General features: G+C 62.8%; 44 protein-coding genes and 2 pseudogenes (1 of these 46 running past the window's edge). 26 read left to right on the forward strand and 20 right to left on the reverse strand.

All coding sequences use genetic code 11. The annotated features are described in order from the left end of the window. Positions 1 to 512, reverse strand: the 5' portion of a protein-coding gene (locus AB4Y98_RS08705; RefSeq protein WP_442244171.1) for an AraC family transcriptional regulator. It extends 316 nt beyond the left edge of the window; 512 of the gene's 828 nt are visible here — the first part of the coding sequence; the start codon lies at positions 510 to 512; its stop codon lies off the left edge, out of view. Between the two features lie 187 nt (positions 513 to 699). On the opposite strand from AB4Y98_RS08705, the gene AB4Y98_RS08710 reads away from it, so the two are divergent. The 3 genes from AB4Y98_RS08710 to AB4Y98_RS08720 all read left to right on the forward strand — a co-directional run bounded on the left by AB4Y98_RS08710 (position 700) and on the right by AB4Y98_RS08720 (position 4,934). Beyond that, positions 700 to 1,083: a hypothetical protein gene (locus AB4Y98_RS08710; RefSeq protein ID WP_025877440.1), complete on the forward strand. Its 384-nt coding sequence runs from the start codon at positions 700 to 702 to the stop codon at positions 1,081 to 1,083. 144 nt (positions 1,084 to 1,227) lie between these two features. Next, the gene (locus AB4Y98_RS08715) at positions 1,228 to 3,633 is read left to right on the forward strand and encodes a TonB-dependent receptor plug domain-containing protein (protein WP_442244172.1); all 2,406 of its coding nucleotides are present in this window, start codon (positions 1,228 to 1,230) and stop codon (positions 3,631 to 3,633) included. Continuing rightward, positions 3,633 to 4,934: an aminotransferase class V-fold PLP-dependent enzyme gene (locus AB4Y98_RS08720; RefSeq protein ID WP_442244173.1), complete on the forward strand. Its 1,302-nt coding sequence runs from the start codon at positions 3,633 to 3,635 to the stop codon at positions 4,932 to 4,934. The genes AB4Y98_RS08715 and AB4Y98_RS08720 overlap by 1 nt, the downstream gene beginning before the upstream one ends. A 156-nt stretch (positions 4,935 to 5,090) precedes the next feature. Here the strand turns inward: AB4Y98_RS08720 and AB4Y98_RS08725 are convergent, their stop codons facing one another. From AB4Y98_RS08725 to AB4Y98_RS08740, 4 genes are all read right to left on the reverse strand, one after another. Continuing rightward, complete coding sequence (locus AB4Y98_RS08725) at positions 5,091 to 6,620, reverse strand: aminotransferase-like domain-containing protein (protein WP_442244174.1); 1,530 nt, start codon at positions 6,618 to 6,620, stop codon at positions 5,091 to 5,093. A 9-nt stretch (positions 6,621 to 6,629) separates the two neighbouring features. Further along, entirely contained in the window at positions 6,630 to 7,232 is a 603-nt protein-coding gene (locus AB4Y98_RS08730; protein ID WP_442244175.1) for a DUF6436 domain-containing protein, read from the reverse strand. Next, entirely contained in the window at positions 7,232 to 7,492 is a 261-nt protein-coding gene (locus AB4Y98_RS08735; RefSeq protein WP_025877432.1) for a hypothetical protein, read from the reverse strand. Before AB4Y98_RS08735 ends, AB4Y98_RS08730 begins: the two co-directional genes overlap by 1 nt. Positions 7,493 to 7,563: 71 nt before the next feature. Then, complete coding sequence (locus AB4Y98_RS08740) at positions 7,564 to 8,979, reverse strand: aminotransferase-like domain-containing protein (RefSeq protein ID WP_442244176.1); 1,416 nt, start codon at positions 8,977 to 8,979, stop codon at positions 7,564 to 7,566. Positions 8,980 to 9,162: 183 nt separating this feature from the next. Between AB4Y98_RS08740 and cyoA the strand changes: the two genes are divergently transcribed. The 5 genes from cyoA to AB4Y98_RS08765 all read left to right on the forward strand — a co-directional run bounded on the left by cyoA (position 9,163) and on the right by AB4Y98_RS08765 (position 13,817). Further along, the gene (cyoA, locus tag AB4Y98_RS08745) at positions 9,163 to 10,068 is read left to right on the forward strand and encodes a ubiquinol oxidase subunit II (protein WP_223496997.1); all 906 of its coding nucleotides are present in this window, start codon (positions 9,163 to 9,165) and stop codon (positions 10,066 to 10,068) included. A gap of 5 nt (positions 10,069 to 10,073) precedes the next feature. Further along, positions 10,074 to 12,050: a cytochrome o ubiquinol oxidase subunit I gene (gene cyoB, locus AB4Y98_RS08750; protein WP_025877427.1), complete on the forward strand. Its 1,977-nt coding sequence runs from the start codon at positions 10,074 to 10,076 to the stop codon at positions 12,048 to 12,050. Continuing rightward, entirely contained in the window at positions 12,047 to 12,682 is a 636-nt protein-coding gene (gene cyoC, locus AB4Y98_RS08755) for a cytochrome o ubiquinol oxidase subunit III (protein WP_080353828.1), read from the forward strand. The genes cyoB and cyoC overlap by 4 nt, the downstream gene beginning before the upstream one ends. Before the next feature lies 1 nt (position 12,683). Next, a complete protein-coding gene (gene cyoD, locus AB4Y98_RS08760) occupies positions 12,684 to 13,016 on the forward strand; it encodes a cytochrome o ubiquinol oxidase subunit IV (RefSeq protein ID WP_025877422.1) in 333 nt (110 codons plus the stop codon). A 114-nt stretch (positions 13,017 to 13,130) separates the two neighbouring features. Continuing rightward, complete coding sequence (locus AB4Y98_RS08765) at positions 13,131 to 13,817, forward strand: SCO family protein (RefSeq protein WP_442244177.1); 687 nt, start codon at positions 13,131 to 13,133, stop codon at positions 13,815 to 13,817. A gap of 286 nt (positions 13,818 to 14,103) precedes the next feature. On the opposite strand, the gene AB4Y98_RS08770 is transcribed toward AB4Y98_RS08765, so the two are convergent. Beyond that, entirely contained in the window at positions 14,104 to 14,688 is a 585-nt protein-coding gene (locus AB4Y98_RS08770) for a S8 family serine peptidase (protein ID WP_312107515.1), read from the reverse strand. Further along, positions 14,688 to 16,454, reverse strand: coding sequence for a S8 family serine peptidase (locus tag AB4Y98_RS08775; protein ID WP_363733876.1), 1,767 nt, complete (start codon positions 16,452 to 16,454; stop codon positions 14,688 to 14,690). Before AB4Y98_RS08775 ends, AB4Y98_RS08770 begins: the two co-directional genes overlap by 1 nt. A gap of 259 nt (positions 16,455 to 16,713) precedes the next feature. On the opposite strand from AB4Y98_RS08775, the gene AB4Y98_RS08780 reads away from it, so the two are divergent. The 4 genes from AB4Y98_RS08780 (at position 16,714) to AB4Y98_RS08795 (ending at position 19,297) form a co-directional block, all read left to right on the forward strand. Further along, positions 16,714 to 17,139 carry a hypothetical protein gene (locus AB4Y98_RS08780; RefSeq protein ID WP_394196770.1) on the forward strand — a complete coding sequence of 142 codons (426 nt, stop codon included), beginning with the start codon at positions 16,714 to 16,716 and terminating at the stop codon, positions 17,137 to 17,139. After that, positions 17,136 to 17,459: a hypothetical protein gene (locus tag AB4Y98_RS08785; protein WP_363733879.1), complete on the forward strand. Its 324-nt coding sequence runs from the start codon at positions 17,136 to 17,138 to the stop codon at positions 17,457 to 17,459. The genes AB4Y98_RS08780 and AB4Y98_RS08785 overlap by 4 nt, the downstream gene beginning before the upstream one ends. A gap of 94 nt (positions 17,460 to 17,553) precedes the next feature. Beyond that, positions 17,554 to 17,994: a DUF2231 domain-containing protein gene (locus tag AB4Y98_RS08790; protein ID WP_312107508.1), complete on the forward strand. Its 441-nt coding sequence runs from the start codon at positions 17,554 to 17,556 to the stop codon at positions 17,992 to 17,994. After that, a complete protein-coding gene (locus AB4Y98_RS08795; RefSeq protein WP_059065442.1) occupies positions 17,987 to 19,297 on the forward strand; it encodes a PQQ-dependent sugar dehydrogenase in 1,311 nt (436 codons plus the stop codon). Before AB4Y98_RS08790 ends, AB4Y98_RS08795 begins: the two co-directional genes overlap by 8 nt. A gap of 50 nt (positions 19,298 to 19,347) precedes the next feature. On the opposite strand, the gene AB4Y98_RS08800 is transcribed toward AB4Y98_RS08795, so the two are convergent. Then, complete coding sequence (locus AB4Y98_RS08800; protein WP_442244178.1) at positions 19,348 to 20,010, reverse strand: exopolysaccharide biosynthesis protein; 663 nt, start codon at positions 20,008 to 20,010, stop codon at positions 19,348 to 19,350. A gap of 172 nt (positions 20,011 to 20,182) precedes the next feature. On the opposite strand from AB4Y98_RS08800, the gene yidA reads away from it, so the two are divergent. From yidA to AB4Y98_RS08815, 3 genes are all read left to right on the forward strand, one after another. Further along, complete coding sequence (yidA, locus tag AB4Y98_RS08805; protein ID WP_394196774.1) at positions 20,183 to 21,016, forward strand: sugar-phosphatase; 834 nt, start codon at positions 20,183 to 20,185, stop codon at positions 21,014 to 21,016. A 359-nt stretch (positions 21,017 to 21,375) separates the two neighbouring features. Then, positions 21,376 to 23,691, forward strand: coding sequence for a TonB-dependent receptor (locus tag AB4Y98_RS08810; RefSeq protein ID WP_442244179.1), 2,316 nt, complete (start codon positions 21,376 to 21,378; stop codon positions 23,689 to 23,691). A gap of 288 nt (positions 23,692 to 23,979) precedes the next feature. After that, positions 23,980 to 24,282, forward strand: coding sequence for a hypothetical protein (locus AB4Y98_RS08815; RefSeq protein ID WP_223496980.1), 303 nt, complete (start codon positions 23,980 to 23,982; stop codon positions 24,280 to 24,282). Here AB4Y98_RS08815 and AB4Y98_RS08820 read toward each other — a convergent pair. The 4 genes and pseudogenes from AB4Y98_RS08820 to AB4Y98_RS08835 form a co-directional block, all read right to left on the reverse strand. Further along, entirely contained in the window at positions 24,279 to 28,625 is a 4,347-nt protein-coding gene (locus AB4Y98_RS08820; protein ID WP_442244180.1) for an AAA domain-containing protein, read from the reverse strand. The genes AB4Y98_RS08815 and AB4Y98_RS08820 overlap by 4 nt on opposite strands. 36 nt (positions 28,626 to 28,661) lie before the next feature. Then, a complete protein-coding gene (locus AB4Y98_RS08825; protein WP_336022288.1) occupies positions 28,662 to 29,114 on the reverse strand; it encodes a hypothetical protein in 453 nt (150 codons plus the stop codon). A 99-nt stretch (positions 29,115 to 29,213) separates the two neighbouring features. Beyond that, a pseudogene (locus AB4Y98_RS08830) lies at positions 29,214 to 29,696 on the reverse strand (YifB family Mg chelatase-like AAA ATPase); the annotation flags it as partial. Positions 29,697 to 30,038: 342 nt separating this feature from the next. Beyond that, a complete protein-coding gene (locus tag AB4Y98_RS08835; RefSeq protein ID WP_442244181.1) occupies positions 30,039 to 31,358 on the reverse strand; it encodes a hypothetical protein in 1,320 nt (439 codons plus the stop codon). Positions 31,359 to 31,632: 274 nt separating this feature from the next. Here AB4Y98_RS08835 and AB4Y98_RS08840 point away from each other — a divergent pair, with 274 nt between their 5' ends. The 8 genes from AB4Y98_RS08840 to AB4Y98_RS08875 all read left to right on the forward strand — a co-directional run bounded on the left by AB4Y98_RS08840 (position 31,633) and on the right by AB4Y98_RS08875 (position 43,528). Next, positions 31,633 to 32,466, forward strand: a complete 834-nt coding sequence (locus AB4Y98_RS08840) for a vWA domain-containing protein (protein WP_108268039.1) — start codon at positions 31,633 to 31,635, stop codon at positions 32,464 to 32,466. Positions 32,467 to 32,468: 2 nt separating this feature from the next. Then, a complete protein-coding gene (locus tag AB4Y98_RS08845) occupies positions 32,469 to 33,191 on the forward strand; it encodes a hypothetical protein (RefSeq protein WP_442244182.1) in 723 nt (240 codons plus the stop codon). A gap of 13 nt (positions 33,192 to 33,204) precedes the next feature. Then, a complete protein-coding gene (locus tag AB4Y98_RS08850) occupies positions 33,205 to 34,845 on the forward strand; it encodes a protein kinase family protein (RefSeq protein ID WP_442244183.1) in 1,641 nt (546 codons plus the stop codon). 183 nt (positions 34,846 to 35,028) lie between these two features. Beyond that, positions 35,029 to 36,252, forward strand: a complete 1,224-nt coding sequence (locus AB4Y98_RS08855) for a DUF262 domain-containing protein (protein WP_442244184.1) — start codon at positions 35,029 to 35,031, stop codon at positions 36,250 to 36,252. Positions 36,253 to 36,428: 176 nt separating this feature from the next. Continuing rightward, positions 36,429 to 37,034 carry a hypothetical protein gene (locus tag AB4Y98_RS08860; RefSeq protein WP_442244185.1) on the forward strand — a complete coding sequence of 202 codons (606 nt, stop codon included), beginning with the start codon at positions 36,429 to 36,431 and terminating at the stop codon, positions 37,032 to 37,034. A gap of 212 nt (positions 37,035 to 37,246) precedes the next feature. Further along, entirely contained in the window at positions 37,247 to 38,230 is a 984-nt protein-coding gene (locus AB4Y98_RS08865) for a hypothetical protein (protein WP_442244186.1), read from the forward strand. A gap of 382 nt (positions 38,231 to 38,612) precedes the next feature. Then, on the forward strand, positions 38,613 to 38,948 hold the full coding sequence (locus AB4Y98_RS08870; protein ID WP_442244187.1) for a hypothetical protein: 336 nt from the start codon (positions 38,613 to 38,615) through the stop codon (positions 38,946 to 38,948). A gap of 1,025 nt (positions 38,949 to 39,973) precedes the next feature. After that, entirely contained in the window at positions 39,974 to 43,528 is a 3,555-nt protein-coding gene (locus AB4Y98_RS08875) for a hypothetical protein (RefSeq protein ID WP_442244188.1), read from the forward strand. Between the two features lie 104 nt (positions 43,529 to 43,632). Here the strand turns inward: AB4Y98_RS08875 and AB4Y98_RS08880 are convergent. Next, positions 43,633 to 44,724: pseudogene (locus AB4Y98_RS08880) on the reverse strand (YifB family Mg chelatase-like AAA ATPase); the annotation flags it as partial. A 328-nt stretch (positions 44,725 to 45,052) separates the two neighbouring features. Here AB4Y98_RS08880 and AB4Y98_RS08885 point away from each other — a divergent pair. Next, positions 45,053 to 45,781: a carbon-nitrogen hydrolase family protein gene (locus tag AB4Y98_RS08885; protein ID WP_312786171.1), complete on the forward strand. Its 729-nt coding sequence runs from the start codon at positions 45,053 to 45,055 to the stop codon at positions 45,779 to 45,781. A gap of 172 nt (positions 45,782 to 45,953) precedes the next feature. Here AB4Y98_RS08885 and AB4Y98_RS08890 read toward each other — a convergent pair whose 3' ends face one another. The 4 genes from AB4Y98_RS08890 to AB4Y98_RS08905 form a co-directional block, all read right to left on the reverse strand. Next, positions 45,954 to 46,616 (reverse strand): imm11 family protein, encoded by a 663-nt coding sequence (locus AB4Y98_RS08890; RefSeq protein WP_428701564.1) that lies wholly within the window; start codon positions 46,614 to 46,616, stop codon positions 45,954 to 45,956. Further along, positions 46,616 to 47,155 carry a cold-shock protein gene (locus tag AB4Y98_RS08895; RefSeq protein WP_312786173.1) on the reverse strand — a complete coding sequence of 180 codons (540 nt, stop codon included), beginning with the start codon at positions 47,153 to 47,155 and terminating at the stop codon, positions 46,616 to 46,618. Before AB4Y98_RS08895 ends, AB4Y98_RS08890 begins: the two co-directional genes overlap by 1 nt. Positions 47,156 to 47,201: 46 nt before the next feature. Then, positions 47,202 to 47,558: a hypothetical protein gene (locus AB4Y98_RS08900; RefSeq protein ID WP_049465266.1), complete on the reverse strand. Its 357-nt coding sequence runs from the start codon at positions 47,556 to 47,558 to the stop codon at positions 47,202 to 47,204. A gap of 658 nt (positions 47,559 to 48,216) precedes the next feature. After that, positions 48,217 to 48,384 carry a hypothetical protein gene (locus AB4Y98_RS08905; RefSeq protein ID WP_312786174.1) on the reverse strand — a complete coding sequence of 56 codons (168 nt, stop codon included), beginning with the start codon at positions 48,382 to 48,384 and terminating at the stop codon, positions 48,217 to 48,219. Between the two features lie 341 nt (positions 48,385 to 48,725). On the opposite strand from AB4Y98_RS08905, the gene AB4Y98_RS08910 reads away from it, so the two are divergent. Continuing rightward, entirely contained in the window at positions 48,726 to 53,417 is a 4,692-nt protein-coding gene (locus AB4Y98_RS08910) for an RHS repeat-associated core domain-containing protein (RefSeq protein ID WP_442244189.1), read from the forward strand. Positions 53,418 to 53,989: 572 nt separating this feature from the next. Here AB4Y98_RS08910 and AB4Y98_RS08915 read toward each other — a convergent pair. The 3 genes from AB4Y98_RS08915 to AB4Y98_RS08925 form a co-directional block, all read right to left on the reverse strand. Further along, a complete protein-coding gene (locus AB4Y98_RS08915; protein WP_442244190.1) occupies positions 53,990 to 55,147 on the reverse strand; it encodes a hypothetical protein in 1,158 nt (385 codons plus the stop codon). A gap of 307 nt (positions 55,148 to 55,454) precedes the next feature. Beyond that, positions 55,455 to 55,958, reverse strand: a complete 504-nt coding sequence (locus tag AB4Y98_RS08920; RefSeq protein WP_442244191.1) for a cold-shock protein — start codon at positions 55,956 to 55,958, stop codon at positions 55,455 to 55,457. A 47-nt stretch (positions 55,959 to 56,005) separates the two neighbouring features. Beyond that, complete coding sequence (locus tag AB4Y98_RS08925) at positions 56,006 to 56,362, reverse strand: hypothetical protein (protein ID WP_442244192.1); 357 nt, start codon at positions 56,360 to 56,362, stop codon at positions 56,006 to 56,008. A gap of 755 nt (positions 56,363 to 57,117) precedes the next feature. Between AB4Y98_RS08925 and AB4Y98_RS08930 the strand changes: the two genes are divergently transcribed. Continuing rightward, a complete protein-coding gene (locus AB4Y98_RS08930) occupies positions 57,118 to 57,558 on the forward strand; it encodes a hypothetical protein (protein WP_258266813.1) in 441 nt (146 codons plus the stop codon). The last annotated feature ends 113 nt before the right edge of the window (positions 57,559 to 57,671 follow it).

Raw genomic sequence — 57,671 nt, forward strand, 5'->3', positions numbered from 1 at the left:
AAACTGACCGGCGCCGGTGTTGGCCATTCGCGATTGAGCTGTGCCCACTGCCCGGGAATCGCACCGCCGCTGTCGCGGCTGTGGCGCATGCCGATGCCGGCCACCTGGAAGGGCGTGCAGTCGATCAGCCTGGGCGCCTCGGTGCAGGCCTGTGGCGCGTCGTCGAGGCGGATCGCGTGCACCAGTGCCAGTTCCTGCAGGCCCCGCTCGCGCACGCGCTCCGGGGTCTGCCCGAACTGCTCGCAGAAGGCACGGGTGAACGCGGCATGCGTGCTGTAACCGGCTGCCAACGCCACCTGCAGGATGTCGCCGGCCCCGTTGGCCAGCTGTTGCGCGGCGGCGGTCAGGCGGCGTCCACGCAGGTAGCGCACCACCGACGTGCCGGTGCGGGCCTGGAACAGGCGTGACAGGTGGAAGGGCGACAATCCGGCGGCTGCCGCGATGTCGGCCAGCGCCAGCGGCTTGTCGGCATGGCTTTCGATGTACCACAACGCTTTGCCGGCTGCGCTCATCGCGCTGTCCCTCGTTCGAATGCCGGGCAGCGTACCGGATCGACGGGGTGGGGCGCTTAGCAGTTCTTGCGCCGGCGGGGCTTTGCGTTTGCCGTTGCACCGGCAACAATGCGATCTTCATGGACACGATCGAGGCCAGGGACATGCCGGAAGTCACCGCTATCAACCAGACCGCGCAGATCGCCGCATGTTGATGATCATTGCGATTGCCCTGCTGCCGGCGCTGCTGCCACTGGCGCTGCTGGTGCTCATGTGGCGGCGGGCACCGCGCTGGCGCGGGGACCCCTGGCTGTACCGTGTGATGTTCTCATTGCTGGCAGCACTGCTGGCGCCCACGTTGTTGATGGCAGGCCATGGCGGCCTGCCGTGCCCCACTATCGGTGGCCTTGTGCTGGTGCTCATGGACCTTGAGTGGATCGGCCAACTGCAGGTGAACCTGATTGCCTTCGGAACCGAGGACACTGCCATCCTCTCCGCGCCTTTCCTGTTCGTTTTCGCGATCGCGCTGTTCATCCCGCTGCGGACGGCGCGGCCCGCCGTCTTCGGCTTCGACGACGACACTGCCGGATAGCACAGAGCCCGGCATGGGCGGCGGCTGCACCTCCAGCGGTCGCAACTGTCGTCTCCACGTCATCGCTGCTTCACATCCCGCCCCGAGACTGCGCGCCTTGTCCAGGTCCCACCTGGCCCTGTCGTGCCTTCCCGGAGTCCTGCCGTGCATCGTTCGAAGCTGTCGCGTTCCATCCTCCTCGCCCTTGGTCTGGTCAGCGCAGGAGGCGCGATCGCTGCAGATGCCGGAACGGCAGGCACCAGCAGCAGTGGCAACGCCGCTGCGCCCACCCAGCTCGATGCGATGCTGGTCACCGGTACCCGTGCCTCCAACCGCACCCAGTTTGAAACCCTGGCGCCGGTGGACGTGTTCACCAAGCAGGACATCCAGTCGGTCGACTCCACCGACCTGAAGGACGTGCTGGCGCAGCTGGTGCCTTCGTTCGTGGTGCAGCGCCTGCCGATGGCCGATGGCCAGGTGTTCGTGCGCCCGGCCACGCTGCGTGGCCTGTCGCCGGACCAGACGCTGGTGCTGGTCAACGGCCGCCGCTTCCATCGCAGTGCGTTGCTTGGCAACCGCGGCGCACAGGCTGCCGACCTGGCCCAGATTCCGACCAGCGCCATCAAGCGCATCGAAGTGTTGCGCGATGGGGCGTCGGCGCAGTACGGCTCGGATGCCATCGCCGGTGTCATCAACATCATCCTGGAGGACAGCCCGGGCACCGAGATCACTGCGGGCTATTCGCAGTACGCGCAGGGCGATGGCGCCTCGCGCGACTTCAGTGCGCGCACCGGCTGGGCGCTGGGTGACTACGGCAGCCTCGCCCTGTTCGCCGAATCGTCCAACTCCGATGCGACCTCACGCACGCGCCAGCGTCCCGACGCCATCGCCTTCCAGGCCGCGCATCCCGAATTGGACGTGCCCAACCCGGTGCAGCGCTGGGGGCAGCCGGAGCTGGAAAGCCGCCGCGTGGGCTTCAACCTGAAGGCCAATGCCAGCGACACCCTGGAGTTGTATGCCTTCGGCCTGTACAGCCACAGCGACGGCGTCAGCGATTTCAACTGGCGCAACCCCGATACCACCACCGGCGCGTACCGTACGACCAGCATCTTCCCGGGCTGGAACCTGCGCTCGCTGTATCCGGTGGGCTTCAGCCCGCAGTACGGCAACACCCAGAACGACCTGCAGCTGGTCGCGGGCCTGCGTGGTGAGATCACGCCCAAGCTGCGCTGGGACCTGAGCGCCTCGTATGGCCGCAATGCCATCGACTACGGCCTGGACAACTCCATCAACGCCTCGCTGGGCCCGGACAGCCCGACCTCCTTCGACCTCGGCCGGCTGACCCAGACCGAGAAGAACGCCAATGCGGACTTCAACTACGAATGGGACGTGGCTGCGCTGTCGAAACCGGTCAACGTCGCCTTCGGTGCCGAGTTCCGCCAGGAGACCTACCAGGTGCGCGCCGGCGACCCGGCCTCGTATGCGGTGGGCCGTGGCGCTGCGGCGGGCCTGGAAGCCAATTCCAACGGCGCGCCGGGCTTCTCGGCCAGCCAGGCCGGGCAGTGGAGCCAGCGCAGCAAGGCCGCCTACGTGGACATGGAAGTGCCGCTGGGCGAGCGCTGGAGCATCGGCGCGGCCGGTCGCTATGAAGACTTCTCCAGCTTCGGCAGCACGGTGGATGGCAAGCTGTCGGCACGTTTTGCGATCACCCCGGACGTGGCGCTGCGCGGCACGCTCTCCACCGGCTTCCGCGCGCCCACGCCGGCCCAGCTCAACACCACCAGCACCACCCAGGGCCTGGACACGCGCACGCTGCAGATCTTCACCAGCGGCCGCCTGTCGCCCAGCGATCCGTTGGCGCAGCTGCTGGGTGCCAAGCCGTTGACCCCGGAAGAATCGCGCACGGCCTCGCTGGGCCTGACCTGGCGCACCGCCCTGGGCCTGTCGGGGTCGGTCGATGTCTACCGGATCACGCTCAGCGACCGCTTCAGCCAGTCGGCCAGCTTCGCCATTCCGGCCGGCACGCCGAACCCGCTGGGCTATACCTCGGTGAACTACTTCACCAACGATTTCGACACCACCACCACCGGCGTGGATGTGGTCGGCAACTACCTGCGCGACCTCGGCGCAGGGCGGATGACGCTGACCCTGGCTTACAACTACAACCAGACCCGCGTCGACAACGGCAGCACCTCGGTGGCCACCAACGAGACCCAGCGCGTGCTGTTCGAAGACCGCCTGCCCGAGCACAAGGGCAGCTTCACCGGCAGCTGGGACGTCGGCGCGTGGTCATTGATGGCACGCGTGCGCTATTACGGCAAGTGGACCGACTCCACCGGCAATGCCACCGGCGATATCTACCAGCAGTTCGGTGCGATGACCTTCCTCGACCTGGCCGTGGGCTATCGCATCAACGAACACCACAGCCTGCGCATGGGTGCCGACAACGTCTTCGACCGCTATCCGGATGAAGCCACCTTCCAGGCCAGCCGTGGCCTGATCTATTCGCGCAACGCGCCGTACGACACCGACGGCGCCAACGTGTACGCGCAGTACCGGCTGACCTTCTGATGGACAGCTGCCGCCGTTCCCTGCTGCGTGCCGGCGCGCTGCTGCCGGCCGCTGCGGCGCTGTCTTCACTGCCTGCCATGGCCGCCGCGCGCTACGCTGTGCCGATGGACATTCCTGCACCTTCCACGACGCCGGATGTGCTGGCCCGTGACGAGTCGTACTGGGCCGCCGTCGCCAGCCACTTCGACATCACCGATGAAGTGAACCACCTGGAGAACGGCTACTGGGGCGCGATGGGCAAGCAGACCCTGGCCAGCTACCAGCGGCATACCGCCGAAGTGAACCGGGGCAATGCCTGGTACGGTCGCCACGCGTTCCCGGCGCAGTACATGGCCGTGCATCGGCAGGTGGCCGACATGCTTGGCGTCGGCGCCGACGAGATCGCGCTGACCCGTGGCGCCACCGAAGCGATGCTCGCGCTGATCGGCGGCTACAACCGGTTGGCCGCGGGCGACCAGGTGCTGTACGCCGACATCGACTACGACAGCATGATCAACGCGATGCGCTGGCTGCAGCAGCGTCGTGGCGTGCAGGTCGAGCGCATCGCACTGCCGGTGGTGCCCACCCATGAGCAGATCCTGCAGGCCTACGATGAGGCGTTCACGCGCCTGCCGCGCCTGAAACTGGTACTGCTGACCCAGGTCAGCCACCGCCATGGGCTGGTGCTGCCGGTGGCCGAGCTCGCCGAGCGTGCGCGGGCGCGCGGCATCGATGTGATTGTCGATGCCGCACATGGCTTTGGCCAGATCGACTACGCGGTGCCGGACCTGAAGGCCGATTTCGTTGGCATCAACCTGCACAAGTGGATCGGCGCACCGGTGGGCGTGGGCGCGATGTACGTGCGCAAAGGACGCGTGGCCGACCTGGATCCGTACATGGGCGAGACCGACGACGGCCGCGTGGGCAGTCGCGTGCACACCGGCACGGTCAACTTCGCCGCCTATCTGGCGCTGCCGGAGGCCATCGCGCTGCATCAGCGCATCGGCGCAGCGAACAAACAGGCGCGGCTGCGCTACCTGCGTGAGCGTTGGACGGTGGCGGCGCGGCAAATGGCGCATATCGAGGTGCTGTCGTCGCCGGATCCGGCGTTGGCCAGTGCATTGGCCAGCTTCCGCCTGCGTGGCCATGCCTCGGTGGAAGACAACCTGGCGCTGCAGAAACGGCTGCTGGATGAACATCGGATATTCACCACCCATCGCGATGGCCTGGACTCCGGCGCCTGCGTGCGGGTGACACCATCGGTGTTCACCCGCCCCGCGCAGATGGATGCGCTGGTGCAGGCGTTGGCCGCGCTGGGGTAGGCGCAACACCCATCCACGCATGGCGTGGATCTACTGAAATGGGGTGGCAACGATTGCAAATGTACCCACGCATGGCGTGAACGGGCGTTGCCAACCAAGGTTGGCATCTACCGGAACAGGCCCAGTAGATCCACGCCATGCGTGGATGCCCTTCCACTACCGGTCAATCGCCGGCAACGCATCGGACAACAACAACCGATCGATCCGCCGCAGCGCGTTCTCCAGTTGCCGCCGGTCCGCAGCCAATCCCAACGACAGCCGCACGCCGCTCGCGAACGGCGCGCCCGGCGGACAGAACGCCGATGAAGGCGCGATCGCCAGGCCCTGCAGCTGCGCCGTACGCACCAGCGTGGCGTCGGTCCACGGCGCTGGCACCCGGCACCACGCATGCAGCCCATCGGCGCGCTCCAGCAACGAGGGCGCCAGCAGATACCGCGCCATCCGCGTGCGCTCGCGCGCTTCCTCGCGCACCTGCGCCAGCAGCGCCTGCGCCGAGCCATCCAGCAGCAGCTGGCTGGCCAGTGCGGATACCAGCGGGTGACCCATCAGCCGCGTGGCACGCAGTGCGGTGGCCATCGCCTCGGCATGGGCGGCGCCCGGGCATTGCACGAACGCGGTACGCAGGCCAGGGCTGATCACCTTCGAAAGCGTGGCCACATGGAACACGTGTCGCGGTGCCAGCGTCGCCAGCGCAATGGGCGCGGTGACGGCCAGATGCCAGTACGGATCGTCCTCGATCGCCAGCAGGCCTTCGCGCTCCAGCACCCGCGCCAACGCTTCGCGCCGCGTGGTGGGCACCGTCAGTGCCGTCGGGTTCTGGCAGGTGGGGTTGAGGTAGACCAGGCGCGCGCCACATTCCCGCGCCCGGCGGGCCAGCGCCTCCGGGCACATGCCGTGTTCGTCGCCCTCCACCGTGACCAGCCGCCGTCCCAGTGCGGCGGCGGCCTGCAGCAGACCCGGATACACCAACCGGTCGCAGAGGATCGCATCACCCTCGCGCCCTTGGCTGAGCAGGATCGCCGCCAGTGCCACCTGCGCGCCTTCGGTCAGCAGCAGGCGAGCATCGTCCACCGTGCCCAGCATCGGCTGCAGCCAGCGCGCCGCCGCGTGACGGTCGGTCGGGTTGCCACCGCCCAGGTGATAGGTCATCAGGTTCGGCGCATTGCTGCGTGCGAGCACCGCCGCCGCGCCCCGACGCAGCATTTCCGCCAGTGCATCGGCGTCGGGTACCGGTGGCACGTTCATGCTGAGATCGACGGCCTGGTCAAAGCCCGCCTTGGGCGGCGCGATGAAGCTGCCCTGTGGCCCGCGTGCTTCGATCAGTCCACGCTTGCGTGCCTCATCGAAGGCGCGGGTCACCGTGGTCAGATCCACGCCGAGCTGCTGCGCCAGTGCGCGCTGCGAGGGCAGCCGTTGCCCGGGCGCCAGGCCGCCGCGATTGATGGTGCGTTCCAGCGTGTTGACGATGCGCAGGTAGATCGGGCCGCTGTGCACGTGCACGTCCTGCACCCAGCCCAGTCCTGCAATGCCAGGCCCTGCGACATCGGGTCGCGGCATGTACGGAGGATGTCGGGGCGTATCGTTGCTTCCAACGGCGGGAGCCTGTCCATAACCATCGGTCGGTTCGGACAGGTGACCGCCGTTGTTGTTTGTGGCGGCTGCGCCAGCCAGCGTCGGTGATGTCATCGCGCGTCCTCAGCGCTGGGCCTGCCAGGGGCAGTAGCAGCCCACGGCAAGCAGTCCTTTCGGGCGCACGGTTTCCCCGTGCACCAGTTTGTCCAGCAACGGTTCGACGAAGCTGTTGGCCGAATTGCAGACCATGCCGATGCTGTACGGGCCGGCATAGGCCAGGTGGCCCTGGCGGTCCCAGATCGCCACCGCCGGGCTGGCCGGAATGTTCCCGATGCCATCGATGGTCGGCAGGGTGATCACCTTGCTGCGCAGCGGCTCGGGCAGTTCACCCTGGGTGCCGGGGCGGCGGATCGCATAGAAGTCGATGCCGGCGCGGCGGTACATGCTGATCAGGTAGCTCAGGTGGGCACCAGTTTCGCGGTTGCACACGCCGCAGGCCGGGTCCCAGAAATGCACCACGCGGATGCGGCCGGTGTCGCCGGCCAGTTCCGCCGGCAACCGCAGCTGCGAGTCATCGAAGACGATGGCCTGTTCGGCAAACGTGGACTGCTCGCCATAGCCGAAGTACTGCCACAGTGCCGCCGCCACGCCGGCCATGAACAGGCAGGCGAGGGCGATCATCACCGGCAGCATCGAACGGCGTGGGCGCGGCGCAGCTGCGCCCATCAGGAGCCGTCCGCGCCGAACTTGTGCACGTACTGCTTGCGCATCTCGCGGCAGGAGTCGGCCTGGGCGCGGCGCTGGATCTCGCTGCGCGCCGCGTCCTCGCTGCGTTGCAGGCACTGTTCAATGGCGTGGCGCTCGGCGGCCTGCACATCCACGGTCTGCGGTTGCAGGCAGACCCAGGCCAGGGCGGCCAGCATCAGCACGACGAACCCGCCGCAGCCAGCCATCACCAGGTGGAACTTCAGTTTGTCGGCGGCCATCTGCGGCACATCCTCCGTCCATACATTGCATACAAGATATCATCTTGTATGGGTATGGCCCACGGGATGGTTCAGACGATCGCCGAATGCCGCGCGTCGGGCGCCTCGGACAGGATCTCGTTCAGCTTGGCCAGCGCACCGGCCAGTGCCTCCTGGTCCACCGCACCGCCCAGCGACAGGCGGATGGCGTTGCCCGGTGGCGGTTCTTCCACGCTGAAGGCGTCGGAGCTGGCAATGCCAAGGCCCTGTTCCTGTGCCGCCTGGATCAGCCGGTACTGGTCCAACCGCGGCGGCAACGGCAGCCACACATGCAGGCCGGCCGGATGCGCTTGGGCACGGGCGGGCAGATAACGGGCGGCAATGGCCTGACGCTCGCGCAGCTCCTGCTGGAAGCGCTGCACCATCGCCTGCGCCTGGCCGGTGCGGATCCAGTGCGAGGCCACGGCCACCATCGACTGGGTGGGCATCAGCGCGATCGCACGCAGAGCGTCCAGCACCGGTTCCATCGGCTCGCCGCCCGGCACCACCAGGTAGGCCGTGCGCAGGCCGGGGGCCAGGCACTTGGACAGGGTGGAGATGTAGTAGACCGGGCAGCCACCGTCGGCCAGCGCGGCCAGCGGCGGGGCGGCATCGCCGGCCAGCAGCCAGTAGGGATCGTCCTCGACCACGGTCAGTTCGTGCCGCCGTGCCACCGCCAGCAGGGCCTGCCGGCGCTGCGCCGACATCGTCGCCGTGGTCGGGTTCTGGATGGTCGGCACCAGGTACAGCAGGCGCGGCCGGCGCAGCTGGCAGGCTTCGTCCAGGGCATCGGGCAGCATGCCCTCGGCGTCCATCGCCACCGACACCACGCCCCGCTGCAGCACGCGCGCAGCGGCCAGCAGGCCCGGATAGGTCAGTTGCTCGGCGGCGATCAGTTCGCCCGGCTGGGTGCGGGCCAGGATCAGTGCGCACAGCGCAGTCTGCGCGCCAGGGCAGATCACCACCCGGTCGGCGCCCACCGGGCCGAGCACCGGCGCCAGCCATTGCACGGCCGCAGCGCGGTCGTCGCGGCTGCCGGCACCGACGTGGTAGCTCATCAGCTCGCCCTGGCCCAGCTGCTGGCCCAGATGCTGGAAACCGGCCTCCATGCCCTGTGCGAACGGCGCGCTGCCGAGCAGCGGGGGGATGTTCATGCTCAGGTCGACCGAGGTGCTGCGGTTGCCGGCGGACATCGCAATGAAGGTGCCGCCCGCGCCCTGCGCGTCCAGCAGGCCGGCTTGGCGCAGTTCGGCGAAGGCGCGGGTGACCGTGGTCAGATCCACCCCCACCTGCTGGGCCAGGTCGCGCTGCGGCGGCAGGCGATCGCCCGGCCGCAGCACGCCATCGTCCACCGCCTCGCGCACCTGCTGGGCGATCTGCAGGTACAGCGGTCCTGCGCCCTCACGGAACGGGCGGACCCAGGTCCGGTTGGGGTGTTTCAGGCGGCGGCCGGCAGCAGGAGGCGTCATCGGTCGGATTTTTCCATACGTGCAGATGCACAAGTCCATACAATGCTGTATCTTGTATGGGCTTGATTGGAGTGGTTCGCCTGTTTGTAGGCGACCTCGTACCCACAGTGTAGCCGCTCCACGCCCGGGCGCTGCGCGCAGGCGAGCCGGTCAAGCGCGCATCTTCAACAGGGTTGACCACCAATGAATATCTGCTGGAACCGCATCCGCCTGGCGCTGGTCGCCCTGGCCTGCATCGCCCTGACGGGCTGCGATTGGGTGCTGCTGGATTCGAAGGGCATGGTCGGGATCGCACAGCGCGACCTGATCCTGATCTGCATCGGCCTGATGCTGATCGTCGTCGTGCCGGCCATCGTGCTGACCTTCGTGTTCGCCTGGCGCTTCCGCGCCGGCAATACCAAGGCGAAGTACACGCCGGACTGGTCGCACTCCACCAAGGTGGAAGTGGTGGTCTGGGGCGTGCCGTTGCTGATCATCGCGGTGCTGGCGGTGATCGTGTGGAAGTCCACCCACGAGCTCGATCCGTACAAGCCGCTGGACGTGGCCGGCGAACCGCTGCACGTGGACGTGATCGCCACCGACTGGAAGTGGGTGTTCGTGTACCCGGACCTGGGCATCGCCACCGTCAACCAGCTCAACTTCCCGGCCAACCGCGCGCTGGCGTTCAACATCACCTCCAACTCGACGATGAACACCTTCTTCATCCCGCAGCTGGGTGGACAGATCTACGCGATGGCCGGCATGCGCACGCAGCTGCACCTGATCGCCAACGAGCCCGGCCAGTTCCGTGGCATGTCCGGCAACTACAGCGGCCATGGCTTCTCGAACATGAAGTTCATCGCCACCGCCAGCAGCAACGAAGACTTCGATCGTTGGGTGGCCGACGTGCGCAGCGCACCGGATTCGCTCAGCTTCGAGCAGTTCAAGGCGCTGGCCGCACCATCGAAGAACGCGCCGGTGCAGCACTTCTCCAGCGTCGAACCGTTGCTGTTCAAGAAGGTCATCGACCAGTTCATCGGCGTCGGTGAGAACACCGCTGCTGCAACCCCGGCGGGCGCTGCCGGCGGTGCCCAGGTTTCCCAGGAGTAACGAACATGTTGGGTAAATTGACGTGGGAGGCCGTGCCGCTGCACGAGCCGATCGTCGTGGTCACGTTGGCGGCCATGGTGCTGGGCGGCCTCGCGCTGCTCGGCGCGGTGAGCTATTTCAAGCTGTGGGGCGTGCTCTGGCGCGACTGGTTCACCACGGTGGACCACAAGAAGATCGGCATCATGTACGTGGTCGTCGCGCTGGTCATGCTGGTGCGCGGCTTCGCCGATGCACTGATGATGCGCGCACAGCTGGCGGCGGCCGGGCCGGGCAGCGATGGCTTCCTGCCACCGGAACACTACGACCAGATCTTCACCGCGCACGGCGTGATCATGATCTTCTTCGTGGCCACGCCATTCGTGGTCGGCCTGATGAACATCATCGTGCCGCTGCAGATCGGTGCGCGCGACATGGCGTTTCCGTTCCTCAACGCCTTCAGCTTCTGGATCTTCGTGGTCGGCGCTGCGCTGATGATGATCTCGCTGGGTGTTGGCGAATTCGCGATGACCGGCTGGGTCGCCTATCCGCCGCTGTCGGGCATCGAGTTCAGTCCCGGGGTCGGTGTCGATTACTACATCTGGGCGTTGCAGGCCTCCGGCATCGGTACCCTGCTGACCGGCGTCAACCTGTTCATCACCATCCTGCGCATGCGTGCGCCGGGCATGACGTTGATGAAGATGCCGGTGTTCACCTGGACCGTGCTGGTCACCAGCGTGATCATCATCGCCGCCTTCCCGATCCTGACCGTAGCCCTGGGTGCGCTCACCCTGGACCGCTACCTGGACTTCAACTTCTACACCAACACGTTGGGTGGCAACCCGATGATGTACGTGAACCTGGTGTGGGCCTGGGGCCACCCGGAGGTGTACATCCTGGTGCTGCCGGCGTTCGGCATCTTCTCTGAAGTGACCGCCACGTTCTCGCGCAAGAAGCTGTTCGGCTACAAGTCGATGGTCGGCGCCACCCTGGCGATCGGCATCCTGTCCTTCATCGTCTGGCTGCACCACTTCTTCACCATGGGCTCCGGTGCCAGCGTCAATGCCTTCTTCGGCATCATGACGATGATCATCGCCATTCCCACCGGCGTGAAGATCTTCACCTGGCTGTTCACCATGTACGGCGGCCGCGTGGAGTTCAGCGTGCCGATGCTGTGGACCATCGCCTTCCTGGTCACCTTCACCATCGGTGGCATGACCGGCGTGCTGCTGGCCATCCCGGGCGCGGACTTCCTGCTGCACAACAGCCTGTTCCTGGTCGCGCACTTCCACAACACCATCATCGGCGGTGCGCTGTTCGGCTACCTGGCCGGCTTCGTCTACTGGTTCCCGAAGGTATTCGGCTTCACCCTCAACGAGCGCCTGGGCAAGTGGTCCTTCGCCTGCTGGGTGATCGGCTTCTACCTGGCCTTCATGCCGCTGTACATGCTGGGCTTCATGGGCATGACCCGGCGCATGAACCAGTACGACAATCCGGCGTGGACGCCGTACCTGATCGCCGCCTTCATCGGTGCGCTGTTCGTGTTTGCGGGCATCATCTTGATGCTGGTGCAGATCTACGTCAGCGTGCGCGACCGCAAGCGCAACCTCGACCTCACCGGTGACCCGTGGAATGCACGCACGCTGGAATGGGCCACGCCGTCGCCGCCGCCGTTCTACAACTTCGCCGTGGTGCCCAAGGCCGATGAGCTGGACGCCTTCCACGAAGCGAAGAAGCGTGGCCTGCCGCCTCCACCGAAGAAGTACGCACCGATCCACATGCCGAAGAACACCGGTGTGCCGCTGATCCTCAACGTCTGGATCCTGGTGCTGTGCTTCGCCCTGGTGTGGCACATCTGGTGGATGGCCGGTGCCAGCTTCATCGCGATGATCGCCACCCTGATCGCGCGCTCCTACAACGAGGACGTGGATTACTACGTCAGCTCCGAAGAGGTGGCGCGTACCGAAGCGGCCAACCACGCCAAGCTGCAGGAGGCAGGCGCATGAACCTGTTGACCCGTCCGCAACTGGACAGCGATGCGCTGGTCCACGACGACCACCACGCGCACGACCACGCCCACGAACAGGGCGGCATGAAGGTGTTCGGCATGTGGGTGTACCTCATGTCCGACCTGGTGCTGTTCGGCTCGCTGTTCGCCTCGTACGCGGTGCTCAGCACCGCCTACGCCGGCGGCCCGACCGGCAAGGAACTGTTCTCGCTGCCGTTCGTGATGGCCGAGACCTTCATCCTGCTGGTGTCCAGCATCACCTATGGCCAGGCCGTGCTGGCCATGCACCGCCTGGACAAGGCGGCGGTGCTGCGCTGGCTGGGCGTGACCTTCGTGCTCGGTGCCTCGTTCATCGGCATGGAGCTGTACGAGTTCTCGCACCTCATCCATGAAGGGGCCGGCCCCAGCACCAGTGCCTACCTGTCGGCGTTCTTCGCCCTGGTTGCCACCCACGGCCTGCACGTGGCCAGCGGCCTGATCTGGATGGCGGTGGTGATGCACCAGGTGTATCGCCGCGGCCTCACCCCGACCAACATCACCCGCGTTTCCTGCCTGAGCCTGTTCTGGCACTTCCTGGACCTGGTGTGGATCTGCGTCTTCACCTTCGTCTACCTGATCGGAGCCTTCTGACATGGCCCACGTCGAAACCTCGCGCGCCGGCAATGCGCACGGTTCCACCAAGTCCTACCTGATCGGCTTCGTGCTGTGCGCGCTGCTGACGGTGGTGCCGTTCGCGCTGGTGATGAACCCGGTGCTGTCGCGGCCGGTCACCCTGTTCCTGCTGGTCGGCTTCGCGGTCGCGCAGATCCTGGTGCAGCTGGTGTACTTCCTGCACATGGACCGCAAATCCGAAGGTGGCTGGAACCTCGCCAGCTTCGTGTTCACCCTGGTGATCCTGTTCATCGTGGTCGCATTGTCGATCTGGATCATCTGGAGCATGCACTACCACATGATGATCAACTGACCGTGGCCGGGGCGATCGGCAAGGAGTGCGCGATCGCCCTGGCACCTCAGCCCTCTCTCCCCCCAGGGCAGGCCTGACCGAGACCGCGCCCACCTCGTGTTGGTGGTACCCGTGATGCGTGTTGCTTCCGTTGTTCGTTCCCTGCGCCTGCCGCTGTTTGCCGCAGGCCTCGCACTCGGCCTGCTGGCCGGCTGCAGCGCGCAGTCGCGCATGGATTTCTATTCCAAGGACATCGCCTGCGAGGAACTGGGCCAGCACTGGACCATGCCTGACAGCGCCGGCACCCTGCGTGGCCCGAAGGACCTGCAAGGGCAGGTGACCTACCTGTTCTTCGGCTTCACCAGCTGCCCGGACGTGTGCCCGACCACGATGGTCGAACTGAGCCAGGTCAAGCACCTGATGGGCAAGGATGCCGACCAGCTACAGGTGGTGTTTGTGAGCGTCGATCCGGCGCGCGATACCCCCGAAGTCGCGCACACCTATGTGCACGCGTTCGACCCGAAGGCGATGGCACTGGTCGGTGACGAGGCACAGCTCTCGGCGATGGCCAGTGACTTCAAGGCGTTCTACGAGAAAGAGCCCGGACAGCTGCCGGACACCTACACGATGAGCCACATCGCCGGCGGCTACGTGTTCGACCGCCAGGGCCGCCTGCGCCTGTTCGCGCCCTACGGCATGCCGATGGAGCAGCTGTTCTCGGACGTGCAGCGGTTGCTGCTGGAGCCGGAACACCCGGCCGCGGGCAGTGAAGCATTGGCGGCGTGCAAGCTGCCGCACAGCGCGAGCGTCGCCGCCCGCTGAACGACGCATCGCCCTGGCAGGTGTCGACCTTGGTCGACACGCGATGAATGAACCTGGTGGGTGCCGACATCCTGATTCTGGCGGGTGCCGACATTGGGAATCTGGTGCATGCCGACCGTTGGGATTCTGGTGGATGCCATTGGAATCTGGTGGGTGCCATTGGATTGTGGTGGGTGCCATTGGATTGTGGTGGGTGCCGACCGTTGGTCGGCACGCCCTCCCGCTCGCCAATCCCCCGGCCGGCCAGGAGAGCCAACCGGCCGGGGGCACCACGCAACGCCCTAGATCACTTCTTCTCTTCCCACTGCACCACGTCCGGCTCGGCCGCGCGGATGCCCGCGGTCGACAGCAGTCTGGTGGTTGCATCCAGTGCTGCATTCACCGACGGGTACTCCACGATCGCCCGTCCCGAGGCCTTCGACACCTTCACCACGGTGCCGCCGGTGGCAGTGGCCGCACGCTGCGCCGAGGCGGCATCGGTAAAGAACACCTTCACTCGCGAGGTAGCCACCACCGGCGCGCCGTCGTTGGAAACCGCCGCCGCGAACTTGCCGGCGCCCGCATCCGCAGCGCCTGCGCTGCCACCATCCAGCGAGCGCTTGCTGCGCGAACTGGTGGTTGCGGCCGGCGCCGCTGACGGCGTGATCGTGAACTGCCCGCCGCCGGTCGCCTTCACGCTGGTCGAGGGCGAAAGCTGGAAACGGGTGCCGCCCACATCAAACGAACGGCCGGTCGCGGTGGCCTTCAGCGCCTGCGCATCCACGGTGGACAGGGTCTTTGCAGGCGGGGTCTGGCCCGAGCTCTGCGCCGAAGCGGTGGTCGTCATCGCCGCCAGGGCGAGAGTGCTCAACAGAATGGTCGTCTTCATCATCAGTGCCCCAGAACGCGGATCTTGAAGAATTCGAGGTTGCCGCGCGACGCTGCGTTCGCGGCCTGCCCCATGTCGGTCACTTCCAGGGTCCAGGTGCCCGTCGCCGCCTCATCCAGGAAGGCATTGCTGGACAACAGATCCCAGTTGGTGAAGTTGCGCTGCACGCCGCCCGTGCCGGAGCCGATTGCGGTGAAGGCCGGCTGCACCACGCTGCGCGTGCCACTGGGCGAAATCAGCACGAACTGCAGCTGGCGGGTGTTGCTGTGGTTCACCCGGAATCCCAGCTGCACCGATTCGATGTTGCGTGCACCATTGGCCACCTGGAAGGTCAGGCGCGCGGCGGCGTTGGTGGTGTTGCCAATGGCAACGGTGCGCGTGGTGGTGCGCCAGCCGGTGTCCACCAGCGGCCCCAGCGACTGGAAGTTCTCCGCCACCTGTACGGCACGCGCCGCATTGACCACGCCGAAGCCGTACCAGTTGCTGTAGGCACGATTGGCGGCGTTCACCGTCCAGCCCGGCACCAGCACGCGCCCATCGGCCAGCGTCACCGCCGGCTGGTTGGGATGATTGCGCGTGGCGGTAGTGGCCAGGATGTATTTCACATCGCGGTAGGACAGGTTCGGATTGGTTTCCAGCACCAGCGCTGCCACGCCCGACACCATCGGCGTCGCTGCCGAGGTACCGTTCATCCTGCCGGTGTAGTTGCAGGTGCTGTCGAGGGCTGACAGGTTGCTGTCCAGCGCGTTGTAACGCTGGGCGTTGGTGTTGCTGCCCTGCGCGCAGCCGGTCACGTCGGTGGTGAGGATGGCCGGATCGTAGCGAACCGCCAACTGGTTCGGCACGTACTGTCGCTGCCAGCCGTTCTCGCCACCAAAGCCGGACACCCACAGCGCCGAACCGGTGGACGAGTACGACGAACGCACGCCGTCGGCGCGTACTGCCGCCACGGTGATCACGTTGAACAGGTTGTTGCGTGGATCGCGGCCGGCCGGCACGCAGCCCGTCCTGCGGTTTTTGGTATCGGCGGTGCACACGTCCTGGAACTGGTTGATCGCAGCGTTGTCGAAGTTGTTGCCCGCCGCCTTCACGTAGATGCCGCCGCGGCCGCCGCGCGTGCCGGAGAGGGCCTGCTCATTGGATGCCACGTCGTTCTGGCTGAAGGCGAACGGTAGGTTCGGATTGCTGGGACCGGCGCCCCAGCTGTTGTTGAACACCTGCACATCGGCCGACTCGGCGCCATCCCACCACGAGTACTCGATATTGCTCAGCTGGTTGCCCGCAGCATCCGAGGCCAGCACGTTGAAGCCCTTCAGCGTGGCCGCGGGCGCAACGCCGCGCACGCCCACGCCGTTGGCACCGACCGCACCGGCGATGCCGCCGACCATCGTGCCGTGGTTGTCGCTGTTGGGGTCGGACGGCGAAGGGTTGTTGCTGCCGTTGGCGAAGTTCTTGCCTGCCACTGCCGCCACGTTGGCAGCCAGATCCGGATGCGCGATCTGCAGGCCGTCATCGACGATACCGATGATGACGCCTTGGCCGCGGATGCCGTTGCGGTACAGGCCATCCACGTTCAGATCGTTGCCGGCCACCGGCAGGGTATCGCCCAGCACCGCTTGGCCGGTATTGAGCAGGTGCCACTGGCGGCCCGCCAGTGGATCGGCCTGTTGCGCATGGGCGGTAACGGCCAGGCTGCCCAGCACCAGGGCAGTGGCCAAGGCCAGGCGCGCAGAGCGCGGTGGCGCGGAGCGTTGCGTGTGTCGCTTCATACACGAATCCTTCTGTTGTGAATCGGCATGGCAGGACGGCGGGGCGGATCTGCCCCATCGCAACGAGCCAAACGCGACACAACGAACAACCCCCTACCTCTTCACGCGGTCGATGTGCGGATGTGCCAAGTACGTCACAAACACTTATGTCGCCTTGTAATGACGACTGCGCCGCTCTGGTCTGTGCTTCGGTAGTTGCCAACCTTGGTTGGCGCACCCCCGCCATGCCACCATGCCCAGGCTCCCCGGAGGACACCGGATGAAACGCCCCAATGCCCGCGCCCGTGCCGATCTGGCCCCACTCACCGTGGCCACCATCCGCAAGGTGGTGCTGTCGATGTATCACCGTCGCCACGATTACTGGACCGACGCGGACATCGCCGAGCTGCTGCCGGAGCTCACCGCCTTCAACATCACCACGGTGAAGCAGCTGCGCCTGCTGATGAAACGGCACCGCCGCGCGCTGCTGCGGGAGGAGAGGACAAAGATGCCCCGGGCGCAGACGCTGGATCTGCTGGCGGGGGGCGGTTGGCATGGCATCGATGTGCACGCCAATACCAGCTGGTTCGCCATTGGCGGCCTGGTCCGCATCAGCATGGAACACGAATTCGGCTTCGAGACCATGCTGCCATTCCATGAGATACGCGACGCTGCCATGGAGCTGGATGCGGAGGCGCAGACGTGAAGATCCTGGCTTGGCTGTTGGCCTTGGCAGCTGTGCTTTATGTAGGGGGATGCTCGGCTACTTCCATCCTGGCCGAGCGCGGCATCGCTTCCCTGCGGCCCGGGGACCGTCGAGAGGCGGTCATCGATGCGCTGGGTGCACCCGATGTCACAGAGCCGCGTGGACAACGGTTTTCCCGCTATGCCAGCACGCCATGCAGTGGCACCTGCATGGAACGGCTGTGGTACGAAAATCCATTCCTGCCCCATATCGAGGCGTGGTCGGTGGAGCTGGATGGCACTGGCCACGTCGTGCGGACGTCGCATTGGGCATCGCCATAGCGTCGAGGCCATCCGATGCCCAGGTCATCGCACCCCCTCCCGCCCCCCTGTGCTACTACAGCCCGTGCACCCCTTCCCCGAACGGAGCACGACCATGGTCAACCCCGTCGCCCAGGCCCATCGCGGCCTCGGCACAACACTCTTCAGCCTGTTGAATCCGATACCGTTCGGCTTCTTCGTGGCCGGCCTCATTTTCGACATCCTCTACCTCAACACCGCTGAAGTGATGTGGGGCAAGTCTGCGGCGTGGCTGATCACCTTCGGCCTGCTGATCGCCATCCTGCCGCGGCTGATCAACCTGTTCGCGGTCTGGCGCCGCAACGGCACCGCCACCGGCACCGACCGCCTCGATTTCCTGCTCAACCTGGTCGCCATCGTGCTGGCGGTCTGGAATGCTTTCGTGCACAGCCGCGACGCCTATGCGGCGGCCGTGCCGGGCACCATCCTCTCCGCGCTGACGGTGGCACTGATCGCGCTCGGCTTCATCCTGCTTTCGCTGCAGCAGCCGGTGCTGCAAGGAGCCCGTCATGGCTAAGCGCATCCTGCCCGCCGTGGGCGTGCTCTCGTTGTCCCTGGCGTTGGTCGCCTGTGCCGGCAAGGCCGAATACCACCCGGCCGACCAGTCCGGCGCGCAACCGCCGTTGCCCAAGCCCGAGAACTACCTGTTGCCGCCGATGCAGGTGCCCAAGGGCGTGGGCTGGGCCGAAGGACAGGCACCGTCGGTGGCCGACGGCCTGAAGATCGAACGCATCGCCGCCAACCTGCAGCACCCGCGCCGGCTGCTGTCGCTGCCCAACGGTGACGTACTGGTAGTGGAAGGCAACGGTCCCGGCGAAGAGCCGGTCACCACGCCCAAGCAGTGGATCGCCGGCAAGGTGAAGGCGCGCTCGGGCAAGGCCGGCAAGGGCGGCAACCGGGTCACGTTGCTGCGGCGCGCGCCGGGCACCGGCACCTGGACCCAGCACGTGTACATCGAAAACCTGCACTCGCCGTTCGGCATCCAGCTGATCGGTGACACGCTGTATGTGGCCAACACCGGCAACATCATGAAATACCACTACGTGCCGGGCGAAACCCGCATGTCCGACAAGGGCAGCGAGTTCACCGACCTGCCCAGCACCATCAACCACCACTGGACCAAGGAACTGCTGGCCAGCCGCGATGGCAGCAAGCTGTACGTGGGCGTGGGCTCCAACAGCAACATCACCGAGAACGGCCTGGCCGTCGAGTACCGCCGCGCGGTGGTGCTGGAAGTGGACGTGGCCACCAGCGGCAGCCGCATCTACGCCTCGGGCCTGCGCAACCCCACCGGCCTGGACTGGGAGCCGAGTACCGGCAAGCTGTGGGCGGTGGTGAACGAGCGCGACGAGATCGGTGCCGACCTGGTGCCCGATTACCTCACCTCGGTGCAGGAGCACGGCTTCTACGGCTGGCCCTACAGCTACTACGGCCAGCATGTGGACGAGCGCGTGCAGCCGCAGCGGCCGGACCTGGTGGCCAAGGCAATCCGCCCGGACTTCGCCATCGGCTCGCACGTGGCACCGCTGGGCCTGCTGTTCTACACCGGCCAGGCGTTGCCGGCGAAGTACCACGGCGGTGCCTTCATCGGCGAGCACGGCAGCTGGGACCGTTCGCCGCTGAGCGGCTACGAAGTGGTGTACGTGCCGTTCAAGGACGGCAAGCCGGCCGGCCGCCCGGAAGCGGTGGTGAGCGGGTTCGCGTCCAAGGACGAGAAGACGCTGATGGGCGCGCCGGTGGGCATGGCCATCGATGCGGAGGGCGCGCTGCTGGTCGCCGACGATGTGGGCGATGTGGTGTGGCGGGTGTCGGCGAAGTAGCCGGCTGCCCGCGCATCACCCGTGCTGTAGGGCCGAGCCCATGCTCGGCTCTACAGCGCCGATGATCCGTTGCGGAAGCCACTGAACACCGATTCGGCCGCAAAGCCTACGCCGCCCAGCAGCACACCGAAGTACACCACCGACGCCACCACGAAGCCGTAGCCCGCTGCCACCGCCGCGCCATCGCGCTGGATGAAACCGATGGCGAAGGACATCAGCGCCAGCGCCGGCAGCGTGTTGCTGAAGGGAATCGGCCCGGCCGGCAGCATCAGCAGGATCGTGGCGAACACCAGCGCCAGGTTGTTCAACCGCATCATCTTCTTCGAGCGCACCATCGCTGCCAGCCGCATCGGCCGGGACAACCGCTCCATCCGATGCACCCATTTCAGGGCACGGCCCAGGTTGGCTTTCAGCTTGTCGGTGGCGATCTGCTTGTCGGCCAATCGCTGCGGCACCCACAAAGGACGGTCGCGCACGCGGCTCAGGCCGATCAGCAGGATGGAGGCACCGAACACCGTGCTCAGCCCGGGAATCGATACCGGAATCAGGAAGATCGCCGACAGCAGGATCACCACCAGCATCAGGCCTTCGTCGCCCAGCGCATGCAGCAGCGTGCCGACGCGGATATGGTCGCCGGGCAGGCCCTCGATCAGGTCTTCAATCTGCTGCGCAAGCGGGGCGGTGTCAGTGGCGTCGGGCGCTTGGTAGGTCATGCGTCGAAAGAGTGTCCAGGGAAGGGCGGTCGATAGGGCCGTCCTGCGGTGGGGGACGCACAGGCCCCACGAGTATCCCCGGCCAGCGCCGCGCAGAGGTGAACGATGCATGAGGCCGGCGTTGCCAGGCGGCCTGGCCTAAAATGGGCGTCCCCCGCACTGGTTGAAGATGATGGACATGGGTCGCAGGCAATCGACCATCGAACTGGTCGCCATCGATATGGATGGCACCCTGCTGGACCCCGCCCACAAGCTCACCGCGCGCGTGAAGCAGGCCATCGCCCGGGCACGCGCGCTGGGCGTGCATATCGTGCTGACCAGCGGCCGCCCGGTTCCGGGGCTGGCGCCGTTCCTGCACGAACTTGGCATCGATGGCGACGATGATTACTGCATCGCCTGTAATGGTGGCCTCGTGCAGCGCATCGGCCCGCGCGAGACGGTGGTCGAGTATCCGCTCAGCTTCGATGACTTCGTGTACTGCGAACAGGTTGCCCGCGAGATCGGCGTGCACTTCCAGGCGCTCGATGCCACGCGCATGTACACGCCCAACCAGGACATCAGCATCTACACCGTGGCCGACTCGCATCTTTCGCGCATGCCACTGTCGTACCGCCGCGTGGCCGACATGGACCCGGGTATGTCCTTCATCAAGCTGATGATGATCGACGAGCCGGACGTGCTGGATGCTGCCATCGCGCGCTTGCCAGCCGCGCTGACCGAGCGTTTCGCGGTACTGAAGAGCGCGCCGTTCTTCCTGGAAGTATTCGACCACCGCGCCGGCAAGGGGCCAAGCCTGCAGAAGCTGGCCGAGCACCTGGGCATCGACCGCGCCAACGTGATGGCCATCGGCGACCAGGAGAACGACCTCACCATGCTGCAGTACGCCGGCACCAGCGTGGCGATGGGCAATGCCATCGATGCGGTGAAGGCCGTGGCGCGCTTCGAGACCGCCACCAACGCCGATGAAGGCGTGGCCAAGGCGATCGAGCGTTTCGTTCTGCAGTAACCGCGCGTCCATCTTCCGGTAGGTGCCAACCTTGGTTGGCACACGCAGCCGGCAAGCGCCGACCAAGGTCGGCCTACCACGCAAGGGCTATACCCACGTATAGCCCATCCATACACATCGCCATCGGCGCTGTACCACGGTGCAATGGCGGATGCGGCAGTGCGATGCAAGAATTCCGCACGTCGAAATCACGCCACCGAATCCCACGGCAGATGATCGTCTTCATCCGCCACTGACCGGCGCGTACCGCGCCGTCATCACTTCAACGCAATCGCCGCCAGCCAGCGCGCCGCACACCGGCGCTGCATCGCGCTGGGCGTGCGCCTGCGCCACCTTTCCCCTGCACCCTGGATCTGGCCATGAACACTCCACCTACGCTTCTTGCCCTGGCAATCGGCATCGCACTCGTTGCACCGCTGCACGCTGCCGAGTCCACCGACGCGGCCCACGACACCCCCACCACCTTGAACGCGCTGCAGGTCATCGCCACCCCACGCGGTGCAGCCGTCGCGCCCACCCAGGTGGTCGGCCCGAACCGCTACGTCATCAACGCCACCGACTTGGATTCGATGGTGTCCGGCAACAACGGCCTGTCGATGCTGAAGAACGTGCCGGGCGCCAGCTACACCGCCACCGACGGCCTCGGCCTGGACATCTCGGCTACCAGCCTGTTCGTGCGCGGGTTCCGCATGAATGAAATGGGCATCACCTTCGAAGGCGTGCCGCTGAACGACAACGGCTTCCTCTCGCTTACCGGCACCAGCGTGGTCAACGTCGGTGTGCCCGATGGCATCGGTTCGATCACGGTCAGCCCGGGCGGTGCACCGGTGAGTGTGTTCTCCAGCAGCGTCAATGGCGGCAGCCTCGAGTACCGCCTGCGCGACCTGCAGGACACCCCCAGCCTGCGCCTCAAACAGGGCGTGGGCAGCAACAACACGCTGGTCACCACGGTCTCCGGCCAGAGCGGCCAGCTGGGCGAGCACGGCCCGAAGCTGCTGGTCGACCTGCAGCGCGTGTCGGCCGACAAGTACCAGGGCGCCGGCACCCAGAAGTTCCTGCGCGGTGACCTGAAGGCCCAGCAGGATGTGGCGTGGGGTGACTTCACCGTGTTCCTGTCCGACAGCAAGGCCGCGGTGTGGGGCTACAACAACATCTCCTTCGACATGATCCGCAAGTTGGGCTGGAAGGCCGACAGCTTCTATCCGGACTATGCGTGGGCGTACTACGTGGCCTCGCCGGAGAACGCCGACACGTCCTGCGGCGCCTACACCTGCGGTGAGCTGTCCGAGCTGATTCCCTACGACACCGGCCAGGTGACCCGCGACCGCGTCGCTTCGATCAACCATCGCTTCCAGATCACGCCCGCGCTCAGCGGCAACGTGCAGCTGTACAACGTCAACAGCCACACCCAGGCCACCTTGACCGACCCGACCGTGCCGTCGCCCAACGGCGCGCCCTTCTCCGAGCAGGTGCAGACGCCGCACCTCAATCGCTTGGGGGGCATGTTCAACCTGCAGTTCGAGACCGGTGCGCACACCCTCACCACCGGTTTCTGGCAGGAGAAGAGCAAGGCGGCCGCGAAGACCGAGTGGTACCAGCAGCCGCTGTTGGGGGAGGGCAAGCCACTGAAGGCCACCGGGCCGTTCGATGTGTACGGTCCGGCGTTCCAGACCGACAACGCATCCAGCTGGGTGACCCGTTCACGGCAGCTCTACCTGCATGACAACTACGCCGTCACCGACACGCTGGTGCTGGGGTTGGGCTTCAAGGCCGTGGACTTCACTACCACTGGTGGTGGCATCGGCGACTCAGCGGAGCGCCCGGTGTTCGGCACGCTGCGCGCAAAGAGCAACTTCCTGCCACACGTGTCGCTGTACTGGAGCCCGACCGAGCGGACCGATGCCTTCATCGACCTGGTCAACACCATGAACGGCTATCGCGTGGCCCAGCGCGGCAACATCGGCTACACCGCGTCGGCCTGGACCATCAGTGACCAGAAAGAGTTCGACCGCGTGGCCGGCACCCTGCGTCCGGAAAAGAACTGGAACCTGACCGTGGGCGCCAGCCACCGCTTCGACCGCCTGACCGTGACCGGTGATGTGTTCTACAACGACATCCGCAACCGCCTGCTGTCGGCAGCCATCGGCACCCAGTTCGCGCAGATCAACACGGTGCGCTTGATGCCGAAGATGCACGTGATCGGCGCCGATCTCGGCATCACCGCCGACCTGACCGACCACCTGCAGTTCTACCAGGGCATCGCACTGGCGCGCTCGTACTACGACAGCGATTTCGTGGTGGGCGATACCGTGTACCCGATCAAGGGCAACGCGCAGCCGGGCTACCCGCAGCTATCGCTGGTCAGCGACCTGTCCGCGCACTTCGGCGACTGGCGTTTCGGTGCCACCAGCACCTCGTACCTGCGCCAGCCCTTCACCTATGAAAACGACATCCGCGTGCCGACGTTCTGGCAGGTCAACGCGTACACCGCCTACACCCTGGGCCCGGACAGCATGCTGCCGGGGCTGGAGCTGCGGCTGGACGTAAGCAACCTGTTCAACCGCAACAACATCGGCACCGCCACCATCGCCGGCTCGTCGTTCTCGGGCGACTACCAGACCCTGCAGCGCAGCGCCCCCCGGCAGGTGATGTTCAGCACCTCGATGTCGTTCTGATACATGGAACGGGGTCGGATCCCTCTGCATGGCAGAGGGCTCTGACCCCGGTAGATCCACGCCATGCGTGGATGCACTTCGCGGCTCTTCGGCGGCTGCCATGACCGGGGTCGGATCCCTTTGCCACGCCAAGGGCTCCGACCCCATCCGCTGTTTGCACAATCTGCACTGATTTCCGGGCACCAACGCAAGGTTCCCACAATGTTGCTGGGTCATCCTGTACGCATGGCACAGCACAACCCCCGTTTCCCTCCGGTCCGCAGGCGCGCCCATGGACGTGCGCGTCCGGTGCCGTTCGCAGCACCGGCGGTCGACCTGGAGGCCGAATACCAGTTCTGGCAGGTCTATGACCGCGTAGTCCGCCCCCTGCCCGGGGGCGGGTTCCGCCTGGCCTGGCTGGTGCTGCAGGCCGTGTACCGGGCGCGGGCGCGCTATCCCGCCGACACCCACAAGGCCGCGCTGTCGCGTGTACTGTTCGGTACCAACATGACCGACGCGCGCGCGGCCGAACTGGAAGAGCTCTACGCGCTGGTCAGCCGCAGGCTGGCGGCGGTGGCACTGCGCACGCTGGCACCCCGCAACACCGCCTAGCCCGCCTTGCAGGGCATGCAGATCCGTCCTACCCCACCGGCACCGGCACGCAGGTCAGGGTCGAAGAACTCTTCCTGGCTGCGGATCTGCCCGCAGCGGCTGCAGACCTTCTTTTCCTTCGACTCCAGTCCCTGCACCTGCTCGATCACCTGATCGACCGCGGCCGAGCGGATTTCCGTGCCGGCCACTTCAATCAGGCGATAGAGCCGGTCGGACAGCGTCTGCACCGGGTCGCTGCCCAGGTTGAAGCGGTTGATGCGCAGGAAGCGGTAGCCGTAGCTTTCCAGGGTCAGCTGGCGCTCGACGTCGGCCTCCACCAGATAGCGCTCGTGGTTGCCCACATGCACCGGCTTGTCGCGGCGGAAATGGAATTCGAAACCGTCGTACTCGATCACGATCTGCAGCGCGCCGCGCACGGTCTGCACGGTCACCAGGAAGTCCACGCGCCACGCCGGGTGCTGATAGGTCGGGTCGAGCTGGCGCAGGTAGTCACCCACCGGGAACTGCGGAATGATCTCGACCGCATCGCCATGGGCAAGCACGAACGGCGTCTGCTGCAGCCACTGCAGCACCTTCGATTCCATCGGGCTGCGCGCATCGGTCTGCGCGGCGTCGGGCGCGGGGCGGTCCAGCTGGCTGGCGTAGTAACGCAGCGCATTGCCGATTGCGCCGCGGAACGCATCCACCGGCATCGAATGGACGAACCAGATCGCCTCCTGCGCACGGGAGAAGCCGACATTCAGACGCTGCACTTTCAGCTTGTCTTCCACCGCATCCACCGCGCCGCTCAGGCTGACCGGGAAGATGTAGTTCAGCGCATCCTGGCCGGCAGTCGCCACCATCGAATAGAAGATCAGCCCGCGTTCCTCACCCTGGCAGGAGTCGACCGTCATCACCTTCAGGCGAAGCCGCTCTTCAAACTCGCGGCCGCGCGGATGGTTGAACAGCGTCTTGGACAACAGCGTCTGCTGCTCGCGGAACGGCGTGATGATGCCCACCGTGGGCGGCGACTCCGTATCCAGCAGTTCCACCAGTCGCTCGGCGATGAAGGCCGCTTCGGCGTCGTTGGTGCTGCGGCTGGTGCGGTGCCCAGTGGCATCGACCTGGCTGAAGCGGATCACCTCCTGCAGCGGCCGGCTGCGGATTTTCAGTGCCTGCAGCTGGTGGTTGTAGAAGGTGGAGGACGAGAACCCGATCAGTTCCGCATAGCTGCGGAAATGCTTGCGCAGCATCACCGAGTACGAGGCCGAGAGCGAGCAGAACTCCAGCACCGAGCGCTTCACATCGAACATGGCCAGCCGTTCCAGCACGTCGGCCTGCTGGCTGACGTTGGTGCGGAAGTAGTTGACCAGGTCCGAGCGGTACTTGTCGTTCAGCGCGATGCTGGCGTTGGCGGCCTTGACGTTGGAGAACTGCTTGGAATCGCCCAGTACCACCACCTTGCGCGCACGCAGCAGCGCCGGCAGTGCCTGTGCCACCGAGACCTGCGAGCCTTCGTCGATCACCAGCACGTCGAACAGGTCCGGTGCCAGCGGCATGTATTCGCCGAACTCGCGGATGCTGGCGATCATCACCGGGAACGACTCGCGCACGCTCTCGAACTTGTCCACCGGGAACTTCTGCCGGTTGGCGATCACGCCCGCCAATGCCCGCGCGTCGGCGCGGTGATGATCCATGAAGCTGATCAGGCGCCCATCCACATGGGCATTCATCACCGAGGTGTTCAAGCGTTCCAGCTTGGTCTTGGTGCCCACATAGTCGTACTGCGGCGCGTCGACGAAGGCCTTGCGCGTGGCCATCCAGCCCTGCAGGAAGCGCAGGGTCAGCGCCCACAGCGCGGGATCGTCCTTCGGCTCGGCCAGCAGGGCCTCGACGATGGCCGGATTGAGCCGCGCCAGCAGGGTCATTGCCTGCCGTGCAACCGCCGCACCCGGTCCCGGCGCGGCGCCGTGGGCGATCTGCCGGTAGCTGGCCGCCAGCTGCGTGCCCAGGCCTTCGGCCTCCAGCTTCATGCGCAGCGCGTTTGCGCCCTGCACGATGTTCTGCAGGGCGGCTGCATCCTGCTTGAGCAGCAGCGGCCGTGTGGTGCCAAGCTGGTTGAGTTGCAGTTCCAGCCCGCGCACGGCATTGCCACGCAGCAGATAACCCAGCAGCGGCATCTTCAGCTGCTGGTATTGCAGCAACAGCGTGCCCAGCAGCCGTATCTGCTCTGCATCCAACGACTCGAACAGCGCCCAGCCGTCAACCGGTCGGTCGGCAAGAAAAGCGGTGGTCACCGCATCGCGACGGATGCGTTGGTCCAGCGACGCCGGCGTGTAGTCGGTGCTGCCGAACAGATCGGCAAGATAGGCTTCCAGTGCGTCCGCCTGCGCGGTCACCGCTTCCAGCTCGGTCAGCACGTTGGCATCCATCACCGCGTGCACCTGCTGCAGCACCGCGGGGGCGCGCTCGCCCAGCTCCGCTTCCTGCTCGTGCATGGTCTTCACTGCAGCAAGCGATACACGCCCCAGCGTCTGCACGGTAGTGGAGATGGCCTGCCGGAGCGTCTGTGCCGTGTCCTGGCGCTCGCTCTCAAGGGCGGGCTGGTTGGCCTTCATGGCCTTGGCGAAGGCTGAAATCTGGCTGATCGTGCCGGTGGAGGTCAGGCGCTTGAAGTTCGCTGCCTGCTGGCCCAGCCGCAGGATGGGGTTGGGGAAATCGCGATCGTGGCGAACCCGGCTCATCGCATCGGACAGCTTGTCGTACACCACGTCCAGCGCTTCGGTCTTGTCCGACAGCACCAGGCAGCTCTTCTTGTTGAACGCACAGTCCGCGGCGATGGCGGTGATGGTGTGCGACTTGCCGGTGCCAGGGGGGCCTTCGACCACCACGATGCGGCCCTGTGGCTCGCGCACCGCCAGCAGGATCTTGCGCTGCTCCTCATTCAACGGAATGGGCGAATCGAACACCATGCGCTCTACCAGCGGCAGCGCATCCCAGGCCGACTCCACTCGTTCCCCGATGGGTTCGGGGTTGCGCATCAGCACGCCTTCCACCATGCCGTGGAACAGATCCACCAGCTTCGACCCCCCATTGCGGGCCTGGTCGATGATCTCCTCGAAATCATTCAACAGCGCCTCGTCGGCGCGCTCGAACGCAGCCAGGTGCAGGGCAGGCGACAGCGCAACGGTGGCGGTGGATGCCTCGCTGGCAGACGAGGAAAGCGAGACGTCGCCGCCCAGATCCACCGCGTTGGCCACCTGCCGGAACAGCGACGCTGCCACTTCGAACAGGCTCTGCGCCGGGTCGAGGTACTGGATGCGCTCCTGGATCGGCGACACCCACTCGCGGGCCATGCCCACGGCCAGTTCCTGCAGCACGAAGTCGATCGCGCGGCGGTTGGCGAACAGCCGGTTGCTGAGGGTCAGGGTGTAGCCCGACCCATCCTTGGCCCGCACCACGTCCAGCGGCAGGTAGAACACCGGGTACTGCACGCCCGCGTACTTGAGCGTGCCCACGTAGAGATACAGCTGCAGGCCATCGCCGGTGGCGACATAGGTTTCCAGGTCGCGGAACTCATGGAAGGCGTCGGCCGCCACGAAGTTCTCGAAGAAGGCCATCAGCGCGCTGATCGTGCCTTCGCGGGTCAGCTGGTGCTCGCAGGCCTGCTGCAGCGGCAGTTCATCACCGGCGGCCAGCAAGCGCGCCAGCACCTCCGGCAGGGTCTGGTACAGATCCACAACGGAGCGGGTGACCAGGTCCGATTCAGCCGCGTGCAGCGAATCCATCACCCAGTACGCCTGGCCCTGCAGTGGGCCGGCCAGATGCGCGATCAGCGGCCGCACCACCTGCACGCACATCGCATCCACCAGGGTGCCCTGCACCGATTCCACCCATGCTTCCGGGTCTTCCAGCGCGCCGGCCATGCTGGCGCGCGCCTTGTCCAGCACGGCCACGCGCACCGTGGCGATGGCGGTCTCGGTGATGGCGTTCACTTGTTCTTCGACGATGCGGCGCAGCGCCGCGCTGATCGGCCGGGTGTAGCTGCGCGGGCCGATGGTGAACGAAAGCTCCTCGCCGGAGGGCCGGCTGAGCAGCTTCCACAGCTCCTTGTCCAACGCAGGATACGGCGCGGTGCGCATGCCTGCGCGGAAGCCGGAATCGCTGGTAAGCACGATGCGGCGCCGCGGTGCCTGCGCGCGCTTGAAATCCGATTCAAGGAAATCGCGGAAGTACTGCGAGATCCGCACCGCGATTTCGCGCATCTTCGTTTCACCCAGTGGCCCGCCGCCGCCGGTTGCCGCAGGTGTCAGCGGGGTGGACGCATCGGAGGTCGGCAGGTGCGGCGGTTGGGGAGTGCTCATGTATGGCTGGGCGGGCACCTGGCAAGGCAGGCACCGCTAGGGACTGGGTCCTGCATGGTCGCACGCGTCGCCCACGGCGGGGAGGGGGCCAGTGCCCTCCAGTACCGACGGCAGGATCATGTGCGACGTCAACGATCGCCAGAACAGCGACTCGTCGTAGCTGTCAAAGTCGGTCCGGACCAGAATCGGCGACGGTAGCCCCTGCGCGCGCAGACGCAGGCGGATGCTGGCGACTTCCTCGCTCAACCCCACGCCGAACAGCACCAGCTGCACCTTCGCATCGCGCAGCACGAATGATTCCTGCAACCGCGTGCCGAGGCCAGCAGCCAGGAACGTTCCCACCAGGTCGTAGTTGCGCCATTCCAGCACCGACAGGCCGCTGTCCACGCTGTAGATCGATTCCATGCGGATCAGGCCGCGCCGTCCTATCGTCCGTGATATCCGCTGACGGGCGGCCTCCTGCCCGCCCATGATGAGCATCCTGAGCAAACCGCGTCTCCTTGTGTATGGGCTCGCGGAAATGGTCACGGCGCAGGTGGCATCGCAGATATCAGATGAATCTGATTCCTTCGTGCATGCAGCAGCGTGCTAGGTGCCTGGCTTGCCCCGATCCAGCTGCCGGTAGCCGATGGCCTCGGCCAGGTGCGCGGTCTGGATGCTCTCGCTTTCGGCAAGATCGGCAATGGTGCGTGCCACGCGCAGGATGCGATGCATTGCCCGCGCCGACAGCTGCAGGCGTTCGATGGCCTGTTCCAGCAGGTCCTGGTCGGCTTCGCTCAAGCGCGTGCACGCACGCAGCGCAGCCGGCAACAAGTGCGCGTTGAGGCCACCACGCGCCTGTTGCCGCGCATGCGCCGCTTCCACACGTGAACGAACACTGGCGCTGGGTTCGCCCAGTGGTGTGCTCTCACGCAGCTCCACCGCATCCATGCGGCTCACGTTGATGTGCAGGTCGATGCGGTCCAGCAACGGGCCTGAGGGCAAGGATTGGAGCGCAGCCAATCCTGGCGAACGCTTCCCCGGCGCCGTTGGGAAGAAGGCAGCCACCAAAGCTCTGAAGAAGGTTGGGAAGGTCGCCCGGAAGGTGAAGACGGTGCCGGTTCGGAAGGCTACAAAAAAGGCAGCAAAGAAGGCCGTGCGCAAACAGGGCTAACAACGTCGGGCAGATTCCACAATCCCGCGAGATCTCAAATCTCCGTCTCGTTGGAGATTGGGCATCAAACCGCTGAGCTACTCAGTCCCCAGTGCGGTGGCGTTGCTAGAAGGCGATCAAGAAGCGCACTTTTCGCTAAGCTGAAGTGAGGCGCAGGCATGCTGTAGGCCTGCTACTCGCATGAGGCCGCAAGCCTCGAGAACTACGGTGGCGATTGTTGTCGTGGAAAACTTTCGCTCCCTTCAGTCACTCGCGTGCGATCACTTACAGACGCTATCTTCTACTTCGATGGTAAAGGCTAGATCGTAGCCGCCTGGAATGCCGCCTGTCCAAGTGCGCTTTTTCAGTGCCAATGCGTATCCATTCATCACCACGGGTTGCTCGTTGATCTTGATGTCAAGATCTTGCCCGGAAAGCGGCCAGCCGGGGATTGCCGCGTTTGCAAGGAGCGATGCGAACTGCGAGAAGCGCTCTTGCGCCTGCTCTGCTTCCTCTGGGGCATTAATGTTCAGAACTAGCTTCAGCTTTGCAACGGTGAGCTCGGCACCCTCCACGTAATATGCGATATTGTTAGGAAACGGTGCCTTTCCGAGGTCCAAGTAGTCTGAGCTTGCTCGCCATCCATCATGTGTACGGCGGTAGGCGTTTGTACGCAGACCCGCATTATCCAGGAATGTGGTCGCGAGATGCGGAAGCCAGCCAAAGCGAGGCGATACCTTGGGGGGACGGACTGAGAGACGTCTCACTTTCCTGACTTCTGCGATTGACGCGTCTATCTCGGCAGCGTCCTGGGGCGGGAACAGGGCTGCGTGATGCTGCCAACGTAGCAATCCCACGGTGTCTGCCCTGAGTTCTCTAATCAGCTTCCACGCCGTATAGCGACGCAGGGTCGGATCCTTCATGGAGAAGTGGAAGCTGGCGAATACACCTTCGTAGACTGAATAGAGATGAAGGCAGTAGAGGAACGGCAGGAACATCACCGTTAGTAGAATCGGGATGGCGAAATCGCGCGCAGTGTCTGCACTGGCGAAATCGCTGAGATGGGTAATGGAGTAGTAGATCGAATTTCCGAGCATCAGCAGAGCTAGTACGATCATTATCGCCATGCCTCCGAGATGAATCGACCTCAGCTTCTCGGCCCGATCACTCAATGCGACGACCAAGCTCAACAGAATTAGGGCAGCGGCAATGACCAGCTCAGTAGCGAGGCTGAAGGTGTGGCTCGCGGTGACAAAAGCGACCACGGCCGCCAGGCCGGCTGCGTCAACCATTGTGGACTTGAAGTAGGCCTTTCCAGTCGAAATTTTCTGGAAGTTGTAGAGAGAAAGCAGCGCGGAGCCGCCCGCCCAGATCAATGTGGTCTTCAGATTGTCCCACCGCCACCATCCCAAGGCGGAAAGCACCGATACAGATGCAAGCACATACAGGGTTGCGGAGCCAAAAACATATGCCAGCGGTGGCTTGGCGAGCAGGCTGAGGGCTCGAACTGGACTGAGGCGACTTCTGACCTTCCAGGCCAAAGTACCAAAGATCAGCGAACCCCAGATCAGAAGGGCGATCTCGCGGTTGTCCAAGTCCATCGCTGTCCAATGAGAATCGCTAGGCGGGCTCCGGGGTAATCTTATCGTGCCTTCGCCGCTGCCCCACTCTTGTCTGCTAGCGGATGCCTGGAAGCGCGAGCACTCATGAAGGCGGTGCTTCTGATCGTGTCAGAGAATTCCTACCCCGCATTTTTTTGCGTGGCTGGTGGAGGTTTCTGCTCCCGCGCGGCATGATAGAAGAAAGGGAAAGGAAACCTGCTCAATCGAGACTTGGGTGCCTACCCCCTCTACTTCCAGATTGCAGGGGATATCGATGGCTTACACYGCTGAGATCAGCAGAACCAGTCCGACCGCGTTCCTTTTCCTCGTCGATCAGTCCGGCTCGATGCAGGACACGATGGAGAACGGCAAGTCCAAGGCGCAGTTCGTCGCAGATGTGCTCAACCGCACCCTTGCCACCTTGATCACGCGATGCACCAAGTCGGAAGGCACGCGCGACTACTTCGAGGTCGGCGTCCTGGGCTATTCCGGGTCTTCAGCGGGAAATGGCCTTAGTGGTGGGCTGGCATCGACGGTCCTCCATCCGATCTCCCAGATCGAAGCCAATCCTCTGCGTGTGGAAAGCCGCACCAAGAGGGTGGATGACGGCGCCGGCGGTCTGGTGGATCAGTCCATCAAGTTCCCCGTATGGTTTGAGGCCAAGGCCTCGGGCGGAACCCCGATGTGCAATGCAATCACCACAGCGGCCGGAGAGCTGGTCGCCTGGTGCGATGCGCATCCGGACAGCTATCCGCCTACCGTGCTTCACGTCACCGATGGCGAGTCCACCGACGGTGATCCGGAATCCCTTGCCCAGCAGCTGCAGCAGATCAGCACCAACGACGGCAACGTGCTGCTGTTCAACCTGCACGTGAGCACCAGCGGCGGTGATCCGGTCAAGTTCCCGAGCTCTGATGCGGGCCTGAGCGACGCGTACGCCAAGCTGCTGTTCCGCATGTCCAGTGCGCTGCCTCCCCACCTGCAGAAGGTCGCGGAGGAAAAGGGCATCAAGGCAACGATGGAGTCCAAGGGCTTCGTGTTCAACGGTGAGATCGCCGAGATCGTGGACTTCTTCGATATCGGTACGAGGGCTGCGCAGCTGCGCTGACCATGGCTCTGACCGTTCTCTTCGAAGGGACGGTGGCTAAGCACGTTGAGTCACCGGATGACAATGAGGACGCCTACCGCTTGGCCCCTGAGAGGGGGCGGGTGGTGCTGTCGGACGGTGCGTCCGAGTCCTTCGACGCCCGAAATTGGGCGCGTTTGCTCGTTGAGCGCATCGCAGACGAAGAGCTGTCTATGGATGCGGTCACTGCGTGCGCGCGCTCATACGAAGCGATGCACGATCCGGAGACTCTTTCCTGGTCAAAGGCTGCGGCCTATGAGCGGGGGAGCTTTGCCACGCTGCTGGTCGCGCAGGATCTGCCCGAGGCCAATGCCGTTCAAATCACCGCGGTTGGTGACAGCTTGGCCGTGTGGCTGGACGGTGATCAGTGGGTGACCTCAGCCCCTTATGAGTGCTCGGGCCAGTTCCAGGAGAAGCCTTCGTTGCTGGCCACCCGGCTGGAGTTGAATGAGCCAGGTGATCATCTCTGGAGCATCCGCGAGTGGACGTATGAACCGCAGGGACATCGGTTCCTGCTCTGCATGACCGATGCGCTTGGTGCTTGGCTTCTCGCTCACCAGGAGCGGGGGGATGGCTCGGCACTGGAGCTGCTGCGTGGCATACGCGATGTTCAAGAGCTCACCGAGCTGGTTGAGAACGAGCGGGCTGCGGGGCGCATGCGTCGAGACGATTCCACGCTGATCATTGCGTCTGCAACTCAGTCTTGAGGCGTACCGGACGATGGCTTACCCATCTTTGGAGCAGTACAACGAGGCGTTGCAGTCACCGCAGTTGGTGCTGCTGGACCCGGAGCTCAAGCGCGGCACCCTGAGAACCACCGGGCTGGGATTGCCTCTGGCGCTATGCGGCGGCTTCGCCTTGACCTATGCGGTGACGGTTGGTGCGCAGAAGTACGCGCTGCGCTGTTTCCACAAGGAATCCCGGGAGCTGGAACGGCGCTACCAGGCAATCTCGACACGGCTGGATCAGCTCAAGAGCCCGTACTTCCTGCCATTTGAGTTCAACCCTGCCGGGATCCGGATTCAGGGCAGCACGTACCCCACCGTCAAGATGGCCTGGGCCAGCGGCAGCACGCTGGCCGAGTTCCTTGAGGCCAAGCACGCCAACAAGGCGGCGCTCCAGAATCTGCGAGTCGCACTGACCTCATTGGCCAGCTACCTGGAGCAGAACAATCTCGCTCACGGGGACATTCAGCCCGAGAATCTGATGGTCAGTGCGGACGGCACCAAGGTGCAGCTGATCGACTATGACGGTCTCTATGTCGAGTCGCTCAAGGGTGCCAAGGCGACCGAACTGGGGCAGCTCAACTTTCAGCACCCCCAGCGGTCGGCCAATGACTTTGGTCCCACGCTGGATCGGTTCTCGTTTCTCACGCTCGATGTAGCTCTTCAGGTTCTGATTGCTGCTCCCGGGACCTGGGCATCTTCACGCTCTGAGCCCAGCGCGGTTGTGTTCCGTCGAAACGACTTCCTCGACCCCGCACAGTCGAGCGTGTTTCAGGGTGCGGTGGCCCTTTCCGGCGTCAAGGCGCATGTAGAGAACCTAGCCAAGGTTGCTGCGGGAGCGTTCTCGGCCGTCCCGTCCCTGACCGATTTCCTCCAGGGCAAGGGAGTTCCTGCAGGCCCGATCGCCATACGAACCGCTGCCCAAGTCCTTACGTACCAAGGGCCATACGTGGTGGCTGACGCCGCCAACTACAGCCAAGTTCTTCAGATGGTTGGAAGTCGCGTCGAGCTCGTTGGTCGGGTATACGCCGTGACGCATCAACGCACCAGCAGCGGCAAGCCCTACATCTTTGTGAACTTTGCAGATTGGCGGGGCCAGGCGGTCAAGCTGTCCATCTGGTCAGAGGGCATCGATGCCATCAGGCCCAATCTACCCGACGCCTCATGGGTTGGGCGCTGGCTATCGGTCTCTGGCCTCATCGATCCGCCCTTTAGCAAGGGATCCCGTTCAGGCCGCTACACGCACCTGTCGATCACCATCAGCGCATCTGGACAGATCCAGGCGCTGGCGGAGAAGGATGCGAAGTACCGCTTGCAGGTTGCAGGCAAGGCTGCAGGCACTGCTGCGCCAACGGTGAGCAGCCGCAATGCAGGCATCCTGATAGATATGGGAGTGGCAGCGACAAAGCCAGCAGTCTCGGTCACTCCATCGATTCCGCCAGCGCCTCCTCAAAGTCGCAATCAGTCCATTCTGGGGAGCATGCAGCAGTCTGCGAATCAGCCTTCTACCCCACAGAGTCGATCACCCATTTCGAGTACGCCTCAGCTAGGCTCCACCTCGTCGAACAAGGGGTGCTGGTCGGTAGTGATCATCGGCATGTTCTTCCTGCTGGCACTAAGGGCGTGTGCTGGGTAAGAGAGTCCCAACCTCGCTGTGGCCTACCCGTCGATGCCAGCGGCACCCTGAGTAGGTACGCTACCCTCCAATGGTCCACTTGGTCCCGGAGAACACACGAGCCCGAGGATCAGCATATCCAGTCTGCCGTTCATGAATTGAGGGATCTAGCATGGCCACACCTACTAAAATCCGGAGTCTGAGATGAGCAATCCTCGCGATGTAGCTGAAGAGATCGAGGCGTCGGAAGAGGCGCCCGAAGGTCCAGCAATTGATTCACCAGTAGCGAGCGACGAGGACGTAGACAACCAGCTCGGCAGCCAGCCCTTCCGAGTCGTGTACCAAACCAACAACTTCCTGCTCCCGCAGATTCGAGACCTCATTGTCGACGGTGACGACGTCAACCTTCGTCCAGAGTACCAACGACGGTTGCGATGGTCGGCCGTTCAGAAGTCGCTCCTAATAGAATCACTATTGCTAAATGTGCCGGTTCCACCAGTCTTCTTCTACGAAAACGATTTGGCGCGATATGAGGTGATGGATGGGCAGCAGCGGTTGAATGCAATCAAGGAGTTCCTGAGCAATGGCCTTGTTCTCCGTGGCTTGCAGATCATTCCCGCATTGAACGGGCGTTCCTATGCCCAGCTTCCGCCGAAGGTAAAGCGCGGCCTTGACCGATCTTCCATCTCCGCAATCGTTCTACTTCAGGAGTCTAAGAGCCGAATTCAGAAGTCAGGCTCAGCCAAATTCTATGAACTCAGAAGGTTCGTATTCGAGCGACTCAATACTGGCGGGAAGCGCCTAAGTGCTCAGGAGGTTAGGAATGCTATTTACGAAGGTCATTTCAATTCACTTATCGTAGAGCTTTCTCGCGACCCAACCTTCACGCGCATCTGGGATATCCCGCCCTATACGAAGTCTGATCCCAGCGAATATTATGAGGAGCCTGCGCGTCAGCGGAACACTCTTTACAAGACAATGGGGGATTGCCAACTCGTTCTTCGCTTTTTTGCGCTAAACGATGACTCTTATATCCAAGGCTCAATGAAGTCCATCCTTGATCGCTGCATGGAGAGAAATGCAGATTGCACGCCGGCGGCGAGGGAAGTGATGAAAACCCAGTTCCTCTCGCGGCTAAATTTTGCTGACGAGCTGTTCGACGGGAAACCTTTCTCGATGTCCGATCCTGGTGCGCCGGAGATGTACCGCMCGGTCGCTGGCATCTACGATGGCGTGATGGTTGCTATTGACGAGTTGTGGGAAAGTCGTGGGGGGCTGTTAGCACGAAAGGAGGATATACAGGCGGCATACGTTAGAGTGATTGCCGCTCGCCGAGAAGGTGGCGAGCTCACTGGTGCCGCAAACACCTCGGCAGATATCCGTAAGAGGATTGGCATCTTCCGCGAACTTTTCGAGCGCTTCGTCTGATGCCAGCGGCCGACCTCGATTTCGCGCTGGTGGAATTTAAGGAGCGTACTAAGCAGATACGCCATATAATGGCTCTCGTTGAGTCTGCAGGTCACTCCTCCGCTACGCTAACGACCCCTAGAGTCGGTATCAATCTCAGTGAAGTCGCCGCCAGTACGAGTAATACGGCGAATTCCATGTCTTTGATATTCTTGGCGTCTGCGTTTGAGGAATTTGTCCGTGAGCAGGCCATCCAGTGCGGCAACCAGCTCGCTGAAAACTATGCAGAGATGCCGACGAAAAGCAAGAACACCATAAGAGATTCGTACTGGTCGGTGTCTCGTGACAGGTTCAAGTTCACAAGGTCGATTCTACTCAAAAATACTCCGGATCCACTCCTGCTGGCGAGAGTAAAATTAGCCCTTTCAGCAATGCAGGGATTCGTAATTGACGATGATGCTAGCAAGCTGGACAGCCAAGCTTTTGGGCACCACTCCAATAATTTTAGACCAGCGATCGTTGTAGAGATCTTCGGGAGATTTGCGATCAGGGGTCTTATGGATCAGCTCGGAGAGAACACCAGGCTGAAGAATTATTTTGGAGTCAGCACTAAGAAAGAATGTTCGGAGAAGCTGATCGCTAAGTGGAATGAATTCTACGACCGACGTAATGAGACTGTGCATTCATTGAGCGGGAAAACGGGATTCGCGGTCGACGCCATCATCTCCTATATTGAGCTGTTCGAGCTGACGGCGGAGGCTCTAAGGGCTGTCCTCGCCAAGACACTCAAATCTTGGTCGTGATTATGGGTTGCGGCTTTAAGTGGATGGAATTTGAAAGTCGCTGTATGCCCGAAAATGGATGCTGGGTGCGCGAAATTGCAGCAAGTTCCGCGCGTCGATAGGGGGGGCAGCATCAGGGCCGGGCTCTAGGCCTTAGCCTCTACTCAGGAGGATGGGCATGGGTTCGAATATATTAAGGCGTAGCAGGTACTTTGAGAGAATGGAGCGAGAGGATGGGATCGAATGGAGGCGTGCTTGGTCAATTTTCAGTCGTCTTTTCTGGTACCAAGGAGGAGATTGGCAGGCAGTTGGCGGCACTGTGGCGATGGAACTTTGGCGTACCCACGATCTACTTCCTGGACATATGTTCAATAGGCCACATCAAGGAGTTCCTCGCCAAGGGCAAGTGCAAAGACGAAAAGCACGAGAAATCGATAAGGCGGCTTCGAGCTGTTGATCTTCCTCAGAACGGCGTCTCTTGCATGTCTGCGCTCCTTGAGAAAGCCAGTGACCGGAAGAGCAAGTTCACGCCTGACCAGTTTGTGGATGAGATCACGAGAGATCTGCGCGCCATGAGCCAGTTCTTCAAAAGCGCTTCTATGGTAGAGCCTTTGGAGTTCGTCGAGACCCATGCGCGGAGCCTGTTTGGCATCGATACGGAAGAGGGGGTTCCTGAGTACTTGGAGTTCCTCACGTTCGCAAATGGTCTTGCCCTGCATAACAGAACATCCAGGAAGCGGCAGTTCATGGTCGCGAAGACTCTCTGCGAGAGGGCGGTAGAAATTGGTGTAAGTACCAGTCATCCCGTGGTTATTACTGTGGTTGCCGCTGTCTACGGCTGTGCAGCCGCCAGAAAGGTGCTGAACTTTGCTGGAAATGAGAAGAACTTCAATCCTGGGAATGCACTTGGAGACATTCAGATTGTTTCGCGAGTCTCGGGCTACCTGGCCGAGTACGTGCGAATAATGGCCGGCCAAGGTGGGCGATACCAGGATTGGGGCTTTAGGACTGGCGACTCTCCATTGAACGATCTGCTGACCTATTTTATGCGGAAGCCAGTGAAGGTTGGCGGTGGTATTCAGGACGCGGAGAGGTCATTCCGCATTACCGCGGATGCTGTAAGCCTATTCCCTGATCTGTTCGGTCCTGATCGAGACGCACTGGACGATTGCAGTGAAGAGCTTGACGACGTACTCGATCTGCTGGGTGCGGTCTAGTAGATCGCCGGCCACAGAGCCCAGTCCCGGACAGTATCGAATGACGTTCGCGGGGTTTTCAGATGAGAGCCATCAGGTCATTGAGGACAAGATCGGGCATATTTAAAGTGATTACGCTGATGGACCCAAAATCATCGCCGACCGAATTGATGCGCTGCGATCAACAGCTGCAGTGCTCGACAATATTGACGTGATACCTACGCGCAACGCCAGTGGAGTAAGTTAAGTGACAACATTGCATTCAGTCTTTTTTCATGCTTCGCTGCAAGAATTGGAGCAAGGTCAGGTCGTACGCGCAGAAAGGCCGGGAACCTATTACCCGGACGCAGTCAGTACTCTTGAACTCAGCAGGCCTGGGCATCTCCCATCTCGCGAAAAATGCGTGTTTGCGGCTGATAGTGGCGCTGCGGCAACTGCATTTCTCAGGGCACAAGTGGCAGCGCATGAAGGAATTAGGCTCTACGAGGTGGAAATGCCCCACTTCCATAAGGCTCCCTTCCGTATCGTCCATGAGCTCCACAAGAGAATGAAAGCTTCGCGTAACGTGGACGCTCTGGTGAGAGAGTACTGGAGTCCGAAAGAGCGCTGGAAGTTCTTTGAGTACTTCGGGCCCTCCTTCACAGTAGTAAAGAAAGTGCCTACGCCGGCGGAGATGGATGTCATCCTGTTTGAATACGCTTATATGGCAGATTCTGATCTAAGTGAGGCGATACAGTAGGCGTTGTTCGCCTGTACCTAGCGGATGGCGCTGCACATGCTGCGTGCTCATTCGGGGCATTCATGTCGTGCTGGACTGCGTGCGCCGCCGGTTTGCATGCCAGCGTCCTTTAATGGCTCGCTCACATTGCCTAACTTTGGGAGCGGCACCCTGGATGGGTACTAGGTGATAGAGACGATCTTTGTCCCGACCAGCGACGCTGTCTAAGATATTGCTGGGAAACGGTGGGTGTGCCGCATGCGATCGGGCAAACACCCGCCCTCGGCCAGAGCAAGCCCCTGTTGTATCGAGTCAGGGCTGAGTGGGTTGATACGGTCAAGTACCGAGCGAAGGCGCAGTGGGCGTTCGAATCAATCGTGGAGTATGCAGATTGCTAGCAAGTATGTGCCGCGGGAGTCCACCAGTAGCAGAACCGCAGCCGATCTCAGTGACCGCTCGAGTCGGGCGGCGGCTCCTGCTTGCCAGATAGTATGACAACGGTGAGATACACTGACAATTCCAACAACTCCGGCCAATCAGAGATGTCAGCGGATCGACCCACAGGAATGGTCACCCTCACCCCTCAGCAGGCTCGCCAAGCTCGCGCATTGCTAGCTTGGTCTCGAAAGGATCTGGCCAATGCAGTTGGTCTCCATACGTCTGTTATTGCCAGTATTGAGACTGGGGAAGCGGTGGTCGCTCCTGAGCATGTTGCCGCCATTCGCACTTGCCTGGAAGAACGTGGGATCCAGCTTTCGCAGAGCGGAGAGGTGAGCTATCCAGACCTTCCTGCATTTCCGCACTCGTCTCACCGCACTACCCCGGTGCGCTGGGTCACGTCCGACGATCTCGCTTCATGGGGTTCGCAACCTGATGGGCCAGTGAACCTGCCGACGCTAATAAGCAATCTGATACGTGCGACGCATGGCACGGCCGCACACATACATTTTCCGGCTGATGGCGGAGTTCGACATCCTGGGTGGGACGGGCTGAGTACCGTTGAAATTGGCAGCCGTTACGTGCCATCCGGCGTAGCTGGATGGGAGTTGAGCACACAGCGTGACGGGGTAGCAGCCAAGATCCGCGGTGACTATCAGAAGCGGACGGCCGACCCTCTTTCATTGGTGCCTGGCTCGGCATGCTTTGTCGCCGTAACGTTGCAGCACTGGCCGGGAAAAGAGGAATGGGCACTAGAGCAGGTTAATAACGGTCCGTGGAGCGATGTCCGCGTCTATGACGCCGATGATCTGGTGCACTGGATCGAGGTTACGCCTGCGGTCGGACTCTGGTTGGCGACCTACCTCGGAAAGCGTCCAGAAGGCACAACCGAGTTGGAGGCGGCATGGGAGGAATGGTCGCTCTCTACAAAATGGCCGGTCACTAAAGATCTCGTGCTTCGGGATCGAGACGAAAGCGCGGCTCAAGTGCTGAGGTGGCTAAGAGGTGGAGCATCCGTATTGTCGCTGCAGTCAACGTCATCTGAGGAAGTCGTGGCGTTTATTTGGGCGACATTGAGCGAGTTGCCTGAAGAGTCAGCGCTCAGTTATCGTGCGCGCTGCCTTGTAGTGAATGAAGCGGCGGCGCGAGCCCTTAAGGGAGCTGCTGCGCCCCTCATTCTTATCCTGACCGATCCAAATCCTGGATTGGCAGAGGCGCTGGCGAAGAACGGGCACTTCGTTGCGCAAGTCTACGACCAAACAACCGAAAGAAACGACGGCGTACTAATACTGGAGCGCCCCTCGAGAGAAGGTATCGCAGCAGCGCTGATCTTGGCTGGGGTCTCTGAAGATCAAGCCAGATCGCTCGCACGCGATAGCGCTCGAAACTTGACAGTCCTGAGGCGGCGAATGCCGGCTGCGGCGGGACGGAACCCGCCCAGATGGGCTGAAGCTCCAGCTCCGCGAGCGCTGCTCGCGGCGCTGGTTGCAGGTGGCTGGGATGAGGATCACCAAGCTGACAGGGACTGTCTGTCTGAACTGGCAGGATCCTCCTACGAACAGTTCGTGGAAGAAGTACGCCCCTACTTCAGTAGGTTCGACAGCCCACTTCAGAAGATTGGCACGGCTTGGCGAGTAGCATCACCATCCGATGCATGGCATCTGCTTGCCAGCTCCTTGACTAGTGCGCTGATCGATCAGCTCGGCGCATCCGCAATTGTTGTCTTGGGTGAGCTCGATCCCCGCTTCAACATGGATCCAAGCGAGAGGTGGCTGGCACGAGTGAAGGGTGTGGGGACTCAATATTCCCCCATGCTACGCCATGGTATAGGCCGAACGCTGATCCTGTTAGCACTGTACTGGGACCGTGTCGTACTCGTTCCAGATGCGCGATCGCGCACTGATACCATCGTCTCTCAGTTGTTGGATCGCGCCGATGAGCATCGCTGGTGGTCCCTGGCGAGAGATTTTCGCCTCTTGGCGGAAGCGTCCCCATCTTCTCTCCTCTCCGCGATTGAAGACAGCTTGAATGACGTGCCTCAAACTATCACGGTCCTTTTTGATAATAGTGAGACGGGGGCTTTTGGCGCGGAGTACCTCTCCGATCTGATGTGGGCGCTTGAGGCGCTTGCTTGGTCTCCGTCACACATGCCGCGAGTCACGCGTATTCTTTCAACACTTGCGGCACTGGACGTGAAGTCGCGGCGATACGAGAACGGGCCGGCGAACAGCTTGCGCGAGATCCATACTCTGTGGAGTCCTCAGACATACGCGACACTTGATGAGCGACTTCAGGCATTGGACCACGTTCGCAAGCGAGTTCCAGAATCCTCTTGGAACCTCATGCTAGGCATCCTTCCAAGTGGACATGACAGCCTAACACCATCACCAAAGCCGCTCTGGCGTGACTTCTCCGTCACTCAGGTCGAAGTTGTGTCGTTGGAACTGGTGCGTCGAGGTGCTGTCAGCATAAGCGACCGTCTTGTGGCAGATCTTGGCGAGGATCCAGAGCGATTCGACTCGCTTCTTGGCAGAATAAAAGATCTCAGGCCCGACCCTTCTAAGCTATTGATCGCGCTTGAGAAAGCTCAGCTTAGCCTGAGTGGTGAGCGCGCTCGCAATACGATTTGGAGCAGGCTGCGCGGCGTTCTTCATCACCACAGAGCATTCCCTAACGCTCCGTGGCGATTGCCTGAGTTGGTGCTGGATCGACTTGCGCAGTCATATGAGCAGTTCACCCCCTCAGATCTATTTGGCAGAGTTCGGTGGCTCTTCCAAGCCGGTGCTGCACTACCGAACCCTTCGACCGAAGGATGGAAGGCCGAGGAGAAGCAGCTCGTCGCGGCTCGAGCTAGCGCCGCCCTGGCAGTGTTTGAGAGCAGCGGGATTGATGGGGTCTTTAATCTTGCGCAGGTCGTCGAGATTCCATCTACGGTAGCCTCCGCAGTTTACGATGCTGGAGTTCCAGAAGCGCAGATCGATGCACTTGTGGAGTTGGCCCTACGTGCTGAAGATGAACGATCCAAGGATCTTGCCATCTCACTTGTAAGGCATTCATTCCATGATCGGAAGGAACTGTGGGCGGACAGCCTTATCTCTAGAATAAGTTCTGAGAAGTGGGGTGCCCAGTCTTTGTTGACAGTATTCATCGGTTTGCCGATGTCTGGTTGGACGTGGGGCAAGGTGGCTGCGCTCGGTGAAGAGATGGATCAGCTTTACTGGCGCAACGTACCTATTCTCTGGGTTGACGGTGGCTTGGCCGACATTGAATACGCTGTCCAACGATTGATTAGCTCAGGGCGAGCCCACGTAGCGCTGTCGCTTGTTCAGACGCGTCCGGAGTTAGAGGTGCGGATTGGTCTCGTAATCGAAGTTCTCAATGAGGTCGCCAATCAATCGTCCGCTAGCGGAGGGGAAACTGACTATGGGATGTTTCAGCATCGCGTGTCTGAGGCGTTCAAGCGAATCGATAATGAGGATGTAGACCAGGGGTTAGTCGCGGCATTGGAATGGCGATTTTTTAGTGTTTTGGAGCATTCCTCGAGGCCACCAGTCGCGCTTCTTCACGAGATCTCGGGTAGCCCAGACTTGTTCATCCAGTTGATCAGCGCGATCTTCCAGGACGATTCGCAGGGCTTCGTCGCAAAGGAGGGTGCTCAGGAAGAAGGCGCGCGTGCCCGGGCACGGCAGGCCTACCACCTTCTGGAAATTTGGAACCGAGTACCTGGAGCTTCGGACAACGGCACGCTGGATCTGGATTCGCTAGAGCGGTGGCTCAGGGACGCACGGGGGCAGGCAGAAGCCATGAATAGGTTGGCATTTGCAGATTGCAGAATTGGTCACGTGCTCGCCGCATCCCCAGTCGGCGATGATGGCTTCTGGCCGCATGAGGCCGTTCGTGAAGTTCTCGACAATCTCCGGAGTAAGGAGATGATTGAAGGCTTCACTGTTGGTATCTATAACGGCAGAGGTCTCACGACGCGCCAGGCCAGGGACGGAGGTGAGCAGGAGAGAGCACTAGCTAAGCAATATCGCAGCTGGTCTGATGCGATCAGTGCGGAGTATCCCTATACGTCTAGGGCGCTTGATCAGCTTGCGAAGGGCTATGAGGAGCAGGCTCGTCGCCACGATGATGATGCAGCATCCATGGATTGGAGTGATTAGGTGGATCAAGCATAGCTATTGCTCGTCTGCCGGGATGCCATGTCTGGGTAAGGACGCTTCGGTATGGCTCTGTGCCGAGCGAGACTTGTGGTCTTCGTCCAACAGGATCTCTCGCGGCGGCAGGCCTCCACCGGTAGCCTAATTGCTAGGTTGGCGGGATTCCTCACAAAAGCTGCCACCAGTTGGAAGCGCGCGGGATAGACCACGCTGCGTGCCGCGCGGGAGATGCGGATGTGGCCGGACTCCAGCGGCTCGCGCAGGGTTTCCAGCGCGCTGCGGTTCCACTCCGGCAGTTCATCCAGGAACAGCACGCCATGGTGGGCCAGCGAGATCTCGCCGGGGCAGGGCGGATTGCCGCCACCCACCAACGCCGCCGCGCTCGCGCTGTGGTGCGGCGCCCGGAACGGCCGTTGCCGCCAGCGCTTCGGGTCCAGCCCTTCGCCGCTGACCGAAGTGATCGCCGCCAACTGCAGGGCATCGATCTCCTCGCTATCCGGCAGCAGGCTGGGCAAGCGCGAGGCGAGCAGGGTCTTGCCGCAGCCGGGGCTGCCGATCAGCAACAGATGGTGACCACCGGCGGCGGCCACTTCCAACGCCCGGCGCGCGAGCGCCTGCCCGCGCACGTCGGCCAGATCGGGCAGTGGCAAAGGAGTGGTGTCCACGCGTTCCACCTGCGGCAGCAGGCGCGGGTCGCCCAGCCCCGCACAGCATTCCAGCAGGGTACGCGCCACGCGCACATCGGCGTGCTGGGCCAGCGCGGCCTCGGCAGCGTTGCCGGGCGGCACGATCAGGATGCGCCCAGCTTCGGTTGCAGCAATCGCGGCGGGCAGCGCACCGGACACCGGGCGAAGTTCACCGGTCAGGCCCAGCTCGCCGAGGAACTCGTACTGCAGCAGCGACTGCGGATCGACCTGGCCACTGGCAGCGAGGATGCCAAGGGCAATGGCCAGCTCATAACGACCGCCTTCCTTGGGAAGATCGGCGGGGGCGAGGTTCAAAGTGATGCGCCGCTGCGGGAAGTCGAAGCGCGCGCAGAGCAGGGCGGCGCGCACGCGCTCGCGTGATTCGCGCACGCTGGTCTCGGCCAGGCCGACAATCTGGGTGACCGGCAGACCGCCAGAGAGATGTACCTCGATGCGCACCAGTGGGGCATCGACCCCGGCGCGGGCACGGCTGTGGACCAGCGCCAGGCTCATGTGTGATTTCCTGCGGAGGGGCGCTTGATGGTGCGGCAGCCGCTCTCCAGGGTGTATCGGGGATTGCTGGTGCAGCAGCTAGGGGGATTCCGGCCAACGGTGGTCCGGGGCTCCGAACAGGCAGCGCTGCTCATCAGGCACGGACCTGCCGAAGCGCCCAGAGCGCGCCTCGATCCACGATGGCCCGGCATGCAATCACGCTGACTACCCCACAGAGCAGCCGTCGATTGAATCAATGAAGCCCGTTGGATACACCCAACTGGCGGTTGCATAATCAGCGTACAAAGCCGCTATCACTTCAGCTTTAGCCTGAGTAGAGAGAATGGGAATGAAGATTGTTGCAGCACAGATGCGATCAGCTCCTGGCGACGTCGATGGCAATATCGAACGGCACGTTCACTTCATTGATCTGGCCGCCTCGTGTGGCGGTGCGGCGGTCTTCTTTCCGGAGATGTCACTGACCGGATATGAGCCGCGGATGGCAGAGCAGCTGGCAATGACGGCAGATGACGCTCATCTGGGAGTATTCCAGTCTCTGAGTGATCGACATCAGATTTTGATCGCAGTCGGCGGGCCATATCGTGGCAGCGATGGGCCGGAGATCGGCATGTTCGTCTTCCGCTGCGGTCAAGCACCCGCTGTCTACACCAAGCAAATGCTCCATGCCGACGAACTGCCTTACTTCAGGGCAGGAACCACGCCCCTGTCAGTAACGATTGGAAAGGAAATTCTGGTCCCCGCCATCTGTTTCGAATCGCTACAGATGGATAGCGCCTTGCGGGCCAAGGAGGCGGGAGCAACGGTCTACATCGCCAGCGTTGCAAAAAACATGGCTGGTATGGCACGTGCCCATCGCCATTACGCAACAGTCGCGCGGGAGCTGGGGATGATCGTAATGGTAGCCAACGGCGTGGGCCATGCCGATGGATTTGAGATGACAGGGGAGTCTGCCGCCTGGGACAACAGTGGTGGGCTGGGATGCAGCGCCGGAACTGGAGACGAGGCATTGCTGGTGTATGACTTGGCGAAACAAAGCGGTAGCACCGTGGCGCTCTAAGCAATGAGCATCGCGGGAGAGCGGGCCAACGCCTGGGAGACTTGACTGGCAAGTGACTTCAGTAGCTGGCTTTGCTCGAACGGAATCTGTTCGATCAGATGGTGTCCCTGAAAAACCGGTGTGTCGGCCATGCGCACAACCTCATTCAAGAATCCGTTTGAAAGAGCGCTTGCTAGATATCGGCCACATCGCGCAGCCGTACGCCGGAGAAGTTGGCCGCACTCAATGCATCAAACATCGCGCGGTCGCAGATGGGAGGTGCTCCCATGCGATCCTGGCGGAAGATATGGGCATCTCCCACAAAATCCTGTTTGAACACCAGGCTCGCTCCGCCGACGAGGCTATAAAGCTTCTCGTCCTCGCCGGTCTGATAATTGTGGTCGAGCTTGATCCTCACGCGGGAAGCGGCTTCATCCAGGGAATCGAGCCTGCGCAGCACATTGCCCAGGTAGTACCGAGGGCCGGGGTTGCCGTCAGCAAGGCTGAAGTCGCAGGCCACAAATGCAAACGCCTCGGCGTCCAACTGCTCAAACAGCTGCTTCAACGGCTCCGACACAATCCATATGCCAGCGAGCTCTTCCAGATCGCGTGGCATTCTGCCCTTCTCTGGTACATGAACCAGGTGGGGACGCTCGGGATACTGGCCTGGCGTTCCATCAGGACGTGGGACGACATTCATCGCCGGGTCAATCAGCTTCTCTTCGTTGGCGATTTCTATACCGGGAACCCTGCCGTTTCCCGGGAAGCTGGCGTCGATCAGGAAAAATTCGCCCTCATGAGATGCGGCTTCGGCTGAAACTTCACTGGGGGTCGATTCGGTCACGGGGGTTTCCATCATGGATTCAGTAGTCCGAGGAATGGACGAAGAGACCAGAGGGAATTCTGCCACCCGCGGCCCGGGCCCTCAAACAGACACCGCTGCTGATCAGGCACCGCCCCGCCGAAGCGCCCAAACCGCGCCTCAAGCCACGATGGCGTTGCACTCTCCACCAGCAACCGGCCTTGGCTCTGGTGGAGATCCAACCAGCGCTCGAAACTGATGCGAAGGCGCTCGATATCCGGCGCCCGCCACCGGGCATCGGCAGGCATCCGGATCAGCACGCGTGAGGGGGCGTTCTCCACGTCCATCACCAGAACGCCCTTGCACCGGATCTCGAAGGACGTCACCCCGGCATAGCGCGTGTGCAGTTCAAAGCCTTCATCCGCTTTGGCGGTTACGAAGCCGAGTGCATCACTGTGCAGCAGCCGGTAGTCGGCTGGCTGCAGCTTCTGGTACGCCCACACCTGATCGCCCGCTGGCTCGGGCCATCCCGGCCATACCGCGCCGATCACCACGATGCACACCGCCGCAGCGGCAAGGCCGTGTTTCTTCATTCATCACCCCGCACTCAAACAGAACGTCACGCCCACACGCGCGCCCTCAGTCCTGTGGCCGTACCCGTTCGTGGATGAAGGCTGTAAGTGCGATATCGGCCATCACCAGCCCTTCCATCACCCGGTCGCCCACGTACTGGTCGGGCTCGCCGTTCTGGCGCGTGCGCTCGGCCGCCAGCAGGATCTCCTGCACGATGCGCTGGCCCGTCAGCGCGCAGTCGGCGTCGGACAACTGCATCTGCCGGCTGCGCAGGTGATGGCGCTCGGGCCACGGCTGACCATCGGCTGCAGCACCAGCGCCGATGCTGTGCAGGATGGCGATGAGGCTGTTGGGGTCCAGGGCAGGGGCGGGCGAGGGCGCTTCCTGGATGGGGCGCGGGGGAGGGGAGTGCGGCGTGGTCATGGCAGGCTCCGTGCAAGCAGGCAGAAGCCGCCACCGATAAGGGTGGCGGACGATGCGTGGCTCGAAAACCGGCGTGTGATGATCCCCGGCGGGCGCAAGGCCCCCACGCACCGACCGCCATAGCCGGCAGACGGATTGCCAGCCGGCACCACGCAGAGCGGTGCCGGCTGGCAAGCGTAAACATCATCACAACAGCGGGTTTTCGAGGCCCGGCCACCGATGCACGGTGGCGCAGTAACGATTACCTGCTGTTGTGCGGAATGCCAAGGGGTAGGGGGCAATGCCGCCAAAACCCCAGACGTTTTTGGCATTTTCGCATATGGGGCGGGGCTGCGAGAGTCCTTGGGGGACAAAGCCTTTGGTAGCTATGGGGTTTCGTCGCCCAGTTCTTCCGATGGTGGATTCGGAACATGGCAAGTGCGACATCGTTCGTCTAGCGATATTGCCGGGACGCCCATGGGCTGGAACCGGAAAGTGCCGCCTACCTACTTGCAAATACCAGGTGGGGGCCGGTGCGATGTCCGCTTCTGGCCGTAAGCCGACATCGGGCGGATTAGGAGATTGGGCCTCGTTATCAAGGGTCTGGCCCAGTAGCGTGGGAAGCGGTGGGCGCACGTTAATCTGGTTAAGATGGAGCCACGCCTCAACTAAAGATGAGTCATAAGGCCAGGTCGCACGCGCCATTCAGCATCACTTGGCTGACCAAGCTGGTAAAGCCCGCCTGCGGCCGAAGGCGCATTCTACATTTCACAAGCGGCAGCAGCTCGGCACCCAACACTTCGGCGATGAAGTCCGCACACTCGACGAAATACTGGACATCTGCCATTTCGTCAGAACGGTTGGGGCGGCATCGGCCCCGCCGGGCGTGTCGCCAAAATCGACCACTAGGCTACTGAGCAGACGCGCTGGCTCGACCCGTGCTGCATCAGGACGGCTGCAGCGCAGAGTGCCGTGATCTTCTGACAGTCAAATATGTGATGGCCTGCCGAATCCGCATCTTGCGTGCGGGTCCATTCTGCGGGATAACAGCCCCATGCGGCTCTGCCGCATTCCGGAACAGGGACGATCCGAAGCAGGGCGCGACAGGGCGGTGATCCGCCTGTGCGCCTTCGTCCCTCCCGGCGCGGTATTCGCCCAGGAAGGAGAACACGGATGTTCGGACGGACAATGAAGCTGGCACGTGTGGCGCTGACGATGGTCGCGCTTGGCTGCGCGGCCCCTCTTGCCGCGCAGGCGCAGGAAAGCAAAAAAACCTGGCGCATCTCCCAGCCAAGCGGGAATTCGACCCAGTACAAGACTCAGCAGGAGGCGGTGCAGGCGATCAAGAGTCTGCCCGCGCCGAGTCCGTTCCCGCCGGAGTTCCAGTTCGGTTGGCAGTCCGTCAATTCGATCAAGTCAAAGGTCGTGGACCTGGAGGGCAATACCTCAATCACGTACTGGATGGGCAAGTCCCAGCCCTCCGACCCTGATTGGTCGTATCTCAGTACCGCGCAGTTCCCGACCGAAGAGGCGATGGTCGCTTCCTATCTCGCCGATATCAAGGCGTTCAATCCTGTATGCCCGGGTGCAGCCGTTACGCCTACAAGCGAGTGGTATGCACTCAGCCCGGATATGGAAGGAACCATCGAGACACGCGATTTTGAAGTGATATACATGACCGGCGACAACACAGCCGAGTCGCCGTGCACGCCCTATCCAAGCGATGCCCATATGACGCGGACCCGGCGTCTGAACTGCCCGGTCCCCTTTACCCAGTGGTCCAACAAGCACGAAGCCTGCGTCAGCGAAGAGTTCGTAGCAACCATCACCTCCAAGACGACGCAGTGCGACAGGGATGGCGGGAACGGCAACTGCCCGACCTCGGGTAACAGCGCCATGAGTGGCATGAGCCCGAATCCCTCCAGCACCCCGGCATCGCAGGAGCCTCCGTGCACTGGCACGGTCGGCAACCCCTGCGACGTAAAGACCGGCGAGAAGTACGAGATCGCGCAGGACTTCGATCTGGGCTGGATCGCACTGACGCGCTACTACCATTCGGGAATATCCACCTCGTCTGGTGGGTTCGGCCACGGTTGGACACACTCGCTTGGCGCCCAGCTCGCACTGGATGGGTCGGGCGGTGCTGGCATCGTTGAAGCCACTGGTTTCCAGCGCGCCTTCAAGAAGATCGGCCAGGTGTACGAGGCTGCTGACAGCAGTGGCGATCGCTTGGTCCAGAATGGAAACTGGACGCTGTATGCAGCGGATGCCATTTCGACGTTCGACGACGCGGGTCGGCTCGTCGCGAAGCGCTTCGTGGACGGTACCTCGCTCACGTTCGTCTATGACGATAGCCAGCGCCTTGCTGCCGTCGCGCACAGCAGCGGCCGTACGCTTGAATTCGTCTACCAGTCCAACGACTACGAAGCCCTGATCAGCTCCGTTCTGGTCGCGGGCGTGCCGCAGGCGAGCTATACCTATACTGCGCATGGGCAGGTCGCTACCGTCACCTACGCGGGCGGCGGGGTGCGCACCTATCACTACGAGAATCTGGATTTCCCCCAGCATCTGACCGGCATTACCGCCGAGGATGGGCGCCGCTACAGCACCTTCACCTATGACACCATCGGCCGGGTCATTTCGAGCCAGCACGCGGGTGGCGCTGATGGCGTAACCCTTGCCTACAGCCCCAATGGCGGTGCGGTGGTCACTGATGCATTGGGCCATCAGACCGATTACACGCTGACAGCCGGTGGCGACAGCGCACCTCCCCGCAAGGTGTCGGGCACGACCGATGCCCAGGGTTCGATCAGCCGCACCTACTATGACGGCGCGGTCGATTTCCGCCGGCGTCTGGATACCTATACGGACCGGCGCGGCGTCCAGACCAAGCACACTTACAGCGAAGGCGTCGACGCGGTGACGGGCCGACCGGCCAACACCCATACCATTACCGATGCGGTCGGCCTGCCTGAGCAGCGTGTTGTGCAGACCACGCGCGACAGTGTGACCAACGTGGTGCTGGCTACGACCATCGCTCAGCGTGAGACGCGTACCGCCTACAACGCCCGTAGACAGCCGGTGAGCGTGACCCTGAAGGACCTGGCGTCCGGGCAGACGCGTACGACCACATATACCTATTGCGAGGCTGTGGATGTGGCCGCAGCGGGCAGTTGCCCCGTGGAGGGGCTGCTGAAGAGCGTGGACGGCGCACGCACCGACGTGGCCGACGTCAGCACCTACGCCTACCACGTCGCAGACGACGCAGGATGCGCGACCAATGGGGCCTGCACCTATCGCAAGGGCGACCTGCGCAGTGTCACCAATGCACTCGGTCAGACGGTGGAAACGTTGGCCTACGACGCCTACGGGCGACCATTGTCGGTGAAGGATGCCAATGGCGTGGTCACCGACTACGCCTACCATGCTCGTGGCTGGCCCACCTCGGTGACCGTACGCGGCGCCACCACCGCCGAGGATCGATCCACCCAGATCAGCTACTGGCCCACCGGCCAGGTTCAGCAGATCACCGAGCCCGATGGCGGCAGCGTGACCTACGTCTATGACGCAGCACTGCGACTGACCGATATCGAGGACAACGCCGGAAACACCATCCACTACACGCTGGACAATGCCGGCAATCGACTGAAGGAGGACACCCTGGATGCGGGCGGTACCCTGCGCCGCACCCTGGCACGCACCTTCAACACGATTGGCCAGCTTACGGCGCTGAAAGACGCTGGCAACCACGCTACCGGCTTCACCTACGATGCCAACGGCAACCCGCAGACGGTGACCGACGCCCTGCAGCGCGTCACCAGCCAGCAGTACGATCCGCTGAACCGGCTGGCGCGGACCCTGCAGGACGTCGGCGGTGTTGCTGCGGAAATCCGCAGCCAGTACAACGCGCTGGACCAGGTCACCCAGGTGACTGACCCGAAGGGCCTGCACACTACCTATGCCTATAACGGTTTCGGTGATCTGACTGGACAGGTCAGTCCGGACAGTGGCGCCAGCAGCTTCACCGTGGATGTGGCTGGCAACCGCAAGACCGCCACCGATGCGCGGGGCATCACCGCTACCTACAGCTACGACGCGCTCAACCGCCTGATCGGCATCGCCTACCCAGACCCCAATCTGGATGTGGGCTATAGCTATGACGTGGCACCGGCTGCCTGCGCCGCCGACGAGCGCTTTGCCAAGGGGCGCCTGGGGCAGGTGTTGCACGCGAATGGCAACACCCAGTACTGCCATGACCGCTTCGGCCAGATCACCCGCAAGGTGCAGACCGTCAACGGTGTCGCCAGTACGCTGCGCTACGCCTACAGCAAGTCCGGTCGTCTGACCGCGTTGACCTACCCGGACGGCAGCGTGGCCGACTACGTACGTGACACCCAGGGCCGTGTCAGCCAGATTGGCCTGACGCGCACCGGCCAGCCGCGCCAGATCGTGGTGAACAACGTGATCTATGCGGCCTTCGGCCCGGCGACAGGGTGGACCTACGGCAATGGCCGCCAGTTGCAGCGCCCGCTGGACCTGGACTACCGTCCGCAGGCCGTGCATGACCCGGCAGCAGGTGGGCTGTCCTTGAGCTATGGCTATGATCCGGTGGGTTCGATCACCGAGCTGAAGAACGGCGCCGGGTCTGAAGTGCTGGCCAAGTACGCCTACGACAGCCTGGGCCGCCTGACCCAGACCCAGGACGGCGCGACCGGCACGCCGATCGAAACCTACGGCTACGACGCCACCGGCAACCGCATCTCGCTGACCACTTCGGCAGGAACCGCCAATTACACCTATCCGGCCACCAGCCACCGGCTTACGGCGGTCGATGGTGAGCCACGCAATCATGATGCGGCGGGCAACACCACCAGCATCGGCAGCAAGATGTTCAGCTACAACGATGCCAACCGCATGAACGCGGTGAAGCAGGGCAACGCCACACTGGAGAGCTACGTCTACAACCACCGCGGTGAGCGCGTGTTGCGTACTCCGGCCGGGGGTGCGGCTCAGATCACGTTGTACGACGAAGCAGGGCAATGGCTGGGCAACTATTCGGCCACGGGCCAGGCGCAGCAGCAGGCGATCTGGCTGGACAACTATCCGGTGGCGTTGATCAATCTGCCGAGCGCCGGCGTGCCGGAGCTGGCCTACATCCAGCCGGACCATCTGGGTACCCCGCGCGTTGCTATCGACCCAGTGCGCAATGTGGCGATATGGGATTGGAGCAGCAAGAGCGAAGTGTTTGGCGACCAATCTCCAAGTCTGGATCCGGATGGCGATGGTGTTGTCTTTGATCTGGCGCTGCGATTCCCGGGGCAGCAGGCCACGGATGCCAGCGGCTTGTTCTATAACTTCCAGCGGGAATATGAAGCTGCGACCGGACGCTATACGCAAGCGGATCCGATAGGCATCTCTGGCGGCATTTCTGTTTACGGGTACTCCAAAGCCTCTCCGCTTCGCGTGGTTGACCCACTTGGACTCGAGCCGGTGTTCGACACAAATACGTGCGGCGGACAAATGGGAATGGTGACTTGTGATGGCAATGGAGGATTCCTGGTCAGTGTCTGCAATTCAGGCTGCGACAAGATATGCACCGTTATGCATGAGCGAAACCATAAGGCGCTGCTGGAAAAGAGAGTTCCCAATGCCTGCGTTGGTAGGCCCAAAGGTGCAAGTCCATTTCCAAAGGACTGGGAATATGGTGGGATGGCGCATCGGCAGCTAGCGAATGAACTTGAGTGCCGTGCATATCAAGAGCAGATGACCTGTGCGACGCGGCTTCGCGATGGCGGACTCGGAGGCGCTGCGGTAGACAAGGCGTACAGCAGGGCAGCAAAAGAAAGGAGTGACCGGCAATGCGATGCATTTGGATACTAACCCTCCTTTCGTTCGTCCTGGGCCTGCTGGGGTGCAGGGACGAGGTGGAGAGTTCAACGTACCCTATGGGTCAGACGGGAAAGACGTGCACTGCCTATAAGGGCTTTGATCGCCACCCCCCTGAAGTGGTTGTTGCCGAGCTTTCCAGGCGGGGGTTGGATAGTGGCAGGTTGATTCATAAAACAGTCTGCGGCTCGATCACCAGCTGGGAGATCCTTCCTGCGGGGGCGTCGATCGATCGAATACCTCCGCCAGATGTGTATGTAAGCGTCCGGCTGAGGGAAGACGGCTCCGTTTCCGTCAGTACGGACCGCCCATGATGTCGGCGCTGCCCCTGATGCTCGAGCATTGGGCCAGCGTCAGTGGACGGTAGGATGGTAAGTGGGGCGCTGGGTTCGTCCAGTACCTTGGAGATGTCAGCCTCTGCCCGGAAGCGAAGCTGATCAATGACAGTGACGCAATCCGTTTAATACGACCGGTCAGCCCAATCTGATGGTCCGCGGATGGTGGACGTCCAAGTGAAAATGCGGACGGGCCCCCTTTGGCAGGAGCCCGCCCTTGAACGAACTAGATCAGGTCAGGTTGTAGCGCTCTTGGATTGCCGCGAACAGCTGATCAGCCTCTTCTTCGGCACGCCTGTTCTCCTCGGCCGCGAGTGGCACCAATTTGATTCCGTCGACGCCACCGACATAGGCGGGCCCGCCGACATCGTCGTCGTACGGTGTGCCGTCCTCGTTGATCGCTTCATGTCGATCCTGGCTCAGGTCCCGACCCAGCATGCGCGAGAGATGCATCCAAACCCAAGCGCGGAACGGTGTCTCGCCCCGGTATTCGATGAGCTCGCGCATGACGGATACTTCGCCCTCGCGTGCGAGCATGGTCAGCCACTGGTGGGCCAGCTCGGGGTGACCGTGTGCGTCGGCCAGATCAGCCATACCGTACGGATCCATTTCATCCGACGGCTCAAGCTCAAGCGCCCCTGGGTCCCCGTAGCGCTCCGCAGTGAGCAGCAACGCGCGCTTATCCCCGCCCCGTGCAGCAGCAAGGAGGTGGTACCGATGTTTGGCCACCACCTGAACGAACGAACTGTCTCCGCCCGTGGCAATCTCCGCCAAGCTCACCGGCTCGGACGACCACTGACCATGCCGGTGCAGCTCGCGACCGAAGCGGTGATTATCTTCTTCTGGCAGGTCCCCGTACGGCTCGAGCATGTACGCGGTCGCCAGGTGCGCAACCGCTACGCCGCGAGCTGCTGCCGCCTCCAACCCTTCCAGCAGCAAGGGAAATTTGCCGAGCAGCGCATCGAGCCCTTGCTGCATGCGGCTTGTCAGGTTGATCGACACCCACTCGGCAACGACATCCGACTCCATCTCCTCAGCCTCCGCCCACTCGTCGTGATCGCCGGTAAGCGCGGAAATCAGCTCCTCGAAACGAACCGGCGCATAGCCGGATTCGCCGAGGAAACTGACCAGGCCTTGGGCTGTGCGCTCGGCTTCCTCGGGTGACATCCCAAAGTGCAGGCACCGCTGGATGACCCGGTCTTCATCCGTCGTGAGGTCGGTATCACGCCAGGCCACGTCGCACCACGCGGCCTGGTGATGGAACGCGGCGTGGGTGGAAAATCCGGCGGCGGCCGCCAGCAGCTCATGGGCCTGGCTGCGGGTAAGCGACGCGAAGCCCTGCTCCCGAAGGTACGCATGGACGTGGAACACATATTGCTTGATGGTCATGACTCGTCCTCGATGGCCAAGCCGATCCGGGTAAGGCGCACACGTTTAAGTCCCCGGCAGCTGGCCAGAAGAAGAATCGATCAGGGGATACGGCCTGTTTTTGCTCGTGTGCAAGCACGGCGGGCGCCGCAGCTAGTGTATGCCGTCTGCTACTGGGTTTCCACACACGCGCCAAGATTGCTCAGGGCGTCGCGGGGCGGTCATGGCTGTCCACGAACGCCAAGCTCCTTTGTGGGTTTGGCCAGAGAACGCTCGATGGCGCGACGGACACCCTGCGGGCTGCCGTCGGGAGTCGCTGGCGAAGCGGCTAGAGGGATTGCGACCAAGGGCGGCCCGCGGTCCCCAACAAGCAACGCTGCTCATCAGGCACTGCCCCATTGAAACGCCCAAACAGCGCTTCGATCCACGATGTTCCTGCACTCTCCACCAGCAACCCGCCCTGGCTCTGGTGGTAGACCAACCATCGCTCGAAGCTGAGGCGCAGGCGCTCGATATCCGGTGCCCGCGTAAGTGCATCGGCGGGCACCCGGATCAGCACGCGTGAGGGGGCATTCTCCACGTCCATCACCAGAACGCCCTTGCAGCGGATCTCGAAAGACGTCACCCCGCCATAGCGCGTGTGCAGTTCAAAACCCTCATCCGCTTTGGCGGTCACGAAGCCGAGCGCATCACTGTGCAGCAGCCGGTAGTCGGCTGGCTGCAGCTTCTGGTAGGCCCACACCTGATCGCCCGCTGGCTCGGGCCAGCCCGGCCATACCGCGCCGATCATCACGATGCACACTGCCGCAGCGGTAAGGCCGTGCTTCTTCATTCATCACCCCGCACAAAAAAAATAACGTCACGCCCACAAGCGCCTACTCAGTCCTGTGGCCGCATCCGTTCGTGGATGAAGGCGGTGAGTGCGATATCGGCCATCACCAGCCCCCCCATCACACGGTCGCCCACGTACTGATCGGGCTCACCGTTCTGGCGCGTGCGCTCTGCCGCCAGCAGGAGTTCCTGCACGATGCGTTGGCCCGTCAGTGCGCAGTCGGCGTCGGACAACTGCATCTGCCGGCTGCGCAGGTGATGGCGTTCGGGCCAGGGCTGGCCGTCGGCTGCAGCGCCTGCGCCGATGCTGCGCAGGATGGCGATGAGGCTGTTGGGGTCCAGCGCAGGGGCGGGCGAGGGCGCCTCCTGGATGGGGCGCGGGGGAGGGGAGTGCGGCATGGTCATGGCAGGCTCCGTGCAAGCAGGCAGAAGCCGCCACCGATAAGGGTGGCGGACGATGCGTGGCTCGAAAACCGGGCTAGGGACAAACCGGCGGGTACAAGACCCCCACGCACCGCCCGCCATAGCCGGCAGACGGATTGCCAGCCGGCACCACGCGTGGCGGTGCCGGCTGACAAGCGTAAAAACAACATCCCTAGAACTCGGGTTTTCGACGCCCGGCCACCCGTTGTCGGTGGCTCTACCAGAGTTGCCTGATGTTGTTTGGAATGCCAAGGGGTTGGGGCCAAAGCCGCCAAAGCCCGAGACGTTTTTGGCATTGTTGCATAGCGTGGAAAGTGGCGAGAGCCTTGTGTCACGGGAGGGGGGCACTTCTGGAACGGAGTCGTCAGAACCTTCCGCCAAAGATGCAGGGTGCGGCAAATGCGACAGAATTCGACGAGCGGTTCTTCATGGCACAAGCAATAGAACGCGCGTTTCGATGCGGCCGATCGATAGCGCAAGCGTTCCTGACGTGTCGCGGGTATCGACGTTGCAGCCAATCTCAAGCAGTTCTTTGATGTTGGCGCCTCGATTGGCGAGAGGAGGATGGTCGCGTCCCCCTTCTGCTATAAGTGACGCAACCGAGCCCAGATGGCCTTCAATCAGATCGTGGACGCATGGATTTGTACTGGCGCTTGTTCACCAATTGCACATCGCAGCAGGCGGCTCTCAAGGTCGCGGCGCGGAAATTTCCCCTACTGATGACTTGCATGCCTCCAATGAACTCTCGCAAGCTCTTCCTGATGGTCTCGCTGGCACTCGCACTTTCTAGCTGCTCGGAAGTTGCAAGCACCCAATATGCAGACCGAAGCCAAGCTGTTTCGAGACAGGCAATCGGTGAATCGAAGTGGTTGCCCGCGTGGTTGCCTGAGGATGCTGTCAACATACAAGAGACGCACGACATGGACACCAATGAGTCGTGGTTGGTCTTTCGTCTAACCAGCGGCATTCTTACTTTGCCTGAAGACTGCACGCTGGCAAGCAGGCCGGAAATGCCGGACGCGCGAGTCATGCGGCGCTTTCCCCAGTTCGCCCGAAGCGCTTGGTCGCGCGCGTCAAATTACGCCGGAAAGTTCTACCTGTGTCCGGAGGGCAATGCTGGTCGCTGGGTCATGCATGATGAAGAACTGGACCTTGTTTACAGCAGAGTAAAGTTCTGAGACCGACGTCCGGGTGCTCAAGTTCGATCAAGAATGGCAACCCTCTTCGTCCGAACTTGGACTCCCTCAACGTGGTCAGGCTGACCTAACTTCGATGAGACGTATAGATTGGA

The sequence above is a fragment of the Stenotrophomonas sp. 2YAF26 genome (genome assembly GCF_052114625.1).
Lineage (GTDB): Bacteria > Pseudomonadota > Gammaproteobacteria > Xanthomonadales > Xanthomonadaceae > Stenotrophomonas > Stenotrophomonas indicatrix.

What these genes read in the sequence shown, in the direction of transcription:
- cyoD (WP_025877422.1), top strand. Translation starts at nt 12,684, where the DNA reads ATGGCCCACGTCGAAACCTCGCGCGCCGGCAATGCGCACGGTTCCACC.
- AB4Y98_RS08800 (WP_442244178.1), bottom strand. Translation starts at nt 20,010, where the DNA reads ATGACCTACCAAGCGCCCGACGCCACTGACACCGCCCCGCTTGCGCAG.
- AB4Y98_RS08890 (WP_428701564.1), bottom strand. Translation starts at nt 46,616, where the DNA reads ATGGAAACCCCCGTGACCGAATCGACCCCCAGTGAAGTTTCAGCCGAA.
- AB4Y98_RS08790 (WP_312107508.1), top strand. Translation starts at nt 17,554, where the DNA reads ATGGTCAACCCCGTCGCCCAGGCCCATCGCGGCCTCGGCACAACACTC.
- AB4Y98_RS08775 (WP_363733876.1), bottom strand. Translation starts at nt 16,454, where the DNA reads ATGAAGCGACACACGCAACGCTCCGCGCCACCGCGCTCTGCGCGCCTG.
- AB4Y98_RS08850 (WP_442244183.1), top strand. Translation starts at nt 33,205, where the DNA reads ATGGCTTACCCATCTTTGGAGCAGTACAACGAGGCGTTGCAGTCACCG.
- AB4Y98_RS08725 (WP_442244174.1), bottom strand. Translation starts at nt 6,620, where the DNA reads ATGACATCACCGACGCTGGCTGGCGCAGCCGCCACAAACAACAACGGC.
- AB4Y98_RS08865 (WP_442244186.1), top strand. Translation starts at nt 37,247, where the DNA reads ATGGGATCGAATGGAGGCGTGCTTGGTCAATTTTCAGTCGTCTTTTCT.
- AB4Y98_RS08845 (WP_442244182.1), top strand. Translation starts at nt 32,469, where the DNA reads ATGGCTCTGACCGTTCTCTTCGAAGGGACGGTGGCTAAGCACGTTGAG.
- AB4Y98_RS08910 (WP_442244189.1), top strand. Translation starts at nt 48,726, where the DNA reads ATGAAGCTGGCACGTGTGGCGCTGACGATGGTCGCGCTTGGCTGCGCG.
- AB4Y98_RS08740 (WP_442244176.1), bottom strand. Translation starts at nt 8,979, where the DNA reads ATGACGCCTCCTGCTGCCGGCCGCCGCCTGAAACACCCCAACCGGACC.
- AB4Y98_RS08905 (WP_312786174.1), bottom strand. Translation starts at nt 48,384, where the DNA reads ATGGCAGATGTCCAGTATTTCGTCGAGTGTGCGGACTTCATCGCCGAA.
- AB4Y98_RS08900 (WP_049465266.1), bottom strand. Translation starts at nt 47,558, where the DNA reads ATGACCACGCCGCACTCCCCTCCCCCGCGCCCCATCCAGGAAGCGCCC.
- AB4Y98_RS08915 (WP_442244190.1), bottom strand. Translation starts at nt 55,147, where the DNA reads ATGACCATCAAGCAATATGTGTTCCACGTCCATGCGTACCTTCGGGAG.
- cyoA (WP_223496997.1), top strand. Translation starts at nt 9,163, where the DNA reads ATGAATATCTGCTGGAACCGCATCCGCCTGGCGCTGGTCGCCCTGGCC.
- AB4Y98_RS08780 (WP_394196770.1), top strand. Translation starts at nt 16,714, where the DNA reads ATGAAACGCCCCAATGCCCGCGCCCGTGCCGATCTGGCCCCACTCACC.
- AB4Y98_RS08920 (WP_442244191.1), bottom strand. Translation starts at nt 55,958, where the DNA reads ATGAAGAAGCACGGCCTTACCGCTGCGGCAGTGTGCATCGTGATGATC.
- cyoC (WP_080353828.1), top strand. Translation starts at nt 12,047, where the DNA reads ATGAACCTGTTGACCCGTCCGCAACTGGACAGCGATGCGCTGGTCCAC.
- AB4Y98_RS08710 (WP_025877440.1), top strand. Translation starts at nt 700, where the DNA reads ATGTTGATGATCATTGCGATTGCCCTGCTGCCGGCGCTGCTGCCACTG.
- AB4Y98_RS08810 (WP_442244179.1), top strand. Translation starts at nt 21,376, where the DNA reads ATGAACACTCCACCTACGCTTCTTGCCCTGGCAATCGGCATCGCACTC.
- AB4Y98_RS08730 (WP_442244175.1), bottom strand. Translation starts at nt 7,232, where the DNA reads ATGGGCGCAGCTGCGCCGCGCCCACGCCGTTCGATGCTGCCGGTGATG.
- AB4Y98_RS08770 (WP_312107515.1), bottom strand. Translation starts at nt 14,688, where the DNA reads ATGATGAAGACGACCATTCTGTTGAGCACTCTCGCCCTGGCGGCGATG.
- AB4Y98_RS08720 (WP_442244173.1), top strand. Translation starts at nt 3,633, where the DNA reads ATGGACAGCTGCCGCCGTTCCCTGCTGCGTGCCGGCGCGCTGCTGCCG.
- AB4Y98_RS08835 (WP_442244181.1), bottom strand. Translation starts at nt 31,358, where the DNA reads ATGGACTTGGACAACCGCGAGATCGCCCTTCTGATCTGGGGTTCGCTG.
- AB4Y98_RS08885 (WP_312786171.1), top strand. Translation starts at nt 45,053, where the DNA reads ATGAAGATTGTTGCAGCACAGATGCGATCAGCTCCTGGCGACGTCGAT.
- AB4Y98_RS08765 (WP_442244177.1), top strand. Translation starts at nt 13,131, where the DNA reads ATGCGTGTTGCTTCCGTTGTTCGTTCCCTGCGCCTGCCGCTGTTTGCC.
- AB4Y98_RS08895 (WP_312786173.1), bottom strand. Translation starts at nt 47,155, where the DNA reads ATGAAGAAACACGGCCTTGCCGCTGCGGCGGTGTGCATCGTGGTGATC.
- AB4Y98_RS08820 (WP_442244180.1), bottom strand. Translation starts at nt 28,625, where the DNA reads ATGAGCACTCCCCAACCGCCGCACCTGCCGACCTCCGATGCGTCCACC.
- AB4Y98_RS08860 (WP_442244185.1), top strand. Translation starts at nt 36,429, where the DNA reads ATGTCTTTGATATTCTTGGCGTCTGCGTTTGAGGAATTTGTCCGTGAG.
- AB4Y98_RS08735 (WP_025877432.1), bottom strand. Translation starts at nt 7,492, where the DNA reads ATGGCCGCCGACAAACTGAAGTTCCACCTGGTGATGGCTGGCTGCGGC.
- yidA (WP_394196774.1), top strand. Translation starts at nt 20,183, where the DNA reads ATGGACATGGGTCGCAGGCAATCGACCATCGAACTGGTCGCCATCGAT.
- AB4Y98_RS08795 (WP_059065442.1), top strand. Translation starts at nt 17,987, where the DNA reads ATGGCTAAGCGCATCCTGCCCGCCGTGGGCGTGCTCTCGTTGTCCCTG.
- AB4Y98_RS08925 (WP_442244192.1), bottom strand. Translation starts at nt 56,362, where the DNA reads ATGACCATGCCGCACTCCCCTCCCCCGCGCCCCATCCAGGAGGCGCCC.
- cyoB (WP_025877427.1), top strand. Translation starts at nt 10,074, where the DNA reads ATGTTGGGTAAATTGACGTGGGAGGCCGTGCCGCTGCACGAGCCGATC.
- AB4Y98_RS08930 (WP_258266813.1), top strand. Translation starts at nt 57,118, where the DNA reads ATGAACTCTCGCAAGCTCTTCCTGATGGTCTCGCTGGCACTCGCACTT.